The sequence below is a fragment of the Streptomyces sp. NPDC032091 genome (genome assembly GCF_055580265.1).
Map to the genome: position 1 here is coordinate 1 of NZ_JBVILR010000035.1, position 56,577 is coordinate 56,577.

The following is a 56,577-nucleotide window of genomic DNA, read 5'->3' on the forward strand; positions in this document are numbered from 1 at the left end:
CGAAGCCGCCCGCCACCACGATCTTCGCGGAGGTGGTGGAGCGAGCCGCTCCGCCGTTAGAGCTTGCGAAGTCCACTGAGCACCCTTTCGAGCAGCGTAACGTCCGGCGTTCCGCCGGCCTCTCCATTGCCCGGCTGGTGGATCGCCACCATGCCGGCCTCCGCCAGGTCGGCTACGAGGATGCGGGCCACACCGAGCGGCATGGACAGCAGGGCGGAGACCTCCGCGACCGACTTCACCTCGCGGCACAGGGTGCAGATGCGCTGGTGCTCCGGCAGCAGGCCGGACAGGTGCATCGGGTCGGCGGTCGTGCTGACCAGCGCCTCGATGGCGAGCTGGTACCGCGGCCGGGTCCGGCCGCCGGTCATCGCGTACGGACGTACCAGCGGCTGGTCGCCTTCCGAGTACGGGTCTCCGTACGCATCGGGGTAGGCGGGGGGCGGGGTCATTGATCCTCCGGGCTGGACAGCAGTGGTCAGCGTGCCGTCTGACGGGGCGGCCGGTGGGGGGACGTGATGACGGCCTTCGGGGGTACTGGGGTTCCGGGACGCGGTCCCGGTCCTCCCGGCCGGAAGTACCGTCCGGCCGGGAGGAGGGGGTGTCAGGTGAGCAGGCTTCCCTGGAGCTCCGCGCGCAGGTCCGGGGTGAGGACGTTGCCGGCGCGGTCCACGAGGAGGGCCATCTCGTAGCCGACGAGGCCGATGTCGCACTCGGGGTGCGCGAGCACCGCGAGCGAGGACCCGTCGGAGACCGACATGAGGAAGAGGAACCCACGGTCCATCTCCACCACGGTCTGGTTGACGGCGCCACCCTCGAAGATCCGGGAGGCCCCGGCGGTCAGCGAGGTCAGACCGGAGGCCACGGCCGCCAGCTGGTCGGCGCGGTCACGGGGGAAACCTTCGGACATGGCCAGAAGGAGTCCGTCGGCGGAGACCACCACGGTGTGGGACACCCCGGGGGTGTTGTCCACGAAGTTGGTGATCAACCAGTTCAGGTTCTGTGCCGCCTGGCTCATCGAGCTCAACTATCGCTCCTGCTGGTAAGTGGGGTCGATCTGGTAACTGCCGGTCGCCGGGCCGGAGGTGCCGGCCTGCCGTCCCTGCTGGATACCGCGTCGGAGGTTGGTGAGACGGCCGCGCACGTCGTCCGGAGCGCGCGACACCTGCGGCCCGGCCGGCGCTTCGGCCTGCTGCTGGGCGGTACCCGCGACGAGGTTGGCGCGCGGCACCCGCCGGGGGAGCCCCGAGGTGGTGATCCCGCCGGCCGCCGGCTGGCGCACGCGCTCCGCCTGACGCATCAGCTCGTCGTTGGGGGAGGACCGCCAGCTGACCTGCGGCGTGCTGCCGGTGACCGCCGTGGCGCCCTCGCCCGGAAGCTCCTGACCTCGCTGCGGCAGCGGCTGCTGCTGCTGGGGGGCCTGGCCCTGCTGGGGCTGCTGCGGAACGGCCGGCGCCTGTCCGACGGACGGGCCGCCGTTCTGGCCGGACCAGTTCGACTCCAGCGTATCGAAGATCGGACTGCGCAGCTCACCACCGGGCTGACCCTGCGCCGGGGGCAGTGCCTCCGGCTGGTACGCCTGGGGGAGCTGAGGGGCTTCGGGCCGCGGAGCCGGCGCGGGGGCGTAGCCGCCGGGCTGCCGGTTCTGGGGCTGCTGCTCCCCGTAGCCGCCGACGCCCGGGCCGCCCGGGCGGGCGAACTGGCCCGTGGAGGACGGGTCGAGCGGGCCGCCCGGCTGCGGGCGCTCGAACTGCCCCGTGGCGGACGGGTCCTGGGGACCGCGTACGTCGGGACGCTCGAACTGCCCGGTGGTGGAGAGGGCGGGGTTGCCGGCCTGCGGCATCGGGGCGTTGAAGTCGGGGCGGGCGAACTCCGCCGTCGACCCGGGGCCCGACAGCTCGTCGTGCCCGCGCGGGGCCTCCTGCCCGGCCTGCCCGGCGCCCCAGCTGGTGGCCTGCGGCATCCCGGCGGACGGGCCGCCCGCGCCCGGAAGCTCCGGACGGCCGGCGGCGCCGCCCTGCGGCGGGAGCTGCGGACGCCGGCGCTTGACGGGGGCCGCGGGGCCGCCCTGCTGCTGCGGGGCCGGGGCCTGCCCGGGCTGCTGCTGGCCGAACGCCGCGCCGCCCTGGGGCTGCTGCGGACGCTCGAAGCCGTTGCCCTGGGGCGGGAAGACACCGGGGGCGGAAGCCTGGGGCACACCCGCGGGGCGGGCCTGCGGGCCGCTGAAGAGGTTGTTGTCCTGGCCGGCCGGAGCACCGGCGGGGCCGCCCTGCCCGCGGGTGGGCAGCGGGGCACCGCCGCCGAAGCCGCCCTGGCCCTGCGCCTGGCCCGTCGCGGCGGCGGGACCGCCCTGCGGACGGGGGCCCTGGCCCTGCGGACGCTGCTGCGGAGCGCCGGCGGGACCGCCCTGGCCCGGCAGCGCGGGGCGCTGGCCGCCGCCGACCTGGCCGCGCTGCTGGCCCGCGCCCACCGGGGGACGCGCGCCGCCGGGGACGGAACCCTGGGCGCCGGGGGCACCCGGGCCGCCCTGGGCTCCGGCCTGGCCGCCCTGGCCCGCCGCCGGACCCGGCTTCTTGCCGCCCTGGGCGACGTCCACCGGAAGCATGACGAGCGCGGTCGTGCCGCCCGAGTCGGAGGGGCGCAGCTGGATGCGGATGCCGTGTCGCAGGGACAGGCGGCCGACCACGAACAGGCCCATGCGGCGGGAGACGGAGACGTCCACGGTCGGCGGCGACGCGAGCCGCTCGTTGATCGCGGCGAGGTCCTCCGGGGACAGGCCGATACCGGTGTCGTGGATCTCGACGAGCACGCGGCCGTCGGGCAGCGCGTGACCGGTGACCTTGACCTTCGTCTGCGGGGAGGAGAACGAGGTGGCGTTCTCCAGCAGCTCGGCGAGGAGGTGCACGAGGTCGTTGACGACGCGGCCGGCGACATCGGTGCCGGGCACCGCCGCCAGTTCGATGCGCTCGTACTGCTCCACCTCGGACGCGGCGGCACGGAGCACGTCGACGAGCGGGACGGGGCGGGTCCACCGGCGGCCCGGCTCCTCACCCGCGAGGACGAGGAGGTTCTCACCGTTACGCCGCATGCGGGTGGCGAGGTGGTCGAGCTTGAAGAGCGAGGAGAGCTGGTCCGGGTCGGCCTCGCGCGACTCCAGTTCGGAGATGAGCGACAGCTGGCGCTGGATGAGGCCCTGGGAGCGGCGCGAGAGGTTGGTGAACATCGCGTTGACGTTGCCCCGGAGGAGGGCCTGCTCGGCGGCGAGGCGGACGGCCTCGCGGTGCACGTCGTCGAAGGCCGCGGCCACCTGGCCGATCTCGTCGCGGGTGTGCAGGCCGACGGACTCCACGGAGGTGTCCACGTCCTGCGGGTCCGACTCCGAGAGCTGCTTGACGAGCTCGGGCAGGCGGTCCTGGGCGACGCGCGTCGCGGTGTCCTGGAGGCGGCGCAGCGAGCGGATCATGGACCGGGCCATGACGAAGGCGCCGACGAGGGAGACACCGAGGACGAGGAGGATCAGGGCACCGTTGATGATGGCGTCCTGCTGCGACTCGTTCTTGAGCTCGCGGGCCTTCTGCTCCATGTCTTCGAGCAGGGTCAGCTCGATGACCTTCATGGCCTGGAGCTTGGTGTCGTCGGCGTCGTACCAGTCCATCCAGGACCGGTTCTTCTCCTTGGCGAACTGTCCCTGGGTGCTCAGCACGCGGCGGGCGTAGTGGTCGGCGCTGCCGATCTCGGTGTTGCCGTCGCCGAGCGCCGCGAGGAGCTCCTCGGGCTTGCCCTGGTAGACGAGTTCGAAGGTCTTCTTCGCCTGGCTCTCACCGCGGAGCGCGGAGAGGCCGTAGAGGCGGTCGTTCTCGTCCAGCTTGCCCGGCTTGTCGCTGCTTTCGAGGAGCGAGGCGGCGATGACGGCGCGCTGGATGGAGGCGTACTCCTTGGCGGAGGAGAAGGCGGCCAGGGCGCGGGTGCGCTTGATCATCTCCGGGTTGGAGGTGGCCTGGGCCATGTCCTGCGACAGCGAGAGCAGCGAGACGATCAGGGCGTTGTACTCGGTGACCGTCTGCTGGGCGCCGTTCATGTACGCCTTTTTGCGGATGTCCTCGATGCCCGTGAGCTGGCGGCCGATCTGCAGGATGTTGTTGCGGATCGACTTGAGGGTCTCGTCCTTGTCCTCCGCGTTGTCGACCTTGTCGGTCGCGGAGGCGAAGGCCTTGGCGGCGGCGTCGGTCTGGTCGCGGACACCCTGGACGAGGCTGTTGGCCTTGCCGTCCCTGGTGATCGACATCGGGCCGGCCGACTTGTCCCGCTCCTCCTGGAGCATGGCGGCCAGGTTGGTGGCCTGCCGGGTCATCGTCGTCAGCAGCTGCATGTGCTCCAGCTGGGCGATGTCGTTGAGCGAGTCGTTGATGCGGAAGCCACCGAGCGTGGTGGCCGCGACGACGGGCAGGGTCAGCAGCGACACCAGTCGCGTGCTGATGCGCCAGTTCTGCATCGCGAGGCGGGAACCCGAGCTGGGGGCCTTGGGTATCGCCTCGTCCTGCTGCTCGACGGGCTCCGCCTTGGCCTTGCCCTTGGAGCGGCCGGCCTTGGGGGCCTTGCCGGACTTCCCGCGGCCCTTGGCCTTCCCCGAGGGGGAGGAGTCGGGCCCCGCCCCTTCGAGTGCCGGGCCGCGGCCCGGGGCGTGCTGGGGCGAGGCGCCACGGTCGGTCCCGCCGAGCGGCTCCTGCTCCGCCGCAGCTTCCCCTCGGCCCTGAAGGGCCTGGGGAGACCCCTTGCCATCCCTCTTGAATCGTCCCTGCACTAGCGTCGCAACCTCTGGACCAGGCGCCCCGCCGGATGAGCGGCGGAACGGTGTCGAGTCGTGGGGCACTGACGGCCCCATGGTGGTCGTCGGTGACCGGCGCGTCTCCCTGTCGATGCCACCGCGCTCGGCGCTCTCTTGCGCCACCTGCGCGCCGGCTGATACCCGCGGCGGTCTCGCGAATTCCAGCACAGTGGGGGATCTCCAACAAGGTGCGCGTGTCGCCCCGGCGAGCCGGTCACGTCTCGTGACGGGCGTGCTACGCGATGTGGAAGTCCAATGGGGAGGAATCGGACTTACGCCAATCAAAGCTCGCGCCTGGCAAGGTGTCCCAGTCGAGATGATCAGGAGCGGAATGGCGCATTCAGTGGCGCAATGTCCGTTTCCGGGGCGTCAGTTGACTGTCAATTATGTCCGTATTGCCCGCTCACGGGTGAGCAAACTCACACGGCAATGGCTCTTACCGACCGGTTCAGTCGGGGATTCGGATGTTTAGCCTTGCCTGTTAAAGGGTTGGCGCCACACCCGGCGCAGCAGACGACCCCCACCCCACCAGCGAGCCGAGGGCCCGAAACTCCGATGAAGACGACGTCGATGATCCGCAACATAGCCAACCCCCGCCGCACCACCCTCGCGCACCTCAAGGACGCCGAGGAGCTGCAGGCGGCCCCGGCCACCCCGGAGCACCGCGTCGAGCTGCCCACCCAGACCGCGAACCCGCGCCGCACCGTCCTCATGGACGCCCCGCTCGCCGCCGCGCAGTAAAAGGAGCGCGAAGCGCCGGCCCCCACCGCGTTAGCCTGGAGTCCGCAGACTCCAGCCAGCGGAAACACAAGAGGGGCAGACGCAGCAGGTGCGCATCGCCAGGTTCTCGATCGACGGCAACGTCGCGTTCGGCGCGGTCGAGGGCAGCACTGCCCCCGGCGCCGAAGGCGAGCTCGTCCTCGACATCATCAAGGGCATCCCGTTCGCGGACTTCGAGCTCTCCGGCACGAAGGTCCCGCTGAGCAAGGTCCGGCTGCTGCCGCCCGTGCTCCCGAACAAGGTCGTGGCCGTCGGCCGCAACTACGCGGAGCACGCGGCGGAGCTCGGCAACGAGCTCCCCGAAGCCCCGATCACCTTCTTCAAGCCCTCCACCTCGGTGGTCGGCTCCGGCGACCCGATCGTCTACCCCTCCTTCTCCCAGGACGTCCACCACGAGGCGGAGCTCGCCGTGGTGATCGGCCGCATGTGCCGCGAGGTCCCGAAGGAGCGCGTCAAGGACGTCATCCTCGGGTACACCTGCGCCAACGACGTCACCGCCCGCGACGTCCAGCAGCGCGAGAAGCAGTGGGCCCGCGCCAAGGGCTTCGACAGCGCCTGCCCCCTCGGCCCCTGGATCGAGACCGACCTCGACCCGGCCGACCTGACGATCCAGTGCACCGTCAACGGCGAACAGCGCCAGCTCGGCCGCACCAGTGACATGGTCCGCTCCGTCGAGGACCTGGTCGTGCACATCAGCGAGGCCATGACCCTGCTCCCGGGCGACGTCATCCTCACGGGGACCCCGGCCGGAGTCGGCCCCCTCAACGTCGGCGACGAGGTCGCCGTCACCATCGAAGGCATCGGCACTCTCACCAACAGGGTGATCAAGCGTGGCTAACGCGAACGTCCGCGTACGTTTCTGTCCCTCCCCGACCGGCAACCCCCACGTGGGCCTGGTCCGGACCGCCCTCTTCAACTGGGCGTTCGCCCGCCACCACGGCGGTACGTTCGTCTTCCGCATCGAGGACACCGACGCGGCCCGCGACTCCGAGGAGTCGTACGTCCAGCTGCTCGACTCCCTGCGCTGGCTCGGCTTCACCTGGGACGAGGGCCCCGAGGTCGGCGGCCCGCACGCCCCCTACCGGCAGTCCGAGCGCATGGACATCTACAAGGACGTCGCGCAGAGGCTCCAGGACGGCGGCTACGCCTACTCCTGCTACTGCACCACCGAGGAGCTCGACACCCGCCGCGACGCCGCCCGCGCCGCCGGCAGGCCCTCCGGCTACGACGGCCACTGCCGCGAGCTGACCGCCGAGCAGGTCGCCGCCTACGAGGCCGAGGGCCGCACCTCGATCGTCCGCTTCCGGATGCCCGACGAGACCATCACCTTCACGGACCTGGTCCGCGGCGAGCTCTCCTTCACCCCGGAGAACGTGCCGGACTTCGGCATCGTCCGCGCGAACGGCGCCCCGCTGTACACGCTGGTCAACCCGGTCGACGACGCGCTGATGGAGATCACGCACGTCCTGCGCGGCGAGGACCTGCTCTCCTCCACCCCCCGCCAGATCGCCCTCTACAAGGCGCTGATCGAGCTGGGCGTGGCCAAGGGCACCCCGCAGTTCGGCCACCTGCCGTACGTGATGGGCGAGGGCAACAAGAAGCTCTCCAAGCGCGACCCCGAGTCCTCGCTCAACCTCTACCGCGAGCGCGGCTTCCTCCCCGAGGGCCTGCTGAACTACCTCTCGCTCCTCGGCTGGTCCTTCTCCAAGGACCAGGACATCTTCTCGATCGAGGAGATGGTGGCGAAGTTCGACATCGACGGCGTCAACGCCAACCCGGCCCGCTTCGACCTCAAGAAGGCCGAGGCGATCAACGCCGACCACATCCGCCGGATGGACCCCAAGGCCTTCGCGGACGCCTGCCAGCCCTGGCTGCGCGCCCCGCACGCCAACTGGGCGCCCGAGGACTTCGACGCCGCCGCCTGGGACCGGATCGCCCCGCACGCCCAGACCCGGGTGACCGTCCTCTCGGACATCACCGCGAACGTGGACTTCCTCTTCCTCAAGGAGCCCGTCGAGGACCAGGCGTCCTGGGACAAGGCCATGAAGGGCGAGCCCGCGGCCCTGCTGACCACGGCGCGCGAGAACCTCCTCGGCGCCGACTGGGCGGACCCGGAGTCCCTGAAGCAGGCCGTCCTGGCCGCCGGCGAGGCCCACGGCCTCAAGCTCGGCAAGGCCCAGGCCCCGGTCCGCGTGGCCGTCACCGGCCGCACCGTCGGTCTGCCGCTCTTCGAGTCCCTGGAGATCCTGGGCAAGGAGCGCTCGATCGCGCGCATCGACGCGGCCCTGGCGAAGCTCGCCGCCTGACCCGCGCCCTCTCCGAAGGGGCGGCAGCCGACCCGGCTGCCGCCCCTTCGGCGTTCCCCGGCGGTGAGAACGGCCACACCCCTGACGGGCGGAGTTCCGCGGACCGCCCCCGCGCGCGGCCGCCCGGGCGTAGGCTCGCCGGTATGCCGATCCGCGCCGTGCTGTGGGACATCGACGACACCCTCTTCGACTACACCGGGGCCGACGCGGCCGGGCTGTCGCGGCACCTGCGCGACGAGGGGCTCGGGGAGCGCTACGGGACCGCCGCCGAGGCCCTGGCCCTGTGGCGGCGGCACACGGAGACGCACTGGGCGCGCTTCGCCGCCGGCGAGACCACCTTCCGCGGCCAGCGCCAGGACCGGGTGCGGGACTTCCTCGGGGAGCCCGACCTGACCGAGGAGCAGGCCGACGCCTGGTTCGAGCGGTACGTGGAGCACTACAAGGCCGCCTGGACCCTCTTCCCGGACGTCCTGCCCGCCCTGGACGCCCTCGCCGGCCGCTACCGGCACGGGGTGCTCTCCAACTCCTCCGTCGCCAACCAGGACCCCAAGCTGTGCCACCTCGGCCTGCGCGAGCGCTTCGAGGTCCTGGTGTGCGCGGCCGAGCTGGGCGTCAGCAAGCCCGAGGCCGCCGCCTTCCTCGCCGCCTGCGCGGCCCTCGGGCTGCCGCCGGAGCAGGTGGCGTACGTGGGGGACCAGCCGGAGATCGACGCGCGGGGCGCGCGCGACGCGGGGCTGACCGCCGTCTGGATCGACCGGGACGGGGGCCGGGGGCCCGGACCCGGGGGCGTACACCGGATCGAGGGGCTCGAACTGCTCCCCGAGCTGCTGGCCGCTGATACCCGTTTTGGAGCACGGTCAGGCATCCGGTAATGTTCTTTCTGCGCCGGGGAGACGGGCCGAGAGGCCGGAACCACAGGCGCTAACCAAACGAAAGGCCCTCAGGGTCTTGAAGTTCGGTGGGCTATAGTGTAATTGGCAACACGAGGGTTTCTGGTTCCCTTATTCTAGGTTCGAGTCCTGGTAGCCCAGCGCAGTGCAGTAGTAACGCAGTGCTTTGCCCCCGTTGTGTAGCGGCCTAGCACGCCGCCCTCTCAAGGCGGTAGCGCCGGTTCGAATCCGGTCGGGGGTACAGATCCTTCCCGCGGGATCTCCAGGGTCGCTCCCGGAGGTTTTGATGCAGGATCGCTAGGGCCCCCGTTGTGTAGCGGCCTAGCACGCCGCCCTCTCAAGGCGGTAGCGCCGGTTCGAATCCGGTCGGGGGTACCAAGGTCTGGCTGGTCTAGACCATTGGGCTATAGTGTAATTGGCAACACGAGGGTTTCTGGTTCCCTTATTCTAGGTTCGAGTCCTGGTAGCCCAGCGTAGTACCGCAGTAAAGCTAGCCCCCGTTGTGTAGCGGCCTAGCACGCCGCCCTCTCAAGGCGGTAGCGCCGGTTCGAATCCGGTCGGGGGTACATGAGGAGAGGCCCTCCGCGATCATCGCGGAGGGCCTCTTCGTCGTTCCCGGACGGGCGCCGGGTCCGCGGACAAGTGCGGGCCCGGAGGCGCGAGTTCGGACGTGTGCGGCGTCGTTCGCGCCCCCGGGCCCGGGGGTGGTGTGGAGGAGGTCTGCGACCGGGGAGGGGCTCAGCCGGAGCGGCGCAGGGCCTCCGAGAGCCGGGCGGCCGCGTCGATGACGGCCTGGGCGTGCATGCGCCCGGGGTGCCGGGTCAGGCGCTCGATCGGGCCGGAGACCGATACGGCGGCCACCACGCGGTTCGAGGGGCCGCGCACCGGCGCCGAGACGGAGGCCACGCCGGGCTCCCGCTCGCCGATCGACTGGGACCAGCCGCGGCGCCGTACGCCGGACAGGGCCGTCGCCGTGAAGCGCGCGCCCTGAAGACCCCGGTGGAGCCGCTCGGGCTCTTCCCAGGCCATCAGGATCTGCGCCGCCGAGCCCGCCTTCATCGGGAGCGTGGAGCCCACCGGGACGGTGTCCCGCAGGCCCGACAGCCGCTCGGCGGCCGCCACGCAGATGCGCATGTCGCCCTGACGGCGGTAGAGCTGCGCGCTCTCGCCCGTCACGTCACGGAGGTGCGTGAGCACCGGTCCCGCCGTGGCCAGCAGACGGTCCTCGCCGGCCGCGGCGGCAAGCTCTGCCAGCCGCGGACCGAGGATGAACCGGCCCTGCATGTCCCTCGCCACCATCCGGTGGTGTTCCAGTGCCACGGCAAGGCGATGTGCCGTGGGTCGTGCGAGCCCTGTCGCCGCGACCAGCCCGGCGAGGGTGGCCGGACCGGACTCCAGTGCGCTCAATACCAGAGCTGCCTTGTCGAGAACGCCGACGCCGCTAGAGTTGTCCATGAAACGATATTCACGTCTCACACTGTGAAACGCAAGTTCAAATTTTCCAAGAACCAGCGAGTCTGTATGTACGGGTCCACGAACCACTGGATCCGGGACGGTGAGCCGGAGGGAAGAGCGATGGGTAGGACACTCGCGGAGAAGGTCTGGGACGACCATGTCGTCCGGCGCGCCGAGGGCGAGCCCGATCTCCTCTTCATTGATCTCCACCTGCTGCACGAGGTGACCAGCCCGCAGGCGTTCGACGGGCTGCGGCAGGCCGGCCGCAAGGTCCGGCGGCTGGACCTCACCATCGCGACCGAGGACCACAACACCCCCACCATCGACATCGACAAGCCGATCGCGGACCCGGTCTCCCGGGCCCAGCTGGAGACGCTGCGCAAGAACTGCGCCGAGTTCGGTGTCCGCCTGCACTCGCTGGGCGACGTGGAGCAGGGTGTCGTGCACGTCGTCGGCCCGCAGCTGGGTCTGACGCAGCCGGGCACCACCGTGGTCTGCGGTGACTCCCACACCTCCACGCACGGCGCCTTCGGCGCGCTGGCCTTCGGCATCGGCACCAGCCAGGTCGAGCACGTGCTGGCCACCCAGACGCTGCCGCTGGCCCGCCCCAAGACGATGGCCATCACCGTCACCGGCGAGCTGGCCGAGGGCGTCACCGCCAAGGACCTGATCCTGGCGATCATCGCCAAGATCGGCACCGGCGGCGGCCAGGGCTACATCCTGGAGTACCGCGGCGAGGCCGTCGAGAAGCTCTCGATGGAAGCCCGCATGACCATCTGCAACATGTCGATCGAGGCCGGCGCCCGCGCGGGCATGATCGCCCCCGACCAGACCACCTTCGACTACCTGGAGGGCCGCGACCACGCCCCCACGGGCGAGGACTGGGACGCGGCGGTCGCCTACTGGAAGACCCTGCGCACCGACGAGGACGCCGTCTTCGACGCCGAGGTCGTCATCGACGGCTCCGCGCTCTCCCCGTTCGTCACCTGGGGCACCAACCCGGGCCAGGGCGCGCCGCTGTCGGCCAACGTCCCCGACCCGGCTTCGTACGAGGACGCTTCGGAGCGCCTGGCCGCCGAAAAGGCCCTGGAGTACATGGGGTTGACCGCCGGGCAGCCGCTGCGCGAGATCAAGGTCGACACCGTCTTCGTAGGTTCCTGCACCAACGGCCGCATCGAGGACCTGCGTGCCGTCGCCGGGATCATCGGGGGCCGCAAAGTCGCCGACGGCGTACGGATGCTGGTCGTCCCCGGCTCCGTCCGGGTCGCGCTCCAGGCCGTCGAGGAAGGCCTGGACAAGGTCTTCAAGGACGCCGGCGCCGAATGGCGGCACGCGGGCTGCTCCATGTGCCTGGGCATGAACCCCGACCAACTGGCCCCCGGTGAGCGTTCCGCGTCCACCTCCAACCGCAACTTCGAGGGCCGGCAGGGCAAGGGCGGGCGCACCCACCTGGTCTCCCCGCAGGTGGCCGCCGCCACCGCGGTCCTGGGCCACCTGGCCTCGCCCGCCGACCTGTCCGACGCCAACGCCCCCGCCGGAGTCTGAACCATGGAAGCCTTCACCACCCACACCGGCCGTGCCGTCCCGCTGCGCCGCAGCAACGTCGACACCGACCAGATCATCCCGGCCCACTGGCTGAAGAAGATCACCCGCGACGGGTTCGAGGACGGGCTCTTCGAGGCCTGGCGCAAGGACCCGGAGTTCGTCACCAACCGCCCGGAGCGCCAGGGGGCGACCGTGCTGGTGGCCGGCCCTGACTTCGGCACCGGCTCCTCGCGCGAGCACGCCGTCTGGGCGCTGCAGAACTTCGGGTTCAAGACCGTCATCTCCTCCCGCTTCGCCGACATCTTCCGCGGCAACTCGCTGAAGAACGGTCTGCTGACCGTCGTCCTGCCGCAGGAGACCGTCGACCGGCTGTGGGAGCTCACCGAGGCCGACCCGACCGCCGAGATCACCGTCGACCTGGTCGACCGGAAGGTCCGAGCCGAGGGCGTCGAGGCGGAGTTCGAACTCGACGACAACGCGCGCTGGCGTCTGCTGGAAGGACTGGACGACATCTCGCTCACCCTTCAGAACGAAGCCGACATCGACGCCTACGAAAGTACCCGCCCGGCCTTCAAGCCGCGTACGGTCCGCGTCTGATTCCTGCCTGATCAGCGCTTATTCACCCTCGGGTGATCACATCGGCGACACTGTGCCCCCCGCCTTCCGGCGGGGGGCACAGCCGTATGTTGAGGCCCCGTGAGGCGACAACTCGCCCCAGATGGCACAATCTGTGCATGGAACGCGACAGTCAACTCGACCTCTACGAGCTCGTCGCGGACCGGTTGAAAGAAGCACACACCAGGGTGCGCGCACTGCAAGTCCCGGAGGGCGTAAGGATGGCGCTGTCCCGGAAGCTGTTGGTCGTCACTGCCGCGGCGAAACATGATCTCGCCGACGCGGCAAGGCGCCTGGACAGGTTGATGAAGGACCTCGACGAGGGTCGATTCCCTGAAGGCGACTGATGCGAAGGAACTCCGTAACGGCTCACATCGTTGCGGCACTAGGGTGATTAGCCCGTTTCGTGTTTGATTTGCGGTATATATCCGCCTAACGTGCGAAATAAGCTTGAACACATTCGTTCTGGCGAGGTCTCCGAAGGGGAAGACGTGAACAAGGCGCAGCTCGTAGAAGCGATTGCCGACAAGCTCGGCGGCCGCCAGCAGGCCGCCGACGCGGTCGACGCGGTACTGGACGCGATGGTCCGCGCGGTCGTCGCGGGCGACCGGGTCTCGGTCACGGGCTTCGGCTCGTTCGAGAAGGTCGACCGCCCGGCCCGCTACGCGCGCAACCCGCAGACGGGTGAGCGCGTCCGGGTCAAGAAGACCTCCGTTCCCCGCTTCCGCGCGGGTCAGGGCTTCAAGGACCTGGTCAGCGGCACCAAGAAGCTCCCCAAGGGCGACGAGGTGGCCGTGAAGAAGGCCCCGAAGGGCAGCCTGACCGGCGGTGCCTCGGCCACGGTCAAGAAGGCCGCCGCGAAGAAGGCGACCACCGCCAAGAAGGCCGCCGCGAAGACCACGGCCACGAAGACCGCCGCGAAGAAGACGACGGCGAAGAAGGCCACCCCGACCGTCAAGAAGACGGCCGCCAAGACCACGGTCGCGAAGAAGACCACGGCCACCGCGAAGAAGGCGGCCCCGGCGAAGAAGGCCACGGCGGCGGCGAAGAAGACCACCGCCACCGCGAAGAAGACCGCCCCGGCGGCCAAGAAGGCCACCGCGACGAAGGCGCCCGCCAAGAAGACGGCGACGCGCAAGGCCACCGCGAAGAAGACCACCGCCCGCAAGAAGTAAGGGCACGAGTCACACACGCCGGGCCGGCTTCCCCCCGGGGGAAGCCGGCCCGCGGTGCGTTCCTTCGCAGGTCGCAGGGGTGGCGGGAGTCCCGCCGGGGCCAGGGGGTCCGGCTAGAACGTCTGCAGGGTGACCAGGGTGACGCGCAGGGTGGCGCCCTCGCCGTCCGTCTCGATGCGCACCCGCTGCCCGGGCCGCAGCATCAGCAGGCCCCCCGCGTCGAAGGCCTCGGCCCCGAAGGGCACCGGGGTGCCGTCGTCCAGCAGCACGCTGCCGCTGCGGGTCTGGGAGTCGTACGTGTACGCGGTCGCCTGCATACGCGCACTGTATCGGGCCGTGTGGCGGCCCACGCCGAGGGACAGGGCCCTGCGCAGGTCCGGCCCGGTGTCCACGTCCCGCCGTACGCTCTCGACGTCCGCGAGGGCTATTTCCACCGCTCCCGAGGCGGAATGCCGGGCCCGGGACGGACCGCCGAACGCGGGTGCCAATTCCACGTCCGGACCGGCGGAAAGGAGGGTCGTCCCGATTCCCGCCGCATCCGCCAGAAATGCCCGGGGAAATGCGGCGGCGATATCGAGCACACGTAGCAATTCCGGCGGGCGCAGTGCCGGCAGGTCCGCGTTCATCGCGGCCAGCGGCGCCCCCGGCCGCCGGGCGCGCACGGCCCGCGCGCCGTGGTCCAGCGCGGCGTTGAGCCCCGCCGCCGGGGCGTCCGGCAGGATCCGCGCCCCCAGCCGGGCCAGTTCCGCCCCGGCCACGGCGTCGTCCGTGACGACCACCACATCCGCCACCGAGGCGCAGGCCAGTGCGCCCGCCACCGTGTCCTGCGCGAAGGCCAGGGCCAGCCCCGGACGGGAAGCGCCCACCGCGGCCGCCAGCCGGCTCTTGGCCAGCGCCAGGGGCTTCAGCGGGACCACCAGGCTCCAGACGGCGTTCGTGGCGGACTCCTTCGCTCCGTTGCGCGGCCGCACCCGCCCCGGCCCTGGGCGGGTCACGGCCCGGTCATCAGTCGGCCCATTGTCGCCTCAGACCGGCCGGAGGGGGGTCGGCCGGTCCGGGCGGGGCGTACGGTGTTCTCGACAGAGACCGGACCCGGGGCGACACTTGTCCGGCCCACGAGGCGCCGCGCCTCCCCCAGCCACCGCTGGAAGGTGCCGCACGCGCCCCGGTCCTAGAGGAAGGTGCTCCGAGTGTCCCGCCGCAGAATCGGCTTCTGGTACCGCCTGGCGGCGGTCATCGCAAAACCGCCGCTGGTAGTGCTCTTCAAGCGGGACTGGCGGGGAATGGAGCACATTCCGGCCGACGGCGGCTTTATCACCGCCGTCAATCACAACTCGTATCTGGACCCGCTGTCCTACGCGCACTTCCAGTACAACACCGGCCGGGTGCCCCGGTTGCTGGCCAAGGCCGGACTCTTCAAGGTGCCTTTCGTCGGCGCCATCCTGCGCGGATCGGGCCAGATCCCCGTCTACCGCGAGACCACCAACGCCCTGGACGCGTTCCGGGCCGCCGTGGACGCCGTCGAGCGCGGCGAATGCGTGGCGTTCTACCCCGAGGGCACCCTCACCCGCGACCCCGAGATGTGGCCGATGGCGGGCAAGACCGGTGTCGCCCGCGTGGCACTGATCACCCGGGCCCCCGTCATTCCGGTGGCCCAGTGGGGCGCCAACCTCGCGATGCCGCCGTACGCCAAGGAGAACAAGGTCCGCCTGTTCCCGCGCAAGACGCTCCAGGTGCTCGCCGGGCCGCCCGTGGACCTCTCGGCCTTCTACGGCAAGGACCCCACGCCGGAGGTCCTCAAGGGCGCCACCGAAGCCATCATGGCCGACATCACCGCCCTCCTGGAGGAGCTGCGCGGCGAGAAGGCTCCGGACGAGCCCTACGACCACCGCAAGGCCAGGGCGGAACAGCGGCGCAAGGCCGCGGGGGAGGGTTCCAAGTGACGCGTCCCGTCAAGGCGGCCGTGTTCTCGGCGGGCTCCTGGGGCACCGCCTTCGGCATGGTGCTCGCCGACGCCGGCTGCGAGGTCACCCTGTGGGCCCGCCGCCCGGAGGTCGCCGACGCCATCAACACCGACCGCGCCAACCCGGACTACTTCCCCGGCGCCGAGCTCCCGGCGAACCTGCGCGCCACCACCGACCCGGCCGAGGCGGCCCGCGACGCCGACTTCACCGTCCTGTCGATCCCCTCCCAGACCCTGCGCGGCAACCTGGCCGAGTGGGCCCCGCTGCTGGCCCCCGACACCGTCCTCGTCTCCCTGATGAAGGGCATCGAACTGGGCACCGCCAAGCGGATGAGCGAGGTCATCGAGGAGGTGGCCAAGGTCCCCTCCGAGCGCGTCGCCGTCGTCACCGGCCCCAACCTGGCCCGCGAGATCGTCGCCCGCCAGCCCGCCGCCTCCGTCGTCGCCTGCGTGGACGAGGCCGTGGCCCAGCGCCTCCAGGCCGCCTGCCACACCCCGTACTTCCGGCCGTACACCAGCACCGACGTCATCGGCTGCGAGCTCGGTGGCGCGGTCAAGAACGTCATCGGCCTCGCCGTCGGCATCGCCGACGGCATGGGCCTGGGCGACAACACCAAGGGCTCGCTCATCACCCGCGGCCTCGCCGAAGCCACCCGCCTGGGCCTGGCGATGGGCGCCGACCCGCTCACCTTCTCCGGCCTCGCCGGCCTCGGCGACCTCGTCGCCACCTGCTCCTCGCCGCTCTCCCGGAACCACACCTTCGGCACGAACCTGGGCCGCGGGATGACCCTGGAGGAGACCATCGCGGTCACGCGGCAGACCGCCGAGGGGGTCAAGTCCTGCCAGTCCGTGGCGGATCTGGCCCGCCGGTACGGGGTGGACATGCCGATCACCGAGACGGTCGTCGACATCGTCCACCACGGCAAGCCCACCCTGGTCGCGCTGAAGGAACTCATGGGCCGCAGCGCCAAACCGGAACGTCACTGACACCTTTCCGGACGCTTGAGCGGGTACTCTCGTGGCGATATGAGCAGCGAGAACCTCCCCCAGACCCCTGAGCAGCAGGGCCGCAAGCCCCGCGTGGCCGTCGTCTTCGGCGGCCGCAGCTCGGAACACGCCATCTCGGTCGTCACCGCGGGCGCTGTGCTGCGCTCCATCGACCGCTCCAAGTACGAGGTGCTGCCCATCGGCATCACCACGGACGGCCGGTGGGCGCTGACCGCCGACGCACCCGAGCGCATGGCCATCGCCGACCGCCGGCTCCCCGACGTGGAGTCGCTGGCGGAGTCCCCGGACGGCACCGTCGTGCTCCCCGTGGACCCCGCCAGCCGCGAGGTCGTCTACACCGAGCCCGGCTCCGTCCCCAAGGCACTGGGCGAGGTCGACGTCGTCTTCCCCGTCCTGCACGGCCCCTACGGCGAGGACGGCACCCTCCAGGGCCTCCTGGAGCTGTCCGGGATCCCGTACGTCGGCTGCGGCGTCCTCTCCTCGGCCGTCGGCCAGGACAAGGACTACATGAAGCGGGTGTTCACCTCCTACGGGCTGAACGTCGGCCCGTACGTGACCATCCGCCCCCGCGAGTGGGAGGCCGACCGGGACGCCGCCACGGCCAAGGTCCTGGACTTCGCCGCCGAACACGGCTGGCCGCTGTTCATCAAGCCCGCCCGCGCCGGCTCCTCCATCGGCATCACCAAGGTCGACGACGCCTCCGGGCTCGACGCGGCCATCGACGAGGCCCGCCGCCACGACCCGAAGGTCGTCGTGGAGGCGCTGCTGCGCGGCCGCGAGATCGAGTGCGGCGTCCTGGAGTTCGAGGACGGGCCGCGCGCCAGCGTGCCCGCGGAGATCCCGCCGGTCTCCAGCCACGACTTCTACGACTTCGAGGCGAAGTACATCGACTCCGCCGCCGGCCTCGTGCCCGCCCCGCTCACCGAGGAGCAGACCGCCGAGGTCCAGCGGCTCGCGATCGAGGCCTTCGAGGCCGCCTCCTGCGAGGGTCTGGTCCGCGCCGACTTCTTCCTCACCGAGGACGGCACCTTCGTCATCAACGAGATCAACACCCTCCCGGGGTTCACGCCGATCTCGATGTACCCGCGCATGTGGCAGGAGTCGGGCATCGAGTACCCGGAGCTCGTGGACCGGCTGATCCAGGCCGCCCTGCGCCGCTCCACCGGCCTGCGCTAGACCTCCCCCGGACCCCGTCCGGGGGACGCCGGGGCCCGTACAGCCGACCGCCCGCCAGGAGGAACCCTGGCGGGCGGCGGTGTGCGCGGGGGAGGGGGCGGGTCAGTACGAGGAGATGCCGACCGGCACGGCCTTGGCCACCGCGGCGGACAGGTCCACGAGCATGCTCGCGTCCGTGGCATGCTCCTTGTCGATCCAGACCTCCGTGTAGGCGAGCCGCGAGCCGGTGGTGAACTTCAGACCGCCGTCGGCCGGCCGCTCCACCAGCCAGCCGACGCCGTTCACCTCCACGCCGTCCGCCTTCGCGTCGGCCATCTTCGCGGGCCTGGGGATCCCGCACCGCAGTACGATCGCCGGGCCGCCCCACGCGGCGGTCAGGTCCGACGCCGGTTCGGTGGCGGTCCGCTCCAGCCCGGACACCGTCTCCGGGAGCTCCTTGTGCAGCGCGGCACAGAGCCCCGCGACGTCGGCGGGCGGCGCGGGCGGCGGAGTCACCCGGGCCGCGGAGGTCCCGGGGGAGCAGCCCGCCAGGGCCAGGCCCGCCGACAGGGCGGGCAGGGCCAGGAGACGCAGGGACCGGCGGTGCGAAGACATCACCGGCCAAGAGTAGACGGGGGCTACAGATGGACCACGGGGCAGGTCAGGGTGCGGGTGATCCCCTCCACCTGCTGCACCTTGGCGACCACCATGCGGCCGAGATCGTCGACGGTGTCGGCCTGGGCGCGCACGATGACGTCGTACGGCCCCGTCACGTCCTCGGCCTGGATCACCCCCGCGATGTTCCCGATGGACTCGGCGACGACCGACGCCTTGCCCACCTCGGTCTGGATGAGGATGTACGCCTGTACCACGGAACCTCCAGGGCGGCCACGAGGATCATTTCCCCTAACCTTCGGATGGGCCCGACGGAATCGGAAGGGCCGGGGGAAGAAGGGACGCCACGGTACCGCGTCGCCGGGTGCCACGGGGAGACCCGCAGACCAGGCGCCACGCACAGCGGGGCGTACGCAGACCAGAAGTTGACGTATCTGTTGACGGTACCCAGAGCTGTGACGGCTCGCGACCGCAAGCGGACTTGCCAAGAAGGGGCACAGCGATGAAGGGCACTGTGGGCGAGCTGGGGGAATTCGGGCTCATCAGGGAGCTCACCTCACGGCTCACCACCACCCCGGCGGTCCGGCTCGGGCCGGGCGACGACGCCGCGGTCGTGTCGGCCCCCGACCGGCGGGTCGTGGCCAGCACGGACATCCTGCTGGAGGGCAGGCACTTCCGGCGCGACTGGTCCACCGCCTACGACGTCGGCCGCAAGGCCGCCGCCCAGAACCTGGCCGACATCGCCGCCATGGGCGCGGTACCGACGGCCATCCTCCTCGGCCTCGTCGTCCCGGCGGAGCTGCCGGTCACCTGGCCCACCGAGCTGATGGACGGCATCCGCGACGAGTGCCAGGTCGCCGGCGCGGCCGTGGTCGGCGGCGACGTCGTCCGCGGGGACACCATCACCGTCTCCATCACCGCCCTCGGCGACCTGCGCAACCACGAGCCCGTGCTGCGCTCCGGCGCCCAGCCCGGCGACGTCGTGGCCGTCACCGGCTGGCTCGGCTGGTCCGCGGCCGGCTACGCGGTGCTCTCGCGCGGCTTCCGCTCCCCGCGGGCCTTCGTCGAGGCGCACCGGCGCCCCGAGCCGCCGTACCACGCGGGCCCGGCGGCCGCCGGACTCGGCGCCACCGCCATGACCGACGTCAGCGACGGCCTGATCGCCGACCTCGGGCACATCGCCGAGGCCAGCCACGTCCGGATCGACCTGCGCTCGGGGGCCGTGGACATCCCGACCCAGATGCACGACATCGGCCAGGCCGTGGGCGTCGACCCGCTCCAGTGGGTGCTCACCGGGGGAGAGGACCACGCCATCGTGGCCACCTTCCCGCCCGACGTGAAGCTCCCGGCCCGCTGGAAGGTCATCGGCGAGGTCCAGCACCGCTCCGCCCTGCCCCAGGTGACCGTGGACGGCGCCCCCTGGACCAGCACCGGGGGCTGGGACCACTTCGGGGCCGACCCGGCCGAGGGCGAGACCCCGTGAGCGGGCACCCCCCGCTGTGCCTGACCGTCGCCGGATCCGACTCCGGCGGCGGCGCGGGCATCCAGGCCGACCTGAAGACCATGCTCGCGCTCGGCGTGCACGGCATGAGCGTGGTCACCGCCGTGACCGCGCAGAACTCCCTCGGGGTGAAGGGGGCCTGGGAGCTCCCCGCCGAGGCCGTCACGGCCCAGTACCGGGCCGTCGTGGACGACATCGGGGTGCAGGCCGTCAAGACCGGCATGCTCTCCTCCGCCGTCCTGGTGGAAACCGTCGCGGGGCTGCTGGCCGGCACGGACGCCCCGGTGGTCGTGGACCCCGTGGGGGTCTCCAAGCACGGGGACGCCCTGCTCGCCGCCTCGGCGCTGGACGCCGTACGGGCAGAGCTGCTGCCCCGGGCCACGGTCGCCACGCCGAACCTCGACGAGGTGACGCAGCTGACCGGGCTGGCCGTCGAGGACGAGGACGGCATGCGGCGGGCCGCCGACGCGATCCTCGGCTTCGGGCCCCGCTGGGCGCTGATCAAGGGCGGCCACCTCGCCGCCCACGGCGGGCAGGCCGTGGACCTGCTGACCGACGGCTCCGAGGATCTGTGGCTGCGGGCGCCCCGCCACGACAACCGGCACACCCACGGCACCGGCTGCACCCTCGCCAGCGCGGTCGCCGCGGGCCTGGCCAAGGGGCTCCCCGTCCCGGAGGCCGTCACGGCCGCCAAGGAGTACGTCACCGGCGCCATCGCCGCCGGCTTCGCGCTCGGCGGCGGCATCGGCCCGGTGGACCACGCCTGGCAGTGGCGCTGACACCGTCAGGACAAGGCAAAAGGCCGGCCCACCAGAGGTGGACCGGCCTTCTTGGCAACCGGAAAGGGCTGCGCTACGACGACGGGAGGCGTCAGCGCGAGACCTTGCCGGCCTTGATGCACGAGGTGCAGGCGTTGAGGCGCTTCGGCGTCCCATTGACCACGGCACGGACGCGCTGGATGTTCGGGTTCCAGCGACGCGAGGTGCGGCGGTGCGAGTGGGAGATGTTGTTGCCGAAGCTCGGCCCCTTGGCGCAAACGTCGCAGTTGGCAGCCACAGGTCACTCCAAGACTTCAGATGCAATTACGGTGGAATCCGGCACACCGGAATCAGAGATCTGAAGTGGCTTGCCGGACGAATGACCCGACTCTCGACGGGCAACCTGAGCAGCATACAACGACTGCTTGGGTCCGAGAAAACTACCATGACGGGGCCGGGCTCCGCCCCGGCGTCCCGGGCGGGCGGCCGACCTTCGTTACCCTGCGGTGAACCCTGGCCCGCACAAGGAGGAACGCCCGGTGGCGCACGAGCCCGAGCCGCAGCCCGCCGACGAGTTCGACGCCGAAGCGGTGCGCACCTGGAGCTCCCTGGCCCTGGCCGCCCTGGGCCGCGCCCGCACGGACATCGACGCCATCAACGTCTACCCCGTCGCGGACGCCGACACCGGCACCAACCTCTACCTCACCGCCGAATCCGCCGACCGCGCCCTGACCGAGGCCCTCGCCGGGACCGCCCCCGGCGTGACCGACGGCACAGCCCGCCCCGCCCCCGCCTCCCTGCCCGAAGCCGTACGGGCCTACGCGCACGGCGCGCTCATAGGCGCCCGGGGCAACTCCGGGACGATCCTCGCCCAGCTGCTGCGCGGAGTGGCCGACGTCCTCTCCGCCGACCCCGCCGGCCGCGCCCCCGGCCCCCTGCTGGCCCGAGCCCTGGAGCGGGCCGCCGAGGAGGCCTACCAGGCCGTCGCGCACCCCGTCGAAGGGACGATGCTCACCGTCGCCGGCGCCGCCGCCCGCGCCGCGGGGGCCGCCTCCGGGACCGCCGCCGACGTGGCCCGCGCCGCCTACGAGGGCGCCCGCGCGGCCCTCGCCGGCACCCCCGCCCAGCTGGCCGCCCTCGGCAGGGCCGGGGTCGTCGACGCGGGGGGCTGCGGGCTGGTCGCCGTCCTCGGGGCGCTCTGGCAGGCCCTGTCCGGCCAGGAGCCCGAGCCCGATCCCGTCCGGGGGCCGGCCGTGCCCCTGGAACGCCTCCCCGAGCCGTGCGCCCAGGAGGAGGGCGGGCCCGGCTACGAGGTGATCTACCTGCTGAAGGCCTCCGAGGAAGCCGTCGGCGCACTGCGCACCGCCCTCGACGTGCTCGGCGACTCCCTGGTGGTGGTCGGCGGCGACGGGCTGTGGAACGTCCACGTCCACGTCGACGACCCCGGCGCGGCCGTCGAAGCCGGAGTCGAAGCCGGCCGGCCGTACCGCATCCGCATCACCCACTTCGGTGACGAACGCCGCCGCGCCAGCGCCCCGCGCGCCCAGCGGGCCGTCGTTGCCGTGGTCCAGGGGGAAGGGCTGGCCGCGCTGTACGGGGAGGCGGGCGCGACCACCGTCCCCGCCCGCCCCGGCGAGCCTCCCGCCGTCGCCGACCTGCTCGACGCCGTCCGCCGGGCCCACGCCCGCGAGGTGGTCCTGCTGCCCGGCAGCGCCGAACTCCGCGCGGCCGCCGGAGCCGCCGCCGAGCAGGCCCGCGCCGACGGCGTGCGCGTGGCCGTGATCCCCACCCGGTCCGCCGTCCAGGGCCTGGCCGCCCTCGCCGTCCACGACCCGCAGGCCAGCTTCGACGAGGACGTCGTCACCATGACCGCCGCCGCCGGCGCCACCCGCTACGGGGAACTCGCCGTCGCCGAACGGCAGTCCTTCACCTCCGCCGGGATCTGCCAGGCCGGGGACGTCCTCGGGCTCATCGACGGCGACGTCGCCGTCATCGGCGCGGGCCTGCCCGAGACGGCCGAGGCGGTCCTGGAGCGGATGCTCGGCTCCGGCGGCGAACTGGTCACCCTCGTCCTGGGCCCCGAGGCCCCCGACGCCCTCGCCGCGCGCCTGGAGGCGTACGTCCAGCAGTCCCACCTGGCCGTGGACACCGTCACCTACAGCGGCGGCAGGCACTGCGCGCCCCTGCTCATCGGAGTCGAATAGCGGCCCTGTCACAAGCATGGTGTGCAATGGAACACGTGCCCGCGCTCGACGAAGACCTCAAGAAGACCCTCGGCCCCGCCACCGCCAAGGTGCTCGCCGAGCAGCTCGGCCTGCACACGGCCCTGGACCTGCTCCACCACTACCCCCGGCGGTACGCCGAGCGCGGCGAGCTGACCTCGCTCGCCGACCTCGCCGACCAGCTCGACGAGCACGTCACGGTCGTCGCCCAGGTCGCCGACGCCCGGATCCTGACCTTCAACGGGGGCCGCGGCAAGCGGCTGGAGGTCACCATCACCGACGGCAGCGGCCGCCTCCAGCTCGTCTTCTTCGGCGCCGGCGTCCACAAGCCGCACAAGGAGCTGCTCCCCGGCAGCCGCGCGATGTTCGCGGGCAAGGTCTCCCGCTTCAACCACAAGCTCCAGCTCGCCCACCCCGCCTACGAACCCCTCGGCGGGGACGCCTCCGACCGGGACGCCGCCACCGCCTTCGCCAACCAGCTGATCCCGATCTACCCGGCCTGCGCCAAGCTGGAGTCCTGGAAGATCGCCAAATGCGTGGACGCCGTCCTGCCCCGCGCCGCCGAGGCCGTCGACCCGCTCCCGCCCGCCCTGCGCGACGGCCGCGGACTGGTCCCGCTCCCCGAGGCCCTCCTCAAGATCCACCGCCCGGCCACCAAGGCCGACATCGAGGACGCCCGGCGCCGCCTGAAGTGGGACGAGGCCTTCGTCCTCCAGGTCGCCCTCGCCCGCCGCCGGCACGCCGACTCCCAGCTCCCGGCCGTCGCCCGCCGCGCCACCCCCGGCGGACTCCTCGACGCCTTCGACGCGAAGCTCCCCTTCACCCTCACCGAAGGCCAGCGGAAGGTCTCCCAGGAGATCTTCGACGACCTCGCCACCAGCCACCCCATGCACCGCCTCCTCCAGGGCGAAGTCGGCTCGGGAAAGACCATGGTGGCGCTGCGGGCCATGCTCGCCGTCGTCGACTCCGGCGGCCAGGCCGCCATGCTCGCCCCCACCGAGGTCCTCGCCCAGCAGCACCACCGCTCCGTCACCGAGATGATGGGCGAGCTCGCCGAAGGCGGCATGCTCGGCGGATCCGACCGGGGCACCAAGGTGGTCCTGCTCACCGGCTCCATGGGGACGGCCGCCCGCCGCCAGGCCCTCCTCGACCTCGTCACCGGCGAGGCCGGCATCGTCATCGGCACCCACGCCCTGATCGAGGACAAGGTCCAGTTCCACGACCTCGGCCTCGTCGTCGTCGACGAACAGCACCGCTTCGGCGTCGAACAGCGCGACGCCCTGCGCTCCAAGGGCAAGCAGCCGCCGCACCTGCTCGTCATGACCGCCACCCCCATCCCGCGCACCGTCGCCATGACCGTCTTCGGCGACCTGGAGACCTCCGTCCTCGACCAGCTCCCCGCCGGCCGCTCCCCGATCGCCACCCACGTGGTCCCGTCCAAGGACAAGCCGCACTTTCTCGCCCGCGCCTGGGAACGGGTCCGCGAAGAGGTCGGCAACGGCCACCAGGCCTACGTCGTCTGCCCCCGCATCGGCAATGGCGACGACGAGGCCGCCGACCCCAAGGGCAAGAAGAAGGCCTCCGCCGAGGACGAGGCCGAGAAGCGCCCGCCGCTCGCCGTCCTGGAGATCGCCGAACAGCTCGGCCGCGGCCCCCTCGCCGGACTCTCCGTCGAGGTGCTGCACGGCCGGATGGACCCCGCCGACAAGGACGACGTCATGCGCCGCTTCGCCGCCGGCGAGGTCAAGGTGCTCGTCGCCACCACCGTCATCGAGGTCGGCGTGAACGTCCCCAACTCGACCGTCATGGTCATCATGGACGCCGACCGCTTCGGCGTCTCCCAGCTCCACCAGCTCCGCGGCCGCGTCGGCCGCGGCTCCGCCCCCGGACTGTGCCTGCTCGTCAGCGAGATGCACGAGGCCAGCCCCGCCCGCGCCCGCCTCGCCGCCGTCGCCGCCACCCTCGACGGCTTCGAACTCTCCCGGATCGACCTCGAACAGCGCCGCGAGGGCGACGTCCTCGGCCAGGCCCAGTCCGGCGTCCGCTCCTCCCTGCGCATGCTCGCCGTCATCGAGGACGAGGAGGTCATCGCCGAGGCCCGGGAGGAGGCCACCCGCGTGGTCGCCGCCGACCCCGCACTGGAGCACCTGCCCGGACTGCGCACCGCCCTCGACGCCCTGCTCGACACCGAACGCGAGCAGTACCTGGAGAAGGGCTGAGCGGGACGACCTATCGTGGGAGGCCAGCACGGAGGCCCCGGCCTCCCACGACCGCCGCAGAGAAGGACCCCAGATGACCCGCGTGATCGCCGGAACCGCCGGCGGGCGGCGGCTGGCCGTGCCGCCCGGCACCGGCACCCGCCCGACCTCCGACCGGATGCGCGAAGGGCTCTTCTCCACCTGGGAGTCACTCCACGGCGTCCAGGACTCCCGGGTCCTCGACCTGTACGGCGGCTCCGGCGCCGTCGGCCTGGAAGCCCTCTCCCGGGGCGCCGCCCACACCCTCCTGGTCGAAGCCGACGCCAAGGCCGCCAAGGCCATCCGGGACAACATCAGGACCCTGGGCCTCCCCGGCGCCGAGTTCCGGGCCGGCAAGGCCGAGCAGGTCGTGGCGTCCCCGGCGCCCGGGAACCCGTACGACATCGTCTTCCTGGACCCGCCGTACGCCGTCGAGCACGCCGACCTCGGCGAGATCCTCCTCACACTCCGCGCCAATGGCTGGCTCACCGACGACGCGCTCGTCACGGTGGAGCGCAGCACGAGGAGCGGTCCGTTCCCGTGGCCGGAGGGTTTCGAGCCGCTGCGTTCGCGCAAGTACGGCGAAGGCACCCTTTGGTACGGTCGCGCCGCCTCCACCAGCGAACACTCATGAACGAGGGAGCTCAGTTGCGCCGCGCGGTCTGTCCGGGATCCTTCGACCCCATCCACAACGGGCACCTCGACGTCATCGGACGCGCCTCCAGGCTGTACGACGTCGTCCACGTCGCCGTGATGATCAACCCCTCGAAGAAGGGCCTGTTCACCGTCGAGGAGCGGATCGAGATGATCCGCGAAGCCACCGCCGACTACGGCAACGTCGAGGTCGAGTCCTTCCACGGCCTCCTCGTCGACTTCTGCAAGCAGCGGGACATCCCGGCCATCGTCAAGGGCCTGCGCGCGGTCAGCGACTTCGACTACGAACTCCAGATGGCCCAGATGAACATGGGCCTGTCGGGCGTCGAGACCCTGTTCGTCCCCACCATCCCCACCTACAGCTTCCTGTCCTCCTCGCTGGTCAAGGAGGTCGCGGCCTGGGGCGGCGACGTCACCCACCTGCTCCCCGCACACGTCCACGCGGCGCTGACCGAACGGCTGCGCGCCAAGTAGGCCGGCGGCGGGGGGCCCGGGGTTTCCCGACCCGTCCCGCGCGTCCCTCCGGTGGCCCTACAGTCGTCCCGTCAGTCCGAGGCGAAGAGAGCGCGAGCCCCCATGGACGTACAGAAGAAGCTGGACGAGATCGTCGCGGCCGTCGGCGGCGCCCGGTCGATGCCCATGTCGGCCTCCTGCGTGGTCAACCGCGCGGAGCTCCTCGCCCGGCTCGAAGAGGTACGCCAGGCGCTGCCCGGCTCGCTCGCCCAGGCCCGGGAGCTGATCGGCGGGCGCGACCAGATGGTCGAGGACGCCCGCCAGGAGGCGGACCGGATCATCGAGTCGGCGCATGCCCAGCGCGGCTCCCTGATCTCCGACACCGAGATCGCCCGCCGCGCGCAGGACGAGGCCGACCGGATCCTCGCCGACGCCCGCCGCGAGGCCGCCGAGATCCGGGCCGAGGCCGACGACTACGTCGACAGCAAGCTCGCCAACTTCGAGGTCGTCCTCAGCAAGACCATCGCCGCCGTCGACCGCGGCCGCGAGAAGCTCCTGGGCCGCGGGCCCGGCCTGGACGACCGGGGCTTCGACGACAGCGGCGCCCCCGAGCCCAGCCCCGACCCGCCGGCCCGGCGCGAGCAGGCGGACGCGTACGTGGACACCAAGCTCGCCACCGTCGAGGCGGTGCTCGCCAAGACCCTGGAGGCCGTCGGCCGCGGACGCCAGAAGCTGCTGGGCCGGGTGCCCACCGACGACCTCGGCGCGCACATGGCCGCCCAGGACGCGGCGGGCGAGCAGCACGCCCGCCCGTCCAGCGACGCGGACTTCCTGGCCGGGCTGGCCGAGCCCGAGCCGCCGGCGATCCCCGCCCAGGCGGCCCCGGTCTACGACGACTACGCGGCGGCGGCCTACACCACGCCCTACCCGCACCCCCCTCAGCAGGACGGCTACGGCTACCAGGACCCGTACGCCGGTGCGGGTACCGGCTCCGCCGGAGCGGCCTACGCCGCGCCCTACGCCCCGCAGCAGCCGGACCCGTACGGCTACGCCCCGCAGCCCGACCCCTATGCCGCGTACCCGCAGCATCCGCAGCCCCACCACCCGCAGCAGCCGGCGCTCGACGAGACCAGCTTCTTCGACACGAGCATGATCAACCTGGAGCAGCTGCGCCAGTACGAGCAGGGTCGCTAGCCCGGATTGGGCTCTGAGCGAAGCGGCGGGTATCCTGGCTCTTCGGTCGCGCGTATGCGCCGCGATCCATGCTGCCCCAGAGCGGCGAAATCTTTGATCTTCAGCGATCTGTGAAAGCAGGAACGGCCCTGAACACCCGCCTCGACCACCGCAACCCCCTCGTGTTCGACACGCACGAGCTGGGCCGGCGTCCTGGTGCCATGCAGCGGCTGTCCCGCGAGGTCCAGGCGCCGGCGGACTTCGGTCTCGTCGACGTCATCGGAGTGCCGGAAGGCGCCCCGGTGAAGATCGAGCTCCGCCTGGAGTCGGTCATGGAAGGGGTGCTTGTCACAGGCACCGTCCGTGCAAAGGCCGTGGGGGAGTGCGTAAGGTGTCTGGAGGCCGTCGAGCGCGAGCTCAAGGCGGACTTCCAGGAGATGTTCTCGTACCCTGACGCCGACGACCGGAGCCACCGCAAGGCGGAGCCGGCCGACGACGCCGAGGACGACGAGGACACGCTCTTCCTTGAGGACGGATTGTTCGACCTCGAACCCGTGCTGCGGGACGCGGTGGTGCTCGCACTGCCCATGCAGCCGGTGTGCCGGGAGGATTGTCTCGGACTGTGCCCCGAATGCGGGCTCAGCCTGAACGACGACCCGGAGCACCACCACGACGCCGTCGACATCCGTTGGGCGGCATTGCAGGAACTCGTCGTGACCGATCAGGACGACGAGAAGGACAACATGAGCGGCACTGCATCTGACGGAGTTCAGAGCGCCGCCGAGAAGCAGGAGAAGTAGCCGTGGCTGTTCCGAAGCGGAAGATGTCGCGCAGCAACACGCGCCACCGCCGGTCGCAGTGGAAGGCTGCGGTCCCCACCCTGGTTTCGTGCGAGCGTTGCCAGGAGCCGAAGCTCCAGCACATCGCGTGCCCGAGCTGCGGCACCTACAACAAGCGCCAGGTCCTCGAGGTCTGAGCGGCTGGTGAGAGGCGCAATGTCTGAGCTGTCCAACGCTGAGAAGCAGGCAGTCAGTAACAACGCGGCCTCGTCCCACACGCTTCTGGAAGGGCGGCTCGGGTATCAACTTGAGTCCGCCCTTCTGGTGCGTGCGCTGACCCACCGCTCGTACGCGTACGAGAACGGCGGTCTGCCCACCAACGAGCGGCTGGAGTTCCTCGGGGACTCCGTCCTGGGCCTGGTGGTCACCGACACGCTGTACACGACCCACCCCGACCTGCCGGAAGGCCAGCTGGCCAAACTGCGGGCCGCGGTCGTCAACTCGCGCGCGCTGGCGGAGGTCGGCCGTGGCCTCGACCTGGGCTCCTTCATCCGGCTGGGCCGGGGCGAAGAGGGCACGGGCGGCCGGGACAAGGCCTCCATCCTCGCCGACACCCTCGAAGCGGTGATCGGCGCGGTCTACCTCGACAAGGGCCTCGACGCGGCCTCGGAGCTGGTCCACCGGCTCTTCGACCCGCTCATCGAGAAGTCCTCGAACCTCGGTGCCGGCCTGGACTGGAAGACCAGCCTCCAGGAGCTCACGGCGGCCGAGGGTCTCGGCGTGCCCGAGTACCTGGTCACCGAGACCGGTCCGGACCACGAGAAGACCTTCACCGCTGCCGCCCGCGTCGGTGGTGTCTCGTACGGCACCGGTACCGGCCGCAGCAAGAAGGAAGCGGAACAGCAGGCTGCCGAATCCGCGTGGCGCGGGATCCGTGCCGCCGCGGACGAGCGGAAGGCCGCGGAAGCGGCGTCCGCCGAGGCGCCCGCCGGGACCGACGGGGCGCCGACCCCCGCCGACCCGGCGGCGACGGTCTGACCGGCGCTTCCTTCGGGTACGTCCCGCCCGCCCCCGCCTCTGGCGGGGGCGGGCGGTCCCGTTTCCGGGCGGGGCCCCTGGTGCGCCGGGCCGCCGGGTAGGCTCGCGGCAGAGCCGGACGCCGTGCCGCCGCGTCCCGCGAAGCCCGCTTCACCCGGAGGAACACCGTGCCCGAGCTGCCCGAGGTCGAAGTGGTGCGGCGCGGCCTGGAGCGCTGGGTGGCCGGGCGGACCGTCGCCGCCGTGGAGGTGCTCCACCCCAGGGCCGTGCGCCGGCACCCGGCGGGCGGGGCCGACTTCGCGGCGCGCCTGGCCGGAGGGACCATCGGGGTCCCGCACCGGCGCGGGAAGTACCTGTGGCTGCCGTTGCAGGACCGGGACCTGTCCGTCCTCGGGCACCTCGGGATGAGCGGGCAGCTGCTGGTGCAGCCGTCCGGTGCCCCCGACGAGAAGCACCTGCGCATCCGGGTGCGCTTCGCCGACGACGCCGGGACCGAGCTGCGCTTCGTCGACCAGCGGACCTTCGGCGGGCTTTCCCTGCACGAGGTCGCCCCCGGCAGCGAGGAGGGGCTCCCGGACGTCATCGCGCACATCGCCCGCGACCCCCTGGACCCCCTGTTCGACGAGGGGGCCTACCACCTGGCGCTGCGCGCGAAGCGCACCACCCTCAAGCGGGCCCTGCTGGACCAGTCGCTGGTCAGCGGGGTCGGCAACATCTACGCCGACGAGGCCCTGTGGCGCGCGAGGCTGCACTACGAGCGCCCCACGGCGACGCTGACCCGCCCCCGGAGCACGGAACTGCTCACCCATGTGCGGGAGGTCATGAACGCCGCGCTCGCGGTCGGCGGGACCAGCTTCGACAGCCTGTACGTCAACGTGAACGGCGAGTCGGGCTACTTCGACCGGTCCCTGGACGCCTACGGGCGCGAGGGCGAGCCCTGCCGCCGCTGCGGTACGCCGATGCGGCGGCGGGCCTGGATGAACCGGTCCAGCTACTTCTGCCCGCGCTGTCAGAGGGCGCCGCGCGCGGTGTCGTAGGACTGCCGCGAGCTGAGCACCGCGTCCATGTTCTCCTCCACGAAGTGGATCAGGGAGAGCAGGCGGTCGGCGACCTCCCTGCCGAGGGGGGTGAGCTCGTAGTCGACGCGGGGCGGGTTGGTCGGCTGGGCCTCGCGGCTGACGATGCCGTCGCGCTCCAGCGCGTGCAGGGTCTGGGAGAGCATCTTCTCGCTGACGCCCTCGACGCGGCGGCGCAGCTCGTTGAAGCGGCGGGGGCCGTCGCGCAGGGCTCCCACGGTGAGGCTGCCCCAGCGGCCGGTGACGTGTTCCAGGGTCTCCCGCGAGGGACAGGCGCGCGCGAAGACGTCGAACGGCAGGTCGGCCGCGGCGGCGTCGGCGCAGAGGTCGGTACAGGCAGGGGTCTCCATGCCTCCCAGCGTACCCCCGGGTAGCGCTAACTGTCTGCTTGCGCTTTCTAAAAGTTAGTGCTTCTCTTGTTCCGTCGCACCGCGGCCCACCGCGGCGCACCGGAACAGCCCTCTAGGAGTAGCGCCATGTCTGCCACCATCCCCGCCCCCGTCGTCTCGATCGCCTACCACTCGGGCTACGGGCACACCGCCGTCGTCGCCGAGGCCGTGCGGGCCGGCGCCGCCGCGGCCGGGGCGACCGTCCACGTCGTCAAGGTCGACGCGATCACCGACGCCGAGTGGGAACTCCTCGACGCCTCCGACGCGATCGTCTTCGGCTCCCCGACCTACATGGGCACCGCGTCCGGCGCCTTCCACGTCTTCGCCGAGGCCACCTCGAAGCGCTGGTTCGGCGACGTCTGGCAGGACAAGGTCGCGGCGGGCTTCACCAACTCCGCCTCCAAGTCCGGCGACAAGCTCAACACCCTCCAGTACTTCCAGATGCTGGCCTCGCAGCACGGCATGAGCTGGGTGAACCTCGGTCTGAAGCCGGGCTGGAACTCCTCCACCGGCAGCGAGTACGACCTCAACCGCCTCGGCTTCTCCTCCGGCGCCGCCGCCCAGAGCAACTCCGACGAGGGTCCGGAGGCCGTGCACAAGGCCGACATCGCGACCGCCGAGCACCTCGGCCGCCGGGTCGCCGAGCACACCCGCGTGGTCATCGCGGGCCGGGCGGCGCTGGCGGCGGCCTCGGCCTGACCCCGCCACGGGGCCGGCGGCCGGTTCTAGAAGCCGAAGTCCTGGGTCCACCAGGGGCCGCCGGCGCCGAAGTAGACGCCGACGCCGAGGGTGCGGAATTCGCAGTTGAGGATGTTCGCGCGGTGGCCCGGGCTGTTCATCCAGGACTCCATCACCGTCTTGGCGTCACCCTGGCCGCGCGCGATGTTCTCGCCGCCCATGCCGGATATCCCGGCGTTCTGGGCCCGCTGCCAGGGGGTCTTCCCGTCCGGGTCGGTGTGGTCGAAGAAGCCCCGTACGGCCATGTCCTTGCTGAAGGCGGCGGCCAGCGCGGCCAGCGGCGGGTTCGCGCGGACCGGGACGCAGCCGGCCTGGGCGCGCTCCTGGTTGACCAGGGCGAGGACCTCCGCCTCCGCGGACGGGTTCGCCACCCCGGCCGCCGGCGGCTTGGGCGCCGCGGGCTTGGGGGCGGCCGCCTTCGGGGGCTGCGGGGCACTCGTCTTCTCCGGCGCCTTCGTGGAGGCCGACGGGGAGGGCGTGGGCGTCGGCGAGGCCGACGGGGACGGAGAGGCCGAAGGGCTGGGGGAGGCCGACGCGGTGGCCGACGGGGTGCCCGCGCCGGGGCCGGCGGAGGCGCGGCCGGACAGGTTGGCGAGGCCGCCCTGGTCCAGTCCCCGTTCCGGGCTCGGGGTGGGCTTCGCGCGGGCCTCGGTCCGGTCGGCGGAGCCCGTGCCGACGTACGGGAAGGAGCCGCCGACCGGTACGAAGCCGGTCGTGACGGCGGCCGTGCCGAGGACCACGGCCACCGAGACGCCGAGCAGGCCGGTGCGCACCGCGGTGCGCCTGGCACCGCGGCGCGGCGCGGCGTGGAGTCGGTGGCGTCCCATCGGTCGCGGCCCCTTCTTTGCAAGATCGAATTTGCTCACCCGAACGGGTGAGTCATTGGTGGGGGACTGTAGCCCATGCCGCACAGGGACCGACGGGATCAAGAGGCCTCGGCCCGGTTAGCGTTCTTGCATGAATGAAGATGTCCGCATGACCGCCTGGGTGCGCGGCCGTGTACAGGGAGTGGGCTTCCGCTGGTTCACCAGGGCCAATGCCCTGGAGATCGGCGGGCTGGCCGGCTTCGCGCTCAACTTGGACGACGGCCGAGTGCAGGTCGTGGCCGAAGGGCAACGTGAGAATTGCCACCGGCTGCTCGACTGGCTCCGCGACGGCGACACGCCCGGCCGGGTGGACGGGGTGACGGAGATCTGGGGCACACCGCGCGGCGGCTACGACGGTTTCGAGATCCGGTGATCTATCGACCGATCATGGACTGATCAGACTCCAGGACCGTCCGCACCCGGTCGGAACTGCGCATTCGCCGTCGACCCGTTGCCGTCGGCGGCGAACCGTGGAAGGCTCGGATACGAGGATGATCTCCGCGCCCCCCGCGAGGCCCGGGCTGGCCGCCGATACGGCGCGTGATCGTGTTGACCGTCAAACTTTTTGGTGAGACGCTGGAAGCCCCGCGCACCCGAGCTGTTTGGCAGTGCTGGCAGGAGAGCAGCGTCAGCAAGAGAACGAGTGCAGTGACTGACAGTCGCTGTCGGACATCCGCGGGTGCGATTCCCTCACGACCCACACCGCTTCGGTCGGTCACTCAGTGTGGAGGACCATCCATCATGGCAAAGGCGCTTCTCGGTTACGTCGGCGGCTCCGACCCGCGACTCCTCGCCGAGATGCGACGGCTTCAGCAGCGCGTCCAGGACCTCGAGTCCGAGCTCGGACGGATCCAGTCCGAGAACGACGCCCTGACCGCGGCCGCCGCTCAGCACGGGGACTCGCTGCTCGACAGCATGGACCTCGATGTATCCCAGGCGGAGCCTGCGCTCACCTGATCCGCGACTCACCCCGTCGTTCGACTCCAGCCCAGGCACGATCTGCAAGGGCCTCGCATGATCTGCAAGGGACGCTCCGGCGTCCCTTCTTTCTTGCGGCGGCCGCGACCACCGGGCCCGGTGGGCCGCCACAGGCGCATGGGGCCAGGTGGGGGCTGATTCCTTTGGCGTCTGATCTGCCCTGCACCTTCACGGGTGAAACCGGACGCGGAAGGTAGAGTCCGGCGGCGTGCACCTCAAGTCCCTGACCCTGCGCGGCTTCAAGTCCTTCGCCTCCGCCACCACCCTCCGCTTCGAGCCGGGCATCACCTGTGTCGTGGGCCCCAACGGTTCGGGCAAGTCCAACGTGGTGGACGCCCTGTCCTGGGTCATGGGCGAGCAGGGGGCCAAGTCCCTGCGCGGCGGCAAGATGGAAGACGTCATCTTCGCCGGGACGACGGGCCGGCCGCCGCTCGGCCGTGCCGAGGTCTCCCTCACCATCGACAACTCCGACGGCGCCCTGCCCATCGAGTACGCCGAGGTCACCATCACGCGGATCATGTTCCGCGGCGGCAGCAGCGAATACCAGATCAACGGGGACACCTGCCGGCTCCTCGACATCCAGGAACTCCTCTCCGACTCCGGCATCGGCCGCGAGATGCACGTCATCGTCGGCCAGGGCCAGCTCGACTCCGTCCTGCACGCCGATCCGATGGGCCGCCGCGCCTTCATCGAGGAGGCCGCCGGCGTCCTCAAGCACCGCAAGCGCAAGGAGAAGGCGCTGCGCAAGCTGGACGCGATGCAGGCCAACCTCGCACGGGTGCAGGACCTCACCGACGAGCTGCGCCGGCAGCTCAAGCCCCTGGGGCGGCAGGCGGCCGTGGCCCGGCGGGCCGCCGTCATCCAGGCGGACCTGCGGGACGCGCGGCTGCGGCTGCTCGCCGACGACCTGGTCGGGCTGCGGGCCGCGCTGGACGCGGAGATCGCCGACGAGGCCGCCCTCAAGGAGCGCAAGGAGTCCGCCGAACGGGACCTCGCGGAGGCGCTGCGCCGCGAGGCCGAGCTGGAGGAATCGGTACGCCGCCTCGCGCCCCGGCTCCAGCGGGCCCAGCAGACCTGGCACGAGCTGGCGCAGCTGGCCGAGCGGGTGCGCGGCACGGAGTCGCTGGCCCAGGCACGGGTCAAGAGCGCGTCGGCGCCCGTGGAGGAGGAGCGGCGGGGCCGTGACCCGGAGGACCTGGAGCGGGAGGCCGCGCGGATCCGGGAGCAGGAGGCGGAGCTGACGGCCGCGCTCGAAGCGTCCGAACGGGCCCTGGAGGACACCGCCGCGCACCGGGCCGAGCTGGAGCGGGCCCTCGCCGAGGAGGAGCGCAGGCTGCGGGACGCCGCGCGGGCCGTCGCCGACCGCCGCGAGGAGCTGGCCCGGCTGACCGGGCGGCTGGGCGCGGCCCGGTCCCGGGCGGGCGCGGCCCAGTCGGAGATCGACCGGCTCGTGGCGGCGCGGGACGCCGCGCGGGACCGGGCCGAGGAGGCCCGGGAGGAGTACGAGGCGCTGGCCGGGGAGGTCGGCGGGCTGGAGGAGCCGTCCTCGCAGGAGGCGGAGTACGAGGCGGCGCGGGCCGGGCTCAAGGAGGCGGAGGCGGCGCTGGCGGCGGCCCGCGAGGCGCGGACCACCGCGGAGCGGTCCCGGGCCGCCGTCTCGGCCCGGCGGGAGGCGCTCGCGCTGGGGCTGCGGCGCAAGGACGGGACCGGGGCGCTGCTCGCGGTGCGGGAACGGCTCGCGGGGGTGCTGGGGCCTGCGGCGGAGCGGGTGTCGGTGGAGGCGGGGTACGAGGCCGCGGTCGCCGCGGCGCTCGGCTCCGCCGCGGATGCGGTGGCCGTGGCCTCGGCGGGCGCGGCGGCCGACGCCATCCGCCACCTCCGGGGGACCGACGCGGGCCGCGCGACGCTCCTGATCACCCCCGCCGCGGGCCCGTCCCCGGTCCAGGCCCCGGGCTCGACGCCGGGCCTGACCCCGGTCCAGGCCCCGGGCCTGACCCCGGACCCGGGCTCGGCCCCGGCCCAGGGCTCCGGCTCGGGCACGGGTGTGGTTCCGGGGCAGGCCCCTGGCCCGGACGGCGCCGCGTCGGGCGGTGCCGGGCTGCCCGGGCGGGCCCAGGGGGCTGGAGGCCTCCCCCACCCCGCCCCTTCCCGAAACCGGGGCTCCGCCCCGGACCCCGCGCCTCAAACGCCGGCGGGGCTGGTTGTGCGGGGCACGGCCCCGGAGGCCGCGGCTCAGGGGGTGGCGGGGCTGGATGTGCGGGGCTCGGCCGCGGACCCCGCGGCTCAGGCGGTGGCGGGGCCGGGTGTGCGGGGTTCCGTCGCGGAGGCCGCGGCTCTGGTGGTGGGGCCGGGGGCGCGGGGGGTCGCCTTGCGGGGTGCGGGCTCCGATGGTGTCGGGGGTGGGTGTCGGGAGGTCGCCGGGCTGGTGCGGGGGGACGCCGCGGTCGTGCGGGCCGTCGCGTGGGTGCTGCGGGGGTACGTGGTCGTCGGGTCGCTGGAGGAGGCCGAGGCCCTCGTCGCCGAGCGGCCCGAGCTCGTCGCCGTGACCGCCGAGGGGGACGTGCTCGGGGCGCACCTCGCGCACGGGGGCTCCGCCGGTGCGCCCAGTCTCATCGAGGTGCAGGCCGCCGTGGACGAGGCGGACGCGGAACTGGAACGGCTGGAGACCGAGTGCCGGGAGCTCGTCGCGCAGGAGGAGGACGCCCGGGTCCGGCGCGCCGACGCCGCCGCGCGGGTCGAGGAGCTCGGCGAGCTGCGCCGGGCCGGTGAACAGGCCCGGGCCGGGGCCGCCCAGCAGCTCGGGCGGCTGGCCGGGCAGGCGAAGGCGGCCCTCGGCGAGGCCGAGCGCGGCGCCCTGGCCGTGGCCACCGCCGAGGAGTCGCTGGAGCGCGCGCGGATCGACGTCGAGGAGTGCGCGGAACGCCTCGCCGCCGTCGAGGACCTGCCCGTCACGGAGGACCCCGACACCTCCGCGAGGGACCGTCTCGCCGCCGACGGGGCCAACGCGCGGCAGACCGAGATGGAGGCCCGGCTCCAGCTGCGCACCCACGAGGAGCGGGTGAAGGGACTCGCGGGGAGGGCGGACGCCCTCGACCGGGGGGCCAGGGCCGAGCGCGAGGCACGGGCACGCGCCGAGCGGCGCCGCCGGCGGATGCGGTACGAGGCCGAGGTCGCCCGGGCCGTCGCCGACGGGGCGCGGCAGCTGCTGGCGCACCTGGAGGTGTCCGTCGGCCGCGCGGAGCAGGAGCGCACGGCCGCCGAGCTGGCCAAGGGGCTGCGCGAGCGGGAGCTCGCCGAGGCCCGCAGCCGGGGCCGCGAGCTCAAGGAGGAGCTCGACAAGCTCACCGACTCGGTGCACCGGGGCGAGGTGCTCGGTGCCGAGCAGCGGCTGCGCATCGAGCAGCTGGAGACCCGCGCCCTGGAGGAGCTCGGCGTGGAGCCGGCCGCGCTCGTCGCGGAGTACGGGCCCGACCAGCCGGTTCCCCCGTCCCCGCCGGCCGAGGGCGAGGTGCTCCCGGAGGATCCCGACCACCCCCGCAACCGGCCCGGCCCCTTCGACCGGGCCCGGCAGGAGAAGCGGCTCAAGGCGGCGGAGCGCGCGTACCAGCAGCTGGGCAAGGTCAACCCGCTCGCGCTGGAGGAGTTCGCGGCCCTGGAGGAGCGCCACCAGTTCCTCGGAGAGCAGTTGGAGGACCTGAGGAAGACGCGTGCCGACCTGCTTCAAGTGGTGAAGGAAGTGGACCAGAGGGTCGAACAGGTTTTCACGGAGGCCTACCGGGACACCGCCCGCGAGTTCGAGGGGGTGTTCTCGCGGCTGTTCCCCGGCGGCGAGGGCCGTCTGGTGCTCACCGACCCGGAGAACATGCTGGCCACCGGCGTGGACGTCGAGGCCCGTCCGCCGGGCAAGAAGGTCAAGCGGCTGTCCCTGCTGTCCGGCGGCGAGCGGTCCCTGACGGCCGTGGCGCTGCTGGTCTCCATCTTCAAGGCGCGGCCCAGCCCGTTCTACGTGATGGACGAGGTCGAGGCGGCGCTGGACGACACCAACCTCCAGCGGCTGATCCGGATCATGGAGGAGCTCCAGGAGAGCTCGCAGCTGATCGTCATCACCCACCAGAAGCGGACCATGGAGGTGGCGGACGCCCTCTACGGCGTCTCGATGCAGGGCGACGGGGTGTCGAAGGTGATCAGCCAGCGCCTCCGCTGAGGTTGATCATTTAAGAAATGAACTCAAGTTCTGCGGTCTAAACCCAAAATCCCCCACTCATCGACTATTGACTTCAGAAAATGAACACATAGGCTCTGGGCTGTCTCCCGGCTCCGGGTGGTGCCCGATCTTGACCTGTGCGCCACTAGGAGAACGGACAGAACCCCCCACGGAGCACACCTTGACCAGCAGCACAGCGCAGTCGGCGGCGTCGGGCGGCGGCGACAACGCCTCCCAGCCCGACCACCTCGGCCACGTCATCTTCATCACCGCGGCCGCCGCGATGGGCGGCTTCCTCTTCGGATACGACAGCTCCGTGATCAACGGCGCCGTCGTCGCCATCCGCGACCGCTTCGACGTCGGCTCCGGCGCGCTCGCCCAGGTGATCGCCGCCGCCCTGATCGGCTGCGCCGTCGGCGCCGCCACCGCCGGCCGGATCGCCGACCGGATCGGCCGCATCCGCTGCATGCAGATCGCGGCCCTCCTGTTCACCGCGAGCGCCATCGGCTCGGCCCTGCCCTTCGCCCTGTGGGACCTCGCCGCCTGGCGCGTGATCGGCGGCTTCGGCATCGGCATGGCCTCGGTCATCGGCCCCGCCTACATCGCGGAGGTCTCCCCGCCCGCCTACCGCGGCCGGCTCGCCTCCTTCCAGCAGGCCGCCATCGTCATCGGCATCGCCATCTCGCAGCTGGTCAACTGGGGCATCCTGAACCTCGCCGACGGCGACCAGCGCGGCAAGGTCGGCGGCCTGGAAGCCTGGCAGTGGATGCTCGGCGTGATGGTCGTCCCCGCCGTGCTCTACGGGCTGATGTCCTTCGTCATCCCGGAGTCCCCGCGCTTCCTGATCTCCGTCGGCCGCACCGCCGAGGCCCGCACGGTGCTCGCCGAGGTCGAGGGCTCGCACACCGACCTCGACGCCCGCGTCGCCGAGATCGAGACCGCCATGCGCTCCGAGCACAAGTCCACCTTCCGGGACCTGCTCGGCGGCCGCTTCGGCCTGCTGCCCATCGTCTGGATCGGCATCGGCCTCTCGGTCTTCCAGCAGCTCGTCGGCATCAACGTGATCTTCTACTACAGCTCCTCGCTGTGGCAGTCCGTCGGCATCGACCCGACCAGCTCGTTCCTCTACTCCTTCACCACGTCGATCATCAACATCATCGGCACGGTGATCGCGATGATCTTCGTCGACCGCATCGGCCGCAAGCCCCTCGCGCTGATCGGCTCGGCCGGCATGGCGCTCTCGCTGGGCCTGTGCGCCTGGGCGTTCTCGTACAAGACGACGGTCGCCGGCGAGATCTCCATGCCCTCGGCGCAGGGCACCGTCGCGCTGATCGCCGCGCACACCTTCGTGCTCTTCTTCGCCCTGTCCTGGGGCGTGGTGGTCTGGGTGCTGCTCGGCGAGATGTTCCCCAACCGCATCCGGGCCGCCGCCCTCGGCGTGGCCGCGGCCGCCCAGTGGGTCGCCAACTGGGTCATCACCGTCACGTTCCCGACCCTGTCGGACTGGAACCTCTCCGGGGCGTACGTCATCTACACGGTCTTCGCCGTGCTCTCGATCCCCTTCATCCTCAAGTGGGTGCCGGAGACCAAGGGCAAGGCGTTGGAGGAGATGGGGTAACCAAACCCCGCCACCACCCCTCCCCTCCGCGGCGCTGCCCCGGCTCAGTCCCTGAGCCGGGGCAGCACCCGTTCGCACAGCAGCCGCAGGCTCCGCCACCCCTCCTCCAGGGGCATCCCGCCGCACAGCGGGTGCAGCACCAGGTTCCCCGCTTCGCCCGTCTCCCGGCCGAAGGCGACGGCCTCCTCCGGGGAGAGGATCCGGTAGACCCCCTCCGCCCGCAGCTCCGCCACCGTGCGGGCGCCGGAGCGGACCGCCGAGCGGATGTCCTTGGACTGCCACGAGGCGTACATCCCCGCCTCGTGCAGGAAGTGCTCCCCGTACCGCGCCCAGGCCCGGTCCGGGTCCTCCGAGACGTGCAGCAGCGGCGTCCGCTCCGCCGGCATCATGCAGAAGCCCTCGGTGCCGTACTCGGCGAGCCGCTCCCGGTAGTACGCCTCCAGCTCCGGCAGGTGCGCGCTGGGGAAGAACGGCAGCCCCAGCCGGGCCGCCCGCCGCGCCGCGGCCTTCGAGCTCCCGCCCACCAGCAGCATCGGGTGCGGCTGCGTGAAGGGCACCGGGGTCACCTTCACCGTGCGGCCGCGGAACTCGAAGGGCTCGCCGGTCCACGCCTTGAGCAGCGTCTCCAGCAGCTCGTCCTGGAGCCGGCCCCGCCGCCCCCACTCCACCCCGTGCTGCTCGTACTCCTCGGGCCGGTAGCCGATGCCCGCCACCGTCACCAGCCGCCCGCCGCCGATCAGGTCCAGCACGGCGATGTCCTCGGCCACCTTCAGCGGGTCGTGCAGCGGGCCGATGATCGCCGAGACCGTCACCGCGATCCGCCGGGTGGCGCCGAGCACCGCGCCCGCGAACGCGAAGGGGGAAGGCAGCCAGTGGTTGTCCGTGCCGTGGTGCTCCTCCGTCTGGATGGTGTCGATCCCGTGCTCGTCGGCGTAGCGGGCCATCTCCACCGCCGCCTGGTAGCGGGCGGCGAGGCTCGCCGGGGTGCCGTTCGGGTCGACGAGGTTGAAGCGGGCCACGGTGATGGGCATGGAGGGGTTCCCCTTCGCCGGATGCGGTCGGGCGGGCGAAGGGGGAGGCTAGCTGACGGGGCGTCAGTTGGACAGGGTTCCGGCGGGCTCGCGCTCGGGCTCCGCGGCCGTCTCCCGCGCCGCCGGAGCGGAGGAGGCCGTACGCGGCAGGACGGCGTACAGCGCGCCGGAGGTGAGGATGCCGGCCACCCAGCCCAGGCCGTTCTCGCCGATCCAGGTCGTCGCGAGCGGCCCGGTGAACCAGTCCGTCCTGGTGAACAGCGTTCCCGCCACCAGGGCCGTGCCCCAGGCCGTCATCGCCTGCCAGGCGAAACCGCCCCGGTACCAGTACGCGCTGGTGCGCGTGGTGTCCAGCAGCGCGGCGGCGTCGTAGGCGGGGCGGCGCAGCATGTCCACGCCGAACACCCCGATCCAGGCGGAGAAGGCCACGGCCAGCAGGGTCAGGAAGGAGATGAAGGAGCCGAAGAAGCTGGTGGCCACCACCATCAGCAGGAAGCCGAAGACCAGGCTGATGACGGCGTTGACGCTGACCGCCCAGGCGCGCGGCACCCTGATGCCCAGGGTCTGCGCGGTGAAGCCGGCGGAGTACATCGACATCGAGTTGATCAGCAGCATGCCGAGGAGGGCGATCAGCAGGTACGGGACCGCGATCCAGGTCGGCAGCAGCTCTCCGATGAAGGAGACGGGGTCCTGGGCGCTGGCCAGGTCCGGCGTGCCCACGGCCATCACCGCGCCCATCAGCACCATCGGCAGCACGACCACGCCCGCGCCGCCGATCGTCGCCCCGACCACGCCCTTGGAGGAGGCGGTACGGGGCAGGTAGCGGGTGAAGTCCGGGCCGGACGGCACCCAGCTGATGCCGCCGGCCGCGATGGTGCCGATGCCCGCGATCATCATCGCCGTGGAGCCGGCCGGCTTGCCGAGGACGGCGGACCAGTCGGTGGTGAAGAGCAGGTAGCCGAGCACGAGCACGCTGAACGCGCCGAAGAGGTACGTCGACCAGGTCGAGCAGACCCGCAGCGCCTTGATCCCGAGTCCCGACACCACGAAGGTGCAGCCCACGAAGAACAGCAGGGTGACCACGATCAGCGGGGTGCTGCTCTTGATGCCGAAGAGCAGGTCGAGCACGGTCAAGGCGGCGTAGGCCCCGCTGACCGCGTTGATCGTCTCCCAGCCCCAGCGGGCCACCCAGATCAGCGCCCCGGGGAAGAGATTGCCGCGCTGGCCGAAGACGGCCCGCGAGAGCGCCATGCCGGGGGCGCCGCCGCGCTTGCCCGCGATCGAGATCAGCCCGACCAGCCCGTACGAGACCACGGGCGCCGCCACCGCGACGACCAGCACCTGCCAGATGTTGAGCTCGTTGAAGATCACCAGCCCCGCGCCCATGGTGAGCAGGAGCACGCTGATGTTGGCGGCCACCCAGGTGGGTATGAGCTCGCGGACCCGCCCGCCGCGCTCGCCGTCCGGTACGGGCTCCAGCCCGCGCGTCTCGACGGCCGTCTCTTCAGCAGGCATGGGCACTCCGGGGGAAGCAGGTGAGGACAGGCGGGTGAGGACAATCCGCCCATCATCGTAGAAGTGGCGTTAAGACCACAAATGGCGGACCGGCACCTGGTGGGAACGTCCAAGGTCCGGGGGTGGGGGCGGACCGTGGCAGATACTGGGTGCGTTATGGAAATCCTGATCCTTGCTGTAGTCATCGCCCTGGTCGCGGTCGGCGCGATCAGCGGGCTCGTGGTCAGCAGCCGCAAGAAGAAGCAGCTGCCCCCCACGGCGCCGCCGAGCACGCCGACCATCACTGCCCCGCCTGCCGAACCGCAGGTGGGGGAGGACGCCGTAGAGACGGCGGAAGAACCGCGCCGCACCATCGAGGAGGTCGGGCTTCCGGAGGCGGAGGCCGAGGCTGCCCCGGTGGAGGCGCCGGCCGCGGAGCCCGAGGCCCCGGCCGCCCCCGAGATCGAGGTGCCCGAGCCCACGGCCGGCCGCCTGGTCCGGCTGCGCGCACGGCTCGCCCGTTCGCAGAACTCCCTCGGCAAGGGCCTGCTCACGCTGCTCTCGCGCGAGCACCTCGACGAGGACACCTGGGAGGAGATCGAGGAGACCCTCCTCATCGCCGACGTCGGCGTCGCCCCCACCCAGGAGCTCGTGGAGCGGCTGCGCGAGCGGGTCAAGGTGCTCGGCACCCGGACCCCCGCCGAGCTGCGCGGCCTGCTCAAGGAGGAGCTGGTCGCCCTGGTCGGCACCGACTTCGACCGCGCCGTGAAGACCGAGAGCGGCGTCGAGACCCCGGCCGTCGTGATGGTCGTCGGCGTCAACGGCACCGGCAAGACCACCACCACCGGCAAGCTCGCCCGCGTGCTCGTCGCCGACGGCCGCAGCGTGGTCCTCGGCGCCGCCGACACCTTCCGCGCCGCCGCCGCCGACCAGCTCCAGACCTGGGGCGAGCGCGTCGGCGCCCGTACCGTGCGCGGCCCCGAGGGCGGCGACCCCGCCTCGATCGCCTACGACGCGGTCAAGGAGGGCATCGCCGAGGGTGCCGACGTGGTGCTCATCGACACCGCCGGCCGCCTGCACACCAAGACCGGCCTCATGGACGAGCTCGGCAAGGTCAAGCGCGTCGTCGAGAAGCACGGCCCGCTGGACGAGGTCCTGCTGGTCCTCGACGCCACCACCGGCCAGAACGGTCTGACCCAGGCGCGCGTGTTCGCCGAGGTCGTGGACATCACCGGCATCGTGCTCACCAAGCTCGACGGCACCGCCAAGGGCGGCATCGTCGTCGCCGTCCAGCGCGAGCTGGGCGTCCCCGTCAAGCTCATCGGCCTCGGTGAGGGCGCGGACGACCTCGCCCCGTTCGAGCCGGAGGCGTTCGTGGACGCCCTGATCGGCGACTGAGCGTCCGCACCGCCCCGCAGACGAGTGCCCCCGCGCCCGGAACTCCGGGACGCGGGGGCACTGCTCTGTGCGGGCGCGCGGGCCGGGGCGTCAGCGCCGGAAACGGTGGCAGGTGTAGGCGAGGGTGCCCAGCAGCAGCCGGGCCTGCGGGGGCCCGCCCGCGTGGTCCAGGGCGGGCCGGCGCAGCCAGGCGGCCGGGCCGAGGCCCCCGCGGTCGGAGGGCGGCGCGGTCAGGAAGGCCCCGTGGCCCAGGGCGCGCAGGTCCAGGTCCGCGTCGTCCCAGCCCATCCGGTAGAGCAGCTCGGGCAGCTCGGCCGCGGCGCCGGGGGCCACGAAGAACTGCGCCCGGTCGTCGGGGGTCACGGTCACCGGGCCCAGGGGCAGGCCCATCCGCTCCATGCGGACCAGGGCGCGCCGCCCCGCCTCCGCGGAGACCTCGATGACGTCGAAGGAGCGGCCGACCGGGAGCAGGACCGCCGCGCCCGGGTACTCGCCCCAGATCTCCGCGACCTCGTCCAGGGTGGCTCCGCCTGGGACGGTGGGAGCGAAGTCCAGCGGATGCGCCCCCGGCGCGGGGCAGTTCGTATGACCGCAGGAGCAGTCGCGGGCCGGAGCCGCGGCGCGGGCCCCGGGGACCGCGTCCCAGCCCCAGAGGCCGGTGTACTCCGCCACCGCCGTGCACTCCGAGGTGCGGCTGCGGCGCCGGACGCCGGAACGGAATTCCTTGGTGCTGCGGCTGCCGCCGATCGTGAAGCCCATGCCCATGCCCCCTCCAACGGGTCTGACGCGCCGGTGGTTACGACGTCGGCGAGACCTCTCGGAAGCCGGGTGGAGCACGCCCTCCACCAGGGCCGCCCGGCGCACTCCCCGCCGCGCGCGCCCCGGGCGCGCTCCCGTCCAACCGTTCCGTTTCGCCTTCCTGTCAAGTGAATCGCGCCTGGCCGGTGGCGAGTTCATTCGAAGGGGTGGCGAATGGTGGCGTTTCTGGAATCGACCTCGCCCACGGGGTGATCGTAGGATTACTTTCGGTGCACGAACCCGTGAGGCAGGCTCATCCGTGGGTATGCCGGAGGCAATGTGTAGAGGACCTGTGAAGGTCCCAGGCGGCAGGCGCCGCCCCGGCCAGGGTTTCGTGTGAAGAGGCGATGCGGATGGGGGCGTTCCAGTGAGCGGCAGCGGCGCAAGCGGAACGGGCGGGGAATCAGCCGACCGCAACGAACAGCTGACCTCGTGGTTCGTCCGCAGCGGCTGGTCCAAGGGCGAGCTCGCCCGCCAGGTCAACCGCCGGGCCCGCCAGATGGGCGCCCACCACATCAGCACCGACACCTCCCGCGTCCGCCGCTGGCTCGACGGCGAACAGCCCCGCGAGCCCGTGCCGCGGATCCTCTCGGAGCTCTTCTCCGAACGGTTCGGCGCCGTCGTCGCCATCGAACAGCTCGGCCTGCGCAGCGCCCACCAGACCCCCTCCGTCTCCGGCGTCGACCTGCCCTGGGCGGGCCCGCAGACCGTGGAACTGCTCAGCGAGTTCTCCCGCAGCGACCTCATGCTGGCCCGCCGCGGCTTCCTCGGCACCTCCCTCGCCCTCTCCGCCGGACCCGCCCTCATCGAGCCCATGCAGCGCTGGCTCGTCCCCGCCCCGGCCGCCGACCCCGCGGCGCGCGACGCCGGCGGGCGGCCGGGAGCCCCCTCCGGCTACCGGCCGGCCCGCCTCTCCGACCCCGAGCTCGACCTCCTCGAAGCCACCACCGTGATGTTCCGCCAGTGGGACGCCCAGTGCGGCGGCGGACTGCGCCGCAAGGCCGTCGTCGGACAGCTCCACGAGGTCACCGACCTGCTCCAGGAGAACCACCCGGCCCCCGCCATGAAGAGGCTCTTCAAGGTGGCCGCCGAACTCGCCGAACTCGCCGGGTGGATGAGCTACGACATCGGCCTGCACCCCACCGCCCAGAAGTACTTCGTCCTCGCGCTGCACGCCGCGAAGGAGGCCGGGGACAAGCCGCTGGGCTCGTACATCCTCTCCGGCATGAGCCGCCAGATGATCCACCTCGGCCGCCCCGAGGACGCCCTGGAACTCATCCACCTCGCCCAGTACGGCAGCCGCGACTGCGCCGGACCCCGCACCCAGGCCATGCTCTACGCCATGGAGGCCCGCGCCTACGCCAACATGGGCCAGCCCAGCCGCTGCAAGCGGGCCGTGCGCATGGCCGAGGACACCTTCGGCGACGTCGGCTTCGGCGGCGAACCGGAACCCGACTGGATCCGCTTCTTCTCCGAGGCCGAACTCAACGGCGAGAACTCCCACTCCTACCGGGACCTGGCCTACGTCGCCGGCCGCAGCCCCACGTACGCCTCCCTCGCCGAACCCGTCATGGAACGGGCCGTCGAGCTCTTCGCCAAGGACGGGGAGCACCAGCGCTCCTACGCCCTCAACCTCATCGGCATGGCCACCGTCCACCTGCTCCAGCGCGAACCCGAGCAGGCGACCGTCCTCGTCGACCAGGCCCTCGACGTGGCGCGAAAGGTGCGCTCCGAACGGGTGAACACCCGGCTGCGCAAGACCGTCGACATCGCCGCCCGTGAATACGGCGACGTCGCCGAGGTGGTCCGGCTGACCGACCTCCTCGCCTCCCGCCTCCCCGAGGCCGCCGAGGCCGTCTGAGCCGCCCCGGGGCCCGGGCCCGCCCCTGACGTGCGCCCCACCCCCGCCTGACCCTCACCTGACACGGACCGGACCCCCACCTCACCGGTTCATGCAGGCGTAACACGCCCGACCTCTTCGTCATCGGAGCGAAACACCGAGCGGCGCCGCCGGAAACCGGCCTGCGCGAACCTCAGGGCCAATAACCGGCCAGACCTTACGCCGCCGCTCAGGTACCCCACGATCGCCCGCACGCGAACGTACCGACGACGAGGAGACGCCGATGGCATCAGCCATCACGACCCTCGCTGCAGACGCACCCACCCTGTCTGCAGCGAACACCGGGTTCATGCTCATCTGCTCCGCCCTGGTCATGCTGATGACCCCGGGACTCGCCTTCTTCTACGGAGGCATGGTCCGCGTCAAGAGCAGCCTCAACATGCTGATGATGAGCTTCGTCAGCCTCGGGATCGTCACGATCCTGTGGGTGCTCTACGGCTTCAGCCTCGCCTTCGGCACCGATGCCGGCTCGGTGATCGGCTGGAACTCCGACTACGTCGGCCTCAGCGGCATCGGCCTCACCGAGCTGTGGGACGGCTACACCATCCCCGTCTACGTCTTCGCCGTCTTCCAGCTGATGTTCGCGGTCATCACCCCCGCCCTGATCAGCGGCGCCCTCGCCGACCGCGTCAAGTTCAGCGCCTGGGTGCTCTTCACCGCCCTGTGGGTCAGCGTCGTCTACTTCCCCGTCGCCCACTGGGTGTGGGGCACCGGCGGCTGGCTCTTCAAGCTTGGCGTCATCGACTTCGCCGGCGGCACCGCCGTCCACATCAACGCCGGCGCCGCCGCCCTCGGCGTCATCCTGGTCATCGGCAAGCGCGTCGGCTTCAAGAAGGACCCGATGCGCCCGCACAGCCTCCCCCTGGTGATGCTCGGCGCCGGCCTGCTGTGGTTCGGCTGGTTCGGCTTCAACGCCGGATCCTGGCTCGGCAACGACGACGGCGTAGGCGCCGTGATGTTCGTCAACACCCAGGTCGCCACCGCCGCCGCCATGCTCGCCTGGCTCGGCTACGAGAAGCTGCGCCACGGCTCCTTCACCACCCTCGGCGCCGCCTCCGGCGCGGTCGCGGGCCTCGTCGCCATCACCCCCGCGGGCGGATCCGTCAGCCCGCTCGGCGCGATCGCCGTCGGCGCCATCGCCGGCGTGCTCTGCGCCATGGCCGTCGGCCTCAAGTACCGGTTCGGCTACGACGACTCCCTCGACGTGGTCGGCGTCCACCTCGTCGGCGGCGTGGCGGGTTCCCTCCTCGTCGGCCTCTTCGCCACCGGCGGCGTCCAGTCCGACGCCAAGGGCCTCTTCTACGGGGGCGGGTTCGACCAGCTCGGCAAGCAGGCCGTCGGAGTCTTCTCCGTCCTCGCCTACTCCCTCGTCGTATCGGCGATCATGGCCTTCCTCCTGGACAAGACCATCGGGATGCGGGTAGCCGAGGACGTGGAGGTCTCCGGCATCGACCAGGCCGAGCACGCCGAGACCGCCTACGACTTCAGCGGCGCCGGCGGCGGGCTCTCCACCCGCCCCGCCGCCTCCCACGCCCCCGCGGCCGCCGCCAACAAGAAGGTCGACGCATGAAGCTGATCACCGCGATCGTCAAGCCCTACAAGCTCGACGACATCAAGGAAGCCCTCCAGGCCTTCGGGGTCCAGGGCCTGACCGTCTCCGAGGCCAGCGGGTACGGCCGCCAGCGCGGCCACACCGAGGTCTACCGCGGCGCCGAGTACACCGTCGACCTCGTACCGAAGATCCGCATCGAGGTCCTCGCCGACGACGACGAGGCCGACGAACTCGTCAACGTCATCGTCAGCGCCGCCCGCACCGAGAAGATCGGCGACGGCAAGGTGTGGAGCGTCCCCGTGGACTCGGTCGTCCGGGTCCGCACCGGCGAGCGCGGCGCCGACGCCCTCTAGACGACGGGAGCCCCCGGTGACGAGCGTCGAAGCGACCGCGCAGGACCCCACCGGCCCGGAACCCGGCGGATACGCCGAGGCCCGGCTGCGACTCCTCCAGGAGGAGCCGCGGTCCGGGCCGTCCCGGCGTTCCGCCCTCTCCGCCCTGACCGACCGGTGGCTCACCGGCCTGTTCGCGACCGCAGCGCAGGACACCGGCGTACGCGGCGCGGCCCTCGTCGCCGTCGGCGGCTACGGACGCGGGGAACTCTCCCCCCGCAGCGACCTGGACCTGCTGCTGCTCCACGACGGCAAGGCCCGCACCCAGGCCCTCGGCGCCCTCGCCGACCGCCTCTGGTACCCCGTCTGGGACACCGGGGTCGCCCTCGACCACTCCGTGCGCACGCCCGCCGAAGCCCGCAAGGTCGCCGCCGAGGACCTCAAGGCCCACCTCGGGCTGCTCGACGCCCGGCTCGTCGCGGGCGACGCCGGACTCCTCGCCGGACTGCGCACCTCGGTGCTCGCCGACTGGCGCAACCAGGCCCCCAAACGGCTGCCCGAGCTGCACGCCCTGTGCCGGGAGCGCGCCGAACGGGCCGGGGAGCTGCGGTTCCTGCTGGAACCCGACCTCAAGGAGGCGCGCGGCGGGATCCGGGACGCCACCGCCCTGCGCGCCGTCGCCGCGTCCTGGCTGGCCGACGCCCCGCGCGAGGGCCTCGACGGGGCCCGGCGCCGGCTGCTGGACGCGCGGGACGCGCTGCACCTGGTCACCGGCCGGGCCACCGACCGCCTCTCCCTCCAGGAGCAGGCCCAGGTCGCCGCCCGGCTGGGGCTGCTCGACGCGGACGCGCTGCTGCGCGAGGTGTACGAGGCCGCCCGGGTGGTCGCCTACGCGGGCGACGTCACCTGGCGGGAGGTCGGACGGGTCCTGCGGGCCCGCGCCGCCCGGCCCAGGCTGCGGGGGCTGCTGGGCACCCGGGGCGCGGCCGCCGCCGCCGAGCGGGCGCCGCTGGCCGAGGGGGTGGTGGAGGCCGAGGGGGAGGCCGTACTGGCGCTCGCCGCCCGGCCGGAACGGGACCCCGTGCTGCCCCTGCGGCTGGGGGCCGCCGCCGCGCAGGCCGGGCTGCCCGTCTCGCTGCACGCCGTACGCCGGCTCGCCGCGCAGGGCCGGCCGCTGCCCGTGCCGTGGCCGGCCGAGGCGCGGGAGCAGCTGCTGACCCTGCTGGGCGCGGGGGAGCCGATGGTGGCCGTGTGGGAGGCGCTGGAGGCCGAGGGGCTGATCAGCAGGCTGCTGCCCGACTGGGAGCGGGTGCGCTGTCGGCCCCAGCACAACCCCGTGCACACCTGGACCGTGGACCGGCACCTGATCGAGACGGCCGTACGGGCCTCCGCGCTGACCCGCCGGGTCGGCCGGCCCGACCTGCTGCTGATGGCGGCCCTGCTGCACGACATCGGCAAGGGCTGGCCCGGCGACCACTCCGTCGTCGGCGAGACCATCGCCCGCGACATGGCCGCCCGGGTCGGCTTCGACGCCGAGGACACCGCCGTGCTGGGCACCCTCGTACGCCACCACCTGCTGCTGGTGGACACCGCGACCCGGCGGGACCTGGACGACCCGGCGACCATCACCGCGGTGGCCCGGGCCGTCGGCTCCACCGGCACCCTGGAGATCCTCCACGCCCTCACCGAGGCCGACGCCCTGGCCACCGGGCCCGCGGCCTGGAGCACCTGGCGCGGCTCCCTGGTGGCCGACCTGGTGCGGCGCGTCGCCGCCGTGCTGAGCGGGGCCCCGCCCGCCGACCCCGAACCGGAACGGCCCACCGCCGAGCAGGAGCGCCTGGCCCTGGAGGCACTGCGCACCGGGGAGCCGGTCCTCGCGCTGCACACCCGGCAGGAGGAGGACGACGCCGTCGGGGTCGAGCTGGTCGTGGCCGTCCCGGACCAGCCCGGGGTGCTCCCGGCGGTGTCCGGGGTGCTGGCGCTGCACCGGCTCACGGTGCGGGCGGCGGACCTGCGGTTCCTGGAGCTGCCGGACCACCTGGGCGAGGTGCTGGTGCTGCGGTGGCGGGTGGCCGCCCAGTACGGGGCGCTGCCGGAGGCGGCCCGGCTGCGCACGGATCTGGTGCGGGCGCTGGACGGCTTGCTCGACGTCCCCGCGAAGCTGGCCGACCGCGAGGCGGCGTACCCGCGCCGGCGGGGGGTCGTCCCCCCGCCACCCCGCGTCACGGTGGTCCCCGACGTCTCGCCGCTGGCCACCGTCCTGGAGGTCCGCGCGCCGGACGCCGTCGGTCTTCTGCACCGGATCGGGCGCGCCCTGGAGTCGGCGGGGGTCCGGGTCCGCAGCGCCCACGTCTCCACCCTGGGGGCGAACGCGGTGGACACGGTCTACGTCGTCGACCCCGACGGAAAACCCCTGCCGCCGCCGGCGGCCGCCACCGTCGCCGCCCGGATCCAGTCGGCCCTGACGTAGCCGCCGCGCGGGGCGGGGAGACGGGTTCGCGCAGCGGGCCCGTGACCCCGCCCCCGGGGAGCGGCGGGGCCGGATACCCTGGGGGGCGACCATCACGCCCCCGACCCGAGGAATCGCGACCACCGTGTTCGATACGCTTTCCGACCGCCTCAGCGCGACCTTCAAGTCCCTCCGGGGCAAAGGCCGCCTCTCCGAGCAGGACATCGACGCTGCGGCGCGGGAAATCCGTATCGCCCTCCTTGAGGCCGACGTCGCCCTCCCCGTGGTCCGCTCCTTCATCGCGAACGTCAAGGAACGGGCCCGCGGCGAGGAGGTCAGCAAGGCGCTGAACCCCGGCCAGCAGGTCCTGAAGATCGTCAACGACGAGCTGGTCTCCATCCTCGGCGGCGAGACCCGCCGCCTCCGGTTCGCCAAGACCGCGCCGACCGTGATCATGCTGGCCGGTCTCCAGGGTGCCGGTAAGACCACCCTCGCCGGAAAGCTCGGCCTCTGGCTCAAGGGCCAGGGCCACTCCCCGCTCCTCGTCGCCTGCGACCTCCAGCGCCCCAACGCCGTCAACCAGCTCAGCGTGGTCGCCGAGCGCGCCGGCGTGGCCGTCTACGCGCCCGCCCCCGGCAACGGCGTCGGCGACCCGGTCCAGGTGGCGAAGGACTCGATCGAGTACGCCCGCACCAAGCAGTACGACATCGTCATCGTCGACACCGCCGGCCGCCTCGGCATCGACGCCGAGCTGATGCAGCAGGCCGCGGACATCCGCGACGCCGTCAGCCCCGACGAGATCCTCTTCGTCGTCGACGCCATGATCGGCCAGGACGCGGTCAACACCGCGGAGGCCTTCCGCGACGGCGTCGGCTTCGACGGCGTGGTGCTCTCCAAGCTCGACGGCGACGCCCGCGGCGGTGCCGCGCTCTCCATCGCGCACGTCACCGGCAAGCAGATCATGTTCGCCTCGAACGGCGAGAAGCTCGACGACTTCGACGCCTTCCACCCGGACCGCATGGCGGGCCGGATCCTCGACATGGGTGACATGCTCACCCTCATCGAGCAGGCCGAGAAGACCTTCTCGCAGGCCGAGGCCGAGAAGATGGCGGCCAAGCTCGCCAAGGGCCCCAAGGAGTTCACGCTCGACGACTTCCTGGCCCAGATGGAGCAGGTCCGCAAGATGGGCTCCATCTCCAAGCTCCTCGGCATGCTGCCGGGCATGGGCCAGATCAAGGAACAGATCAACAACATCGACGAGCGCGACGTGGACCGCACCGCCGCGATCATCAAGTCGATGACCCCGGCCGAGCGCCAGGACCCGACGATCATCAACGGCTCCCGCCGCGCCCGTATCGCCAAGGGCTCCGGCGTCGAGGTCAGCGCGGTCAAGAACCTCGTCGAGCGCTTCTTCGACGCCCGCAAGATGATGTCCCGCATGGCCCAGGGCGGCGGCATGCCCGGCATGCCCGGCATCCCGGGGATGGGCGGCGGCCCCGGCCGGCAGAAGAAGCAGGTCAAGCAGGCCAAGGGCAAGCGCAAGAGCGGCAACCCGATGAAGCGCAAGGAAGAGGAGGCCGCGGCGGCGGCCCGGCGCGAGCAGGGTCCCCAGCCCGGCCTCCCCGCCGCCGGCGGCAACCCGTTCGGCCTCCCGGCAGGCGGCGGCCAGCCCGGCCAGGACTTCGACCTGCCGGACGAGTTCAAGAAGTTCATGAAGTAGCCGTCGTGAAGCAGCGGCCGCACCGCGAAGGCCCCGTCGTGCACGCACGGCGGGGCCTTCCGCTGCGCGGGCAAGGGCTCGGTTTGTCCCTTATGGTCGGCCGGGAGGACGGCATAAGGAGGCGCCCCCGTGCCCAGCCCCACCCCCGTACCGCCGCGCGACCGGGCCGACACCCCCTGGCGCTCCGAGGGCGCCCCGCCCAGCCCCCCGCCCCGCAGGAAGCCGCCCGGCGGCTGGCGCGGGCTGATCCTCGCCGCCCTGATCGTCTACCTGATCACCAACGTCGTGCTGTCCTTCTTCAACGAGGGCGACGGGCCGACCGTCTCGTACACCGAGTTCAGCAAACAGGTCGCCGACGGCAACGTCGAGAAGATCTACTCCAAGGGCGACGCCATCCAGGGCGAGCTCAAGAACAAGCAGCCCGTCCCCGGCGGCCACGGCGACTACCGCAAGTTCGTCACCCAGCGCCCCGCCTTCGCCGATGACCAGCTGTGGACCGGACTCACCTCCAAGGGCGTCACCGTCACCGCCTCCCCGGTCGTCGAACAGCGCAGCTTCCTCGCCAACCTGCTGATCTCCCTCGCCCCGATGCTGCTGATCGTGGCCCTGTGGCTGCTCATCGCCCGTCGGATGGGCTCCGCCCTGGGCGGGGCCGCCGGGTTCGGCCGCAAGGCTCCGCCCAAACCCGTCGAACTGGAGGGCGCCAAGCGCACCACCTTCGACGACGTGGCCGGCATCGACGAGGTCGAGGGCGAGCTCAGCGACGTCGTGGACTTCCTGAAGAACCCCGAGCAGTACCGCCGGCTGGGCGCCCGCATGCCCGGCGGCGTCCTGCTCGCCGGGGCGCCCGGAACCGGCAAGACCCTGCTCGCCCGCGCCGTCGCGGGCGAGGCCGGGGTGCCGTTCTTCTCGGCGTCCGCCTCCGAGTTCATCGAGATGATCGTCGGCGTCGGCGCCTCCCGGGTGCGCGAGCTCTTCACCGAGGCCCGCAAGGTGGCCCCGGCGATCATCTTCATCGACGAGATCGACACCATCGGGCGGGTCCGCGGCGGCTCCGCCGCCATGGGCGGCCACGACGAGCGCGAGCAGACCCTCAACCAGATCCTCACCGAGATGGACGGCTTCTCCGGCTCCGAAGGCGTCGTCGTCCTCGCCGCCACCAACCGCGCCGACGTCCTCGACCCCGCCCTGACCCGCCCCGGCCGCTTCGACCGCACGGTCGCCGTCTCCCCGCCCGACAAGGCGGGCCGCGAGGCCATCCTGCGCATCCACACCCGCGACATCCCCCTCGCGGCCGGCGTGGACCTGGCCCAGGTGGCCCGAACGACCCCCGGCATGACCGGCGCCGAACTCGCCAACCTCGCCAACGAGGCCGCCCTGCTGGCCGTCAAGCGCCGACAGGACGCGGTCACCCAGGCCGACCTCTCCGACGCCCTGGAGAAGGTCCAGCTGGGCGCCGAGCGCCCCCTCGTGATGCCGCAGGAGGAGCGCCGCCGCACGGCCTACCACGAGAGCGGCCACGCCCTGCTCGGCATGCTCCAGCCGGGCGCCGACCCCGTACGCAAGATCACCATCGTGCCCCGCGGCCGCGCGCTCGGCGTCACCCTCTCCACCCCCGACGCGGACCGCTACGCCTACACCGAGCCCTACCTGCGCGGCCGCATCATCGGCGCGCTCGGGGGCATGGCCGCCGAACACGTCGTCTACGACGTGATCACCACGGGCGCCGAGAGCGACCTCGAACAGGTCACCAACATCGTCCGCGGGATGGTCGGCCGCTGGGGCATGAGCGAGCGCGTCGGCCGGCTGACCGCCATCCCGTCCGACGGCCAGGGCCCGTACGGCCTGACCGCCGCCCCCGCCACCCTCGACGCCGTGGACCACGAGATGCGCCGGATCGTCGACGAGTGCTACGAGGAGGCCTGCCGCCTGCTCGTCGAGCACCGTCCGAAACTCGACGCCCTGGCGGAGGCCCTCCTCGCCGCCGAGACCCTGGACGAGCACGCGGCGTACGAGGCGGCCGGCGTCCCCCGCCTCGCCAAGGACCACGGCACGCGGTGAGCGCCGGCGCGCGGCGCGGCGCTACGCCACCCGGGCGATGACGTACCGGAGGATGTTCGGCAGCCAGACGGCGCCGTCGGCCCGCTCGTACGGGTGAAGGGCCTCCGCGAGCTCCTTCTCCGCCAGCGCCGGGTCCGCCGCCCCGCACGGCCCCGACCCGGTCCCGGCGACGGGGTACAGCCCGGTCGACAGCAGCCCCCGTACGGCGCTGTCCGCGTCGGCGTACCCGAACGGGCAGAACACCCGCCCCGACCCGTCCGGCACCAGCCCGGCGCCCTCCGCCACCGCGTCCAGGTCCCGCACCACCGGCCCGCCGCCCAGCACCGCCGGCACCGTGCACCGCTCCGCCGGCCCCCAGCCGGCCAGCACCACCGCACCGCCCCGCCGCACCGACGGCAGGGCCGCCGCCAGGGCATCCGGGCCGGGCTCGAAGGCCAGCAGCACGTCGTAGGGGCGGGCCGCGGGCACCGGGGGAGCGGCCACCACCTCCAGCAGCCGCTCCCGGGCCAGCGCCCGCCGGGCCGGGTCCGCCTCCACGCCCGTGGCGGCGGCGCCCCGCCCGGCGGCCAGCAGCAGGGGCAGCCCGGCCCCGCAGTCGAGGCCCAGCAGCCGGGTGCCCGGCCCGACCTCCAGCCGGTCGTAGACCGCCTCGTACAGCGGTACCAGCATCCGTTCCTGGATCTCCGCCCAGTCCCGGGCGACGAGCGTCGCCGTCGGCGTCGGTGTCATCGAAAGAGCGCTCCTGATTCCGTCTCGCCCCCTTGCCCCCGTTGCCAGAGAACTCCCCATCGGCCCCCGCGTCCAGAGGAGTGCGCCACCCGATTCACGCATCCGGGGCCCGGCGCCGTACCATTCGCGCCATGGCAAAGGCACCCGTTCTCACCCCGCAGGCGGAGGATTTCCCCCGCTGGTACCAGGATCTGATCAACAAGGCCGAGCTGGCCGACAACGGTCCGGTCCGCGGCACCATGGTCATCCGGCCGTACGGCTACGGCCTGTGGGAGCGGATGCAGCAGGAGATGGACGCCCGCATCAAGGACGCGGGTGCCCAGAACGCCTACTTCCCGCTGTTCATCCCGCAGTCGTACCTGACCAGGGAGGCCGAGCACGTCGAGGGCTTCGCCCCCGAGCTCGCGGTCGTCACGCACGGCGGCGGCAAGGAGCTGGAAGAGCCGGTCGTCGTCCGGCCCACCTCCGAGACGATCATCAACGACTACTTCTCCAAGTGGGTCCAGAGCTACCGCGACCTGCCCCTCCTGATCAACCAGTGGGCCAACGTCGTCCGCTGGGAGATGCGCCCCCGCGTGTTCCTCCGTACGAGCGAGTTCCTCTGGCAGGAGGGCCACACCGCCCACGCCACGTACGAGGACGCCCGCGACTACGCCGCGCACATCCACCGGAACGTGTACGGCGACTTCATGACCAACGTGCTCGGCATCGACGTCGTGCTCGGCCGCAAGACCCCCAAGGAGCGCTTCGCCGGCGCCATCAACACCCTCACCCTCGAGGGCATGATGGGCGACGGCAAGGCCCTCCAGATGGGCACGAGCCACGAGCTCGGCACCAACTTCGCCAAGGCCTTCAACACCTCCTACCTCTCCAAGGAGGGGCAGCAGGAGCTGGTCTGGCAGACCTCGTGGGGCGTTTCCACCCGTATGGTCGGCGGTCTGATCATGTCCCACGGCGACGACAACGGCCTGCGCGTCCCGCCGCGCCTGGCGCACGTCCAGGTCGTCGTCATGGCGATCAAGGGCGACGAGGCCGTGGCCAAGGTCCGCGAGCTCGGTGCGCAGCTGAAGGCGGCCGGCCTGCGCGTCCACGTGGACGACCGCGTCGACACCCCCTTCGGCCGCCGCGCCGTGGACTGGGAGCTCAAGGGCGTACCGGTCCGCATCGAGATCGGCCCCCGCGACCTGGAGAACGGCACGGCCATGCTGGCCCGCCGGATCCCCGGCGGGAAGGAGCCGGTGCGGATCGACGCGCTGGCCGACCTGCTGCCCAAGGTGCTCGACGAGGACCAGGCCCAGCTGCTGCGCGAGTCCCGCGAGCGCCGCATCTCCCGTACGACCGACGTGGCCACCATCGAGGAGGCCGCCGAGGCCGCCCTCGCCGGCGGCTGGGCGCGGATCCCGTGGAGCGTCCTGGGCCCGGAGGGCGAGGCCAAGCTCGGCGAGCAGGCCGTGACCGTCCGCTGCCTGATCGCCGAGGACGGGTCCGTTCCGGAGGCGGACGACGCCCCCGGTACGCTCGCGATCGTCGCGCGCTCCTACTGAGTTCCCCTTCCACGCCCCCGGCGCGCGGTTTCGGCCGCATGCCGGGGGCTGGTTTTTTCGGTCGGCGTTACGTACCGACTCCTCCTGGGATCGGCGCACCCGTCCTCGTCGGGACGCATGAGACTGAACTGACTGGTACGTGCAAAAAATTTGGAATGGCCCGGAATCGGAACACCGGGGCACCCCGGCTCGTTGTCACGACGTGAGCACGACACCACCTGTTCTCGCCGCAGAGCTGGCGCAGGCGTGGGCCGACATTCAGCGGTACCACCCCGAGCTGCCTGACCTTGCCGCGCCCGAGTCCCTGATCGGAGAGTCCTCGTCCGCCTGTGGCGCCGAGCTCTCCTTCGAGCGACTGCTGCACGAGGCAGTCCACGGCATCGCGGCCGCCCGCGGGGTCCGTGACACCTCGCGAGCGGGCCGCTACCACAACCGCAGATTCCTCGCGATCGCCGAGGAGATGGGGCTGGACCACTCCGAGGAGCCGCACGCCAGCAGCGGGTTCTCCCTGGTCTTCCTCAACCCCGAGGCCAAGAAGCGCTACCGGCCCACCATC

At 72.3% G+C, this 56,577-nt stretch carries 49 protein-coding genes, 5 tRNA genes and 2 pseudogenes (1 of these 56 only partly in view); 41 read left to right on the forward strand and 15 right to left on the reverse strand.

All coding sequences use genetic code 11. The annotated features are described in order from the left end of the window. The 4 genes and pseudogenes from ACZ5NJ_RS35365 to ACZ5NJ_RS35380 form a co-directional block, all read right to left on the reverse strand. Window positions 1–76, reverse strand: a pseudogene (locus ACZ5NJ_RS35365) (ATP-binding protein); the annotation flags it as partial. Beyond that, window positions 57–449: a DUF742 domain-containing protein gene (locus tag ACZ5NJ_RS35370; RefSeq protein ID WP_351884186.1), complete on the reverse strand. Its 393-nt coding sequence runs from the start codon at window positions 447–449 to the stop codon at window positions 57–59. The gene ACZ5NJ_RS35370 and the pseudogene ACZ5NJ_RS35365, both read right to left, overlap by 20 nt. Window positions 450–601: 152 nt before the next feature. After that, on the reverse strand, window positions 602–1,015 hold the full coding sequence (locus ACZ5NJ_RS35375) for a roadblock/LC7 domain-containing protein (RefSeq protein WP_042820501.1): 414 nt from the start codon (window positions 1,013–1,015) through the stop codon (window positions 602–604). Window positions 1,016–1,024: 9 nt separating this feature from the next. After that, window positions 1,025–4,798 carry a sensor histidine kinase gene (locus tag ACZ5NJ_RS35380; RefSeq protein ID WP_468770550.1) on the reverse strand — a complete coding sequence of 1,258 codons (3,774 nt, stop codon included), beginning with the start codon at window positions 4,796–4,798 and terminating at the stop codon, window positions 1,025–1,027. A gap of 579 nt (window positions 4,799–5,377) precedes the next feature. Between ACZ5NJ_RS35380 and ACZ5NJ_RS35385 the strand changes: the two genes are divergently transcribed. The 9 genes from ACZ5NJ_RS35385 to ACZ5NJ_RS35425 all read left to right on the forward strand — a co-directional run bounded on the left by ACZ5NJ_RS35385 (window position 5,378) and on the right by ACZ5NJ_RS35425 (window position 9,364). Continuing rightward, window positions 5,378–5,563 carry a hypothetical protein gene (locus tag ACZ5NJ_RS35385; RefSeq protein WP_468770552.1) on the forward strand — a complete coding sequence of 62 codons (186 nt, stop codon included), beginning with the start codon at window positions 5,378–5,380 and terminating at the stop codon, window positions 5,561–5,563. Window positions 5,564–5,651: 88 nt separating this feature from the next. Then, on the forward strand, window positions 5,652–6,440 hold the full coding sequence (locus tag ACZ5NJ_RS35390) for a fumarylacetoacetate hydrolase family protein (protein ID WP_468770554.1): 789 nt from the start codon (window positions 5,652–5,654) through the stop codon (window positions 6,438–6,440). Continuing rightward, window positions 6,433–7,908 carry a glutamate--tRNA ligase gene (gltX, locus tag ACZ5NJ_RS35395; RefSeq protein ID WP_468770555.1) on the forward strand — a complete coding sequence of 492 codons (1,476 nt, stop codon included), beginning with the start codon at window positions 6,433–6,435 and terminating at the stop codon, window positions 7,906–7,908. The genes ACZ5NJ_RS35390 and gltX overlap by 8 nt, the downstream gene beginning before the upstream one ends. 143 nt (window positions 7,909–8,051) lie before the next feature. Continuing rightward, window positions 8,052–8,780, forward strand: coding sequence for an HAD family hydrolase (locus ACZ5NJ_RS35400; RefSeq protein WP_468770557.1), 729 nt, complete (start codon window positions 8,052–8,054; stop codon window positions 8,778–8,780). Between the two features lie 87 nt (window positions 8,781–8,867). Further along, window positions 8,868–8,939, forward strand: a tRNA-Gln gene (locus ACZ5NJ_RS35405). A gap of 27 nt (window positions 8,940–8,966) precedes the next feature. Next, window positions 8,967–9,039 (forward strand) — tRNA-Glu (locus ACZ5NJ_RS35410). Between the two features lie 61 nt (window positions 9,040–9,100). Beyond that, window positions 9,101–9,176 (forward strand) — tRNA-Glu (locus ACZ5NJ_RS35415). A gap of 22 nt (window positions 9,177–9,198) precedes the next feature. Further along, window positions 9,199–9,270 (forward strand) — tRNA-Gln (locus tag ACZ5NJ_RS35420). Window positions 9,271–9,291: 21 nt separating this feature from the next. Next, window positions 9,292–9,364 (forward strand) — tRNA-Glu (locus ACZ5NJ_RS35425). A gap of 172 nt (window positions 9,365–9,536) precedes the next feature. Here the strand turns inward: ACZ5NJ_RS35425 and ndgR are convergent. Then, a complete protein-coding gene (ndgR, locus tag ACZ5NJ_RS35430; RefSeq protein ID WP_351884172.1) occupies window positions 9,537–10,253 on the reverse strand; it encodes an IclR family transcriptional regulator NdgR in 717 nt (238 codons plus the stop codon). A 120-nt stretch (window positions 10,254–10,373) separates the two neighbouring features. Here ndgR and leuC point away from each other — a divergent pair, with 120 nt between their 5' ends. The 4 genes from leuC (at window position 10,374) to ACZ5NJ_RS35450 (ending at window position 13,588) form a co-directional block, all read left to right on the forward strand. Continuing rightward, on the forward strand, window positions 10,374–11,798 hold the full coding sequence (leuC, locus tag ACZ5NJ_RS35435; RefSeq protein WP_468770559.1) for a 3-isopropylmalate dehydratase large subunit: 1,425 nt from the start codon (window positions 10,374–10,376) through the stop codon (window positions 11,796–11,798). 3 nt (window positions 11,799–11,801) lie between these two features. After that, window positions 11,802–12,395, forward strand: coding sequence for a 3-isopropylmalate dehydratase small subunit (gene leuD, locus ACZ5NJ_RS35440; protein ID WP_468770561.1), 594 nt, complete (start codon window positions 11,802–11,804; stop codon window positions 12,393–12,395). 137 nt (window positions 12,396–12,532) lie between these two features. Next, on the forward strand, window positions 12,533–12,760 hold the full coding sequence (locus ACZ5NJ_RS35445) for an SCO5555 family protein (RefSeq protein WP_468770563.1): 228 nt from the start codon (window positions 12,533–12,535) through the stop codon (window positions 12,758–12,760). A gap of 144 nt (window positions 12,761–12,904) precedes the next feature. Continuing rightward, complete coding sequence (locus tag ACZ5NJ_RS35450; protein ID WP_468770564.1) at window positions 12,905–13,588, forward strand: HU family DNA-binding protein; 684 nt, start codon at window positions 12,905–12,907, stop codon at window positions 13,586–13,588. A gap of 320 nt (window positions 13,589–13,908) precedes the next feature. Here ACZ5NJ_RS35450 and cofC read toward each other — a convergent pair. Further along, window positions 13,909–14,559 (reverse strand): annotated as a pseudogene (gene cofC, locus ACZ5NJ_RS35455) (2-phospho-L-lactate guanylyltransferase); the annotation flags it as partial. Window positions 14,560–14,778: 219 nt separating this feature from the next. On the opposite strand from cofC, the gene ACZ5NJ_RS35460 reads away from it, so the two are divergent. From ACZ5NJ_RS35460 to ACZ5NJ_RS35470, 3 genes are read left to right on the forward strand one after another with little or no spacing between them, the layout of a single operon-like run. After that, window positions 14,779–15,531 (forward strand): lysophospholipid acyltransferase family protein, encoded by a 753-nt coding sequence (locus ACZ5NJ_RS35460; protein WP_468770566.1) that lies wholly within the window; start codon window positions 14,779–14,781, stop codon window positions 15,529–15,531. Next, window positions 15,528–16,538, forward strand: coding sequence for an NAD(P)H-dependent glycerol-3-phosphate dehydrogenase (locus ACZ5NJ_RS35465; protein WP_468770568.1), 1,011 nt, complete (start codon window positions 15,528–15,530; stop codon window positions 16,536–16,538). Before ACZ5NJ_RS35460 ends, ACZ5NJ_RS35465 begins: the two co-directional genes overlap by 4 nt. 39 nt (window positions 16,539–16,577) lie before the next feature. Further along, window positions 16,578–17,735 (forward strand): D-alanine--D-alanine ligase family protein, encoded by a 1,158-nt coding sequence (locus tag ACZ5NJ_RS35470; RefSeq protein ID WP_468770570.1) that lies wholly within the window; start codon window positions 16,578–16,580, stop codon window positions 17,733–17,735. A 102-nt stretch (window positions 17,736–17,837) separates the two neighbouring features. Here ACZ5NJ_RS35470 and ACZ5NJ_RS35475 read toward each other — a convergent pair whose 3' ends face one another. Then, window positions 17,838–18,329, reverse strand: coding sequence for a DUF3515 domain-containing protein (locus tag ACZ5NJ_RS35475; protein WP_468770641.1), 492 nt, complete (start codon window positions 18,327–18,329; stop codon window positions 17,838–17,840). A 23-nt stretch (window positions 18,330–18,352) separates the two neighbouring features. Next, entirely contained in the window at window positions 18,353–18,586 is a 234-nt protein-coding gene (locus ACZ5NJ_RS35480) for an Lrp/AsnC ligand binding domain-containing protein (RefSeq protein WP_042816780.1), read from the reverse strand. A gap of 245 nt (window positions 18,587–18,831) precedes the next feature. On the opposite strand from ACZ5NJ_RS35480, the gene ACZ5NJ_RS35485 reads away from it, so the two are divergent. Both ACZ5NJ_RS35485 and thiD read left to right on the forward strand, forming a co-directional pair. Further along, window positions 18,832–19,812 carry a thiamine-phosphate kinase gene (locus ACZ5NJ_RS35485; RefSeq protein ID WP_468770572.1) on the forward strand — a complete coding sequence of 327 codons (981 nt, stop codon included), beginning with the start codon at window positions 18,832–18,834 and terminating at the stop codon, window positions 19,810–19,812. Continuing rightward, a complete protein-coding gene (gene thiD / locus ACZ5NJ_RS35490; RefSeq protein ID WP_468770575.1) occupies window positions 19,809–20,609 on the forward strand; it encodes a bifunctional hydroxymethylpyrimidine kinase/phosphomethylpyrimidine kinase in 801 nt (266 codons plus the stop codon). Before ACZ5NJ_RS35485 ends, thiD begins: the two co-directional genes overlap by 4 nt. Window positions 20,610–20,700: 91 nt before the next feature. Here the strand turns inward: thiD and rpmB are convergent, their stop codons facing one another. Further along, the gene (gene rpmB / locus ACZ5NJ_RS35495) at window positions 20,701–20,886 is read right to left on the reverse strand and encodes a 50S ribosomal protein L28 (RefSeq protein WP_007266795.1); all 186 of its coding nucleotides are present in this window, start codon (window positions 20,884–20,886) and stop codon (window positions 20,701–20,703) included. Window positions 20,887–21,127: 241 nt separating this feature from the next. On the opposite strand from rpmB, the gene ACZ5NJ_RS35500 reads away from it, so the two are divergent. The 9 genes from ACZ5NJ_RS35500 (at window position 21,128) to mutM (ending at window position 30,181) form a co-directional block, all read left to right on the forward strand. Next, window positions 21,128–22,792, forward strand: a complete 1,665-nt coding sequence (locus ACZ5NJ_RS35500; protein WP_468770577.1) for a DAK2 domain-containing protein — start codon at window positions 21,128–21,130, stop codon at window positions 22,790–22,792. 26 nt (window positions 22,793–22,818) lie between these two features. Then, complete coding sequence (gene recG / locus ACZ5NJ_RS35505) at window positions 22,819–25,029, forward strand: ATP-dependent DNA helicase RecG (protein ID WP_468770579.1); 2,211 nt, start codon at window positions 22,819–22,821, stop codon at window positions 25,027–25,029. A 73-nt stretch (window positions 25,030–25,102) separates the two neighbouring features. Continuing rightward, window positions 25,103–25,681, forward strand: coding sequence for a 16S rRNA (guanine(966)-N(2))-methyltransferase RsmD (gene rsmD, locus ACZ5NJ_RS35510; RefSeq protein ID WP_468770581.1), 579 nt, complete (start codon window positions 25,103–25,105; stop codon window positions 25,679–25,681). A gap of 14 nt (window positions 25,682–25,695) precedes the next feature. Next, window positions 25,696–26,175 (forward strand): pantetheine-phosphate adenylyltransferase, encoded by a 480-nt coding sequence (gene coaD, locus ACZ5NJ_RS35515; RefSeq protein ID WP_468770642.1) that lies wholly within the window; start codon window positions 25,696–25,698, stop codon window positions 26,173–26,175. A gap of 102 nt (window positions 26,176–26,277) precedes the next feature. Further along, window positions 26,278–27,348: a DivIVA domain-containing protein gene (locus tag ACZ5NJ_RS35520; RefSeq protein WP_468770584.1), complete on the forward strand. Its 1,071-nt coding sequence runs from the start codon at window positions 26,278–26,280 to the stop codon at window positions 27,346–27,348. A gap of 68 nt (window positions 27,349–27,416) precedes the next feature. After that, on the forward strand, window positions 27,417–28,127 hold the full coding sequence (locus tag ACZ5NJ_RS35525) for a YceD family protein (RefSeq protein ID WP_468770586.1): 711 nt from the start codon (window positions 27,417–27,419) through the stop codon (window positions 28,125–28,127). Between the two features lie 2 nt (window positions 28,128–28,129). Then, complete coding sequence (gene rpmF, locus ACZ5NJ_RS35530; protein ID WP_003965982.1) at window positions 28,130–28,303, forward strand: 50S ribosomal protein L32; 174 nt, start codon at window positions 28,130–28,132, stop codon at window positions 28,301–28,303. Between the two features lie 19 nt (window positions 28,304–28,322). Then, window positions 28,323–29,144 carry a ribonuclease III gene (rnc, locus tag ACZ5NJ_RS35535; protein WP_468770588.1) on the forward strand — a complete coding sequence of 274 codons (822 nt, stop codon included), beginning with the start codon at window positions 28,323–28,325 and terminating at the stop codon, window positions 29,142–29,144. A 167-nt stretch (window positions 29,145–29,311) separates the two neighbouring features. Then, window positions 29,312–30,181 (forward strand): bifunctional DNA-formamidopyrimidine glycosylase/DNA-(apurinic or apyrimidinic site) lyase, encoded by an 870-nt coding sequence (mutM, locus tag ACZ5NJ_RS35540; RefSeq protein ID WP_468770590.1) that lies wholly within the window; start codon window positions 29,312–29,314, stop codon window positions 30,179–30,181. Here mutM and ACZ5NJ_RS35545 read toward each other — a convergent pair. Then, window positions 30,154–30,570, reverse strand: a complete 417-nt coding sequence (locus ACZ5NJ_RS35545; RefSeq protein ID WP_468770592.1) for a winged helix-turn-helix transcriptional regulator — start codon at window positions 30,568–30,570, stop codon at window positions 30,154–30,156. The two genes, mutM and ACZ5NJ_RS35545, sit on opposite strands and share 28 nt — an antisense overlap. 138 nt (window positions 30,571–30,708) lie before the next feature. Here ACZ5NJ_RS35545 and ACZ5NJ_RS35550 point away from each other — a divergent pair, with 138 nt between their 5' ends. Next, window positions 30,709–31,308: a flavodoxin family protein gene (locus ACZ5NJ_RS35550; protein WP_468770644.1), complete on the forward strand. Its 600-nt coding sequence runs from the start codon at window positions 30,709–30,711 to the stop codon at window positions 31,306–31,308. Window positions 31,309–31,334: 26 nt separating this feature from the next. Here ACZ5NJ_RS35550 and ACZ5NJ_RS35555 read toward each other — a convergent pair whose 3' ends face one another. Then, window positions 31,335–32,174 (reverse strand): CAP domain-containing protein, encoded by an 840-nt coding sequence (locus tag ACZ5NJ_RS35555; protein WP_468770594.1) that lies wholly within the window; start codon window positions 32,172–32,174, stop codon window positions 31,335–31,337. A 130-nt stretch (window positions 32,175–32,304) separates the two neighbouring features. Between ACZ5NJ_RS35555 and ACZ5NJ_RS35560 the strand changes: the two genes are divergently transcribed. The 4 genes from ACZ5NJ_RS35560 to ACZ5NJ_RS35575 all read left to right on the forward strand — a co-directional run bounded on the left by ACZ5NJ_RS35560 (window position 32,305) and on the right by ACZ5NJ_RS35575 (window position 39,013). Continuing rightward, a complete protein-coding gene (locus ACZ5NJ_RS35560; RefSeq protein ID WP_358892717.1) occupies window positions 32,305–32,586 on the forward strand; it encodes an acylphosphatase in 282 nt (93 codons plus the stop codon). Between the two features lie 368 nt (window positions 32,587–32,954). Further along, complete coding sequence (locus tag ACZ5NJ_RS35565; protein WP_468770596.1) at window positions 32,955–33,170, forward strand: hypothetical protein; 216 nt, start codon at window positions 32,955–32,957, stop codon at window positions 33,168–33,170. A 229-nt stretch (window positions 33,171–33,399) separates the two neighbouring features. Next, window positions 33,400–37,395, forward strand: a complete 3,996-nt coding sequence (locus ACZ5NJ_RS35570; RefSeq protein WP_468770598.1) for an AAA family ATPase — start codon at window positions 33,400–33,402, stop codon at window positions 37,393–37,395. A gap of 181 nt (window positions 37,396–37,576) precedes the next feature. After that, window positions 37,577–39,013: a sugar porter family MFS transporter gene (locus ACZ5NJ_RS35575; RefSeq protein WP_468770600.1), complete on the forward strand. Its 1,437-nt coding sequence runs from the start codon at window positions 37,577–37,579 to the stop codon at window positions 39,011–39,013. Between the two features lie 44 nt (window positions 39,014–39,057). On the opposite strand, the gene ACZ5NJ_RS35580 is transcribed toward ACZ5NJ_RS35575, so the two are convergent. Then, entirely contained in the window at window positions 39,058–40,044 is a 987-nt protein-coding gene (locus ACZ5NJ_RS35580; protein ID WP_468770602.1) for an LLM class flavin-dependent oxidoreductase, read from the reverse strand. Window positions 40,045–40,107: 63 nt separating this feature from the next. Further along, on the reverse strand, window positions 40,108–41,559 hold the full coding sequence (locus ACZ5NJ_RS35585) for a purine-cytosine permease family protein (protein ID WP_468770604.1): 1,452 nt from the start codon (window positions 41,557–41,559) through the stop codon (window positions 40,108–40,110). A gap of 156 nt (window positions 41,560–41,715) precedes the next feature. Between ACZ5NJ_RS35585 and ftsY the strand changes: the two genes are divergently transcribed. Continuing rightward, window positions 41,716–42,936 carry a signal recognition particle-docking protein FtsY gene (ftsY, locus tag ACZ5NJ_RS35590; RefSeq protein WP_468770605.1) on the forward strand — a complete coding sequence of 407 codons (1,221 nt, stop codon included), beginning with the start codon at window positions 41,716–41,718 and terminating at the stop codon, window positions 42,934–42,936. Window positions 42,937–43,026: 90 nt separating this feature from the next. Here the strand turns inward: ftsY and ACZ5NJ_RS35595 are convergent, their stop codons facing one another. Continuing rightward, the gene (locus tag ACZ5NJ_RS35595) at window positions 43,027–43,695 is read right to left on the reverse strand and encodes a bifunctional DNA primase/polymerase (RefSeq protein ID WP_468770607.1); all 669 of its coding nucleotides are present in this window, start codon (window positions 43,693–43,695) and stop codon (window positions 43,027–43,029) included. Between the two features lie 406 nt (window positions 43,696–44,101). Between ACZ5NJ_RS35595 and nsdA the strand changes: the two genes are divergently transcribed. From nsdA to ftsH, 6 genes are all read left to right on the forward strand, one after another. After that, window positions 44,102–45,595 (forward strand): transcriptional repressor NsdA, encoded by a 1,494-nt coding sequence (gene nsdA / locus ACZ5NJ_RS35600; protein ID WP_468770609.1) that lies wholly within the window; start codon window positions 44,102–44,104, stop codon window positions 45,593–45,595. 262 nt (window positions 45,596–45,857) lie between these two features. After that, a complete protein-coding gene (locus tag ACZ5NJ_RS35605; protein ID WP_468770611.1) occupies window positions 45,858–47,204 on the forward strand; it encodes an ammonium transporter in 1,347 nt (448 codons plus the stop codon). Beyond that, window positions 47,201–47,539: a P-II family nitrogen regulator gene (locus tag ACZ5NJ_RS35610; RefSeq protein ID WP_468770612.1), complete on the forward strand. Its 339-nt coding sequence runs from the start codon at window positions 47,201–47,203 to the stop codon at window positions 47,537–47,539. Before ACZ5NJ_RS35605 ends, ACZ5NJ_RS35610 begins: the two co-directional genes overlap by 4 nt. Before the next feature lie 16 nt (window positions 47,540–47,555). After that, on the forward strand, window positions 47,556–49,988 hold the full coding sequence (locus ACZ5NJ_RS35615; RefSeq protein WP_468770614.1) for a [protein-PII] uridylyltransferase: 2,433 nt from the start codon (window positions 47,556–47,558) through the stop codon (window positions 49,986–49,988). A 124-nt stretch (window positions 49,989–50,112) separates the two neighbouring features. Next, window positions 50,113–51,687, forward strand: coding sequence for a signal recognition particle protein (gene ffh, locus ACZ5NJ_RS35620; RefSeq protein WP_468770616.1), 1,575 nt, complete (start codon window positions 50,113–50,115; stop codon window positions 51,685–51,687). A gap of 129 nt (window positions 51,688–51,816) precedes the next feature. Beyond that, the gene (gene ftsH, locus ACZ5NJ_RS35625; protein WP_468770618.1) at window positions 51,817–53,748 is read left to right on the forward strand and encodes an ATP-dependent zinc metalloprotease FtsH; all 1,932 of its coding nucleotides are present in this window, start codon (window positions 51,817–51,819) and stop codon (window positions 53,746–53,748) included. 21 nt (window positions 53,749–53,769) lie between these two features. Here the strand turns inward: ftsH and ACZ5NJ_RS35630 are convergent, their stop codons facing one another. Beyond that, window positions 53,770–54,477, reverse strand: a complete 708-nt coding sequence (locus ACZ5NJ_RS35630; RefSeq protein ID WP_468770619.1) for a methyltransferase type 11 — start codon at window positions 54,475–54,477, stop codon at window positions 53,770–53,772. A 131-nt stretch (window positions 54,478–54,608) separates the two neighbouring features. Between ACZ5NJ_RS35630 and proS the strand changes: the two genes are divergently transcribed. Then, entirely contained in the window at window positions 54,609–56,021 is a 1,413-nt protein-coding gene (proS, locus tag ACZ5NJ_RS35635; RefSeq protein ID WP_468770620.1) for a proline--tRNA ligase, read from the forward strand. A 202-nt stretch (window positions 56,022–56,223) separates the two neighbouring features. Beyond that, on the forward strand, window positions 56,224–56,577 hold the 5' portion of the coding sequence (locus tag ACZ5NJ_RS35640) for a hypothetical protein (RefSeq protein WP_366455174.1). The gene runs 243 nt beyond the window's last position; only the first 354 of its 597 coding nucleotides appear in the window; its start codon is at window positions 56,224–56,226; its stop codon lies beyond the right edge, outside the window.

Excerpts from the sequence above, each read along its gene's own strand:
- ACZ5NJ_RS35370 (WP_351884186.1), bottom strand. The coding sequence starts at position 449 with ATGACCCCGCCCCCCGCCTACCCCGATGCGTACGGAGACCCGTACTCG.
- ACZ5NJ_RS35375 (WP_042820501.1), bottom strand. The coding sequence starts at position 1,015 with ATGAGCCAGGCGGCACAGAACCTGAACTGGTTGATCACCAACTTCGTG.
- ACZ5NJ_RS35385 (WP_468770552.1), top strand. The coding sequence starts at position 5,378 with ATGAAGACGACGTCGATGATCCGCAACATAGCCAACCCCCGCCGCACC.
- ACZ5NJ_RS35400 (WP_468770557.1), top strand. The coding sequence starts at position 8,052 with ATGCCGATCCGCGCCGTGCTGTGGGACATCGACGACACCCTCTTCGAC.
- ndgR (WP_351884172.1), bottom strand. The coding sequence starts at position 10,253 with ATGGACAACTCTAGCGGCGTCGGCGTTCTCGACAAGGCAGCTCTGGTA.
- leuC (WP_468770559.1), top strand. The coding sequence starts at position 10,374 with ATGGGTAGGACACTCGCGGAGAAGGTCTGGGACGACCATGTCGTCCGG.
- leuD (WP_468770561.1), top strand. The coding sequence starts at position 11,802 with ATGGAAGCCTTCACCACCCACACCGGCCGTGCCGTCCCGCTGCGCCGC.
- ACZ5NJ_RS35445 (WP_468770563.1), top strand. The coding sequence starts at position 12,533 with ATGGAACGCGACAGTCAACTCGACCTCTACGAGCTCGTCGCGGACCGG.
- ACZ5NJ_RS35470 (WP_468770570.1), top strand. The coding sequence starts at position 16,578 with ATGAGCAGCGAGAACCTCCCCCAGACCCCTGAGCAGCAGGGCCGCAAG.
- ACZ5NJ_RS35475 (WP_468770641.1), bottom strand. The coding sequence starts at position 18,329 with ATGTCTTCGCACCGCCGGTCCCTGCGTCTCCTGGCCCTGCCCGCCCTG.
- ACZ5NJ_RS35485 (WP_468770572.1), top strand. The coding sequence starts at position 18,832 with ATGAAGGGCACTGTGGGCGAGCTGGGGGAATTCGGGCTCATCAGGGAG.
- recG (WP_468770579.1), top strand. The coding sequence starts at position 22,819 with ATGGAACACGTGCCCGCGCTCGACGAAGACCTCAAGAAGACCCTCGGC.
- rsmD (WP_468770581.1), top strand. The coding sequence starts at position 25,103 with ATGACCCGCGTGATCGCCGGAACCGCCGGCGGGCGGCGGCTGGCCGTG.
- ACZ5NJ_RS35520 (WP_468770584.1), top strand. The coding sequence starts at position 26,278 with ATGGACGTACAGAAGAAGCTGGACGAGATCGTCGCGGCCGTCGGCGGC.
- ACZ5NJ_RS35525 (WP_468770586.1), top strand. The coding sequence starts at position 27,417 with ATGCTGCCCCAGAGCGGCGAAATCTTTGATCTTCAGCGATCTGTGAAA.
- rnc (WP_468770588.1), top strand. The coding sequence starts at position 28,323 with ATGTCTGAGCTGTCCAACGCTGAGAAGCAGGCAGTCAGTAACAACGCG.
- ACZ5NJ_RS35545 (WP_468770592.1), bottom strand. The coding sequence starts at position 30,570 with ATGGAGACCCCTGCCTGTACCGACCTCTGCGCCGACGCCGCCGCGGCC.
- ACZ5NJ_RS35555 (WP_468770594.1), bottom strand. The coding sequence starts at position 32,174 with ATGGGACGCCACCGACTCCACGCCGCGCCGCGCCGCGGTGCCAGGCGC.
- ACZ5NJ_RS35560 (WP_358892717.1), top strand. The coding sequence starts at position 32,305 with ATGAATGAAGATGTCCGCATGACCGCCTGGGTGCGCGGCCGTGTACAG.
- ACZ5NJ_RS35565 (WP_468770596.1), top strand. The coding sequence starts at position 32,955 with ATGGCAAAGGCGCTTCTCGGTTACGTCGGCGGCTCCGACCCGCGACTC.
- ACZ5NJ_RS35580 (WP_468770602.1), bottom strand. The coding sequence starts at position 40,044 with ATGCCCATCACCGTGGCCCGCTTCAACCTCGTCGACCCGAACGGCACC.
- ACZ5NJ_RS35585 (WP_468770604.1), bottom strand. The coding sequence starts at position 41,559 with ATGCCTGCTGAAGAGACGGCCGTCGAGACGCGCGGGCTGGAGCCCGTA.
- ftsY (WP_468770605.1), top strand. The coding sequence starts at position 41,716 with ATGGAAATCCTGATCCTTGCTGTAGTCATCGCCCTGGTCGCGGTCGGC.
- ACZ5NJ_RS35595 (WP_468770607.1), bottom strand. The coding sequence starts at position 43,695 with ATGGGCTTCACGATCGGCGGCAGCCGCAGCACCAAGGAATTCCGTTCC.
- ACZ5NJ_RS35605 (WP_468770611.1), top strand. The coding sequence starts at position 45,858 with ATGGCATCAGCCATCACGACCCTCGCTGCAGACGCACCCACCCTGTCT.
- ACZ5NJ_RS35610 (WP_468770612.1), top strand. The coding sequence starts at position 47,201 with ATGAAGCTGATCACCGCGATCGTCAAGCCCTACAAGCTCGACGACATC.
- ACZ5NJ_RS35630 (WP_468770619.1), bottom strand. The coding sequence starts at position 54,477 with ATGACACCGACGCCGACGGCGACGCTCGTCGCCCGGGACTGGGCGGAG.
- proS (WP_468770620.1), top strand. The coding sequence starts at position 54,609 with ATGGCAAAGGCACCCGTTCTCACCCCGCAGGCGGAGGATTTCCCCCGC.